Source organism: Periweissella cryptocerci (assembly GCF_004358325.1).
GTDB classification, from domain to species: Bacteria; Bacillota; Bacilli; order Lactobacillales; family Lactobacillaceae; genus Periweissella; species Periweissella cryptocerci.
This window is the reverse complement of the sequence record NZ_CP037940.1, coordinates 807403-865073: the sequence shown is the minus strand read 5'-3', so window position 1 is coordinate 865073 and position 57671 is coordinate 807403. Positions and strand designations below refer to the sequence as shown.

Sequence of the window (57671 nt, the reverse complement as noted above, 5' to 3'; positions counted from 1 at the left end):
CCTATGGTTACGCTAAACCCGCTAACTTCTTCCATCGAATTCGTCTCCAATTATTAAATAAACACGTTTTAACATCACAATTCACTAAATTGATGACAGAATAAAACCCCGAAATCCGTTAAGATTCCAGGGTTATTTCACAAGCTTAATTTCGCCCAACCCACGTCAGACGGAATAGAGCCCTTTTTTTGATTTGGTGAGATATTGGTACTTCCGATAAATAATATATAAAGTTATGACTTACGCTTCTTGCCAAATACATACAACCCAACGACGCCTGCAAGGATTGCGGTTCCAAGGGCGGGGATGAGGTAGTTAGTGCGCTTACCAGATTTAGGCAACGTTTGACTAGGCGTGATGTAAGCCGGAATATTGCGGTTAATGGGTGTATTCAGTAGTATGGTTTTGTTACCAGTAGTGGTAGTTTTACCAGTTGACGGGGTTGTATTGTTAGTATTAGTACCCCCACCGGAACCTGGAAGCCCACCGGAACTTGGAAGCTCACTTGGAGTCTTGGGCGAATCAGGTGTAGCGCTGCTACTAGTGCTAGGCGTTTTATCGGTGGTACCGGTATGTGGTTCGCCAGATCCTGATGGTTTGGGAGTTGAACTTGGACTATCGGTAACCGGCTTATTAACGTCAGTTGCGACTTTAGCATAAACGAATTTATAATTGCGTCCAGCGTTTTCACCATAGGTTAACTTGGGTAAAACTGGGGTTTCGTCAGCGTCGTCCCAATCAAAATCAGTAACGGCCCGAGAACTGGCAGCGGTAACCTTGGTACCATGCACGGCTTTGAATGTATAACCAACCAGTACCTTTGGCGTTAAATCAAGTTCATTACTAGGCACATCTGTGAGTGTTTCTGAGTCCAATTGGTTGCCATCAGTATCAACCCAGAAAATTGTCACGGGTTGCGCCATGGCACGAGCATAGTGGTAGGTAATCGTCTGATTCAGTGAGGTAATTGTTTGGACTGATCCGCCATCAGCTGTGCCGTTCGTGTAACCGACAATTTCAGGAGCGGTAGGTACCGGGTACTCATCGGAAACTCGAACATCAGCATCTGCTAGGCCAACAACCGGGGAACCATCCGTACCACTAGTGATTGGTTGGTCATTTTCATCGAGGTAGGTAAAGTTGACCTTGGTGTTGATGTACCAGTCGTTTTCGGCGGTATATGTGCCCGTATAATCTGCGGGATACCTATATCCAACATCATCAAGGTAATTATTTTGCGCCCAATAATTAATCGTATCACGAATTTTCATGGCAGAATTTAGCGCAGTTGTATCAGTTGGAATGATTTCACCACCGGTTCGCAAGTAGCCCATATCTATCAGAGTGTAGTCATCAGATATACCAGCATCAACACCCTCAAATGCATTTTCGCCAATTTCAAGATCGGGATTAAGGGCACCAACAGTAATCGTTGTTAAGTGATGACAACTTGCGAATGCAAAATAATCAATAGTTGTTAAATTGGGGAGATTACCAAAATTAATTGACTCTAGACCTAAATCCTCTGCAAATGCGTCCGCCCCAATTGTAGTTAATGCAGTTAAATTCTCAAAATTGATACTTTTAATACCAAAACGATCTGAAAGTGCACCCATGCCAATTGTTGTAACGTCACTTAAATCATCACCAAAGACTAAATTACCATCCCAATCCCATTCAGTTGTGGGTTGACGCGTAAATGAGCCCTTGTCACTGAAACCGGTTAGAGTTTTCCCATCATCAGAAAATGTAAAATAAGATCTGTCAAAAACATAGGGAGTTTTACCGGTTATTTCAGGATTATAAAAACTCTTGGCCTTACGTTCTTCAGCTTTTGTTGTAGTACTTGGTGCAAAGTTATCGTTAGTAACAGTTTTATTTGAGGTAGACTCAATCGTATCGTTACCATTAGTTGTATCAAAATTCGTTTCTTCGTCGAGGTTTGGAGTTTCGGCGGTTGGCACACCGGCTGTTTCAGGCAGTAACTCACTATTTGGTAATGGATCAATAATAGTACTGCTTGTGTCAGTGGATGAAGTATCTTTTTGTACTTCCTCAGTTCGATCATTTAATACCTCATCAGCAAGTGTCAGGGGTGTGGCACCCATACCACCAACTACAGTAATTGTAGCTAAACCAGCATGCATCAACTGCTTTTTTGTGAGATGGTGCTGTGTTGCTTCTTCAGGTTTCATAAGCATTCTCCATATTGTATTTAATAATGTACTAATATAAATGGTACTAGTGAAATAAGAATAATATATGTGTGAGGTAAGAGTATTTGACGGCGCAAAATTTTGCTAACTGAACGTATTGGAGCATTGTGTTTAGTAGTGGGTTTTATGTTGAAAAAATTATACTGATATCATTAAAAATGCTGATTATCTCGTTATTGATGAGAAGTGTACGTTCAAAACATCTCTTTTTACACGAATGAAATTCATACGGATACTGTAAAGTTGAAGTTGAAATTATTCTAAACACATAGAGGGTTAAGCTTATGACTAATAAAACAAAGCATTCCAAACTGTATCATCAAGGCAGACATACTGGTTATGTTGGTATGGCTGCTATTACATTGATTGGTGGGATGGGAGTAACACCAGTTGTTTTAGCTGAAGAATTAGTAACAGAACAAATCGAAACAGCCGTGAAACATGATTCAGTTGATGATAATTCAACAGAAGAAAGTGTACAGTCAAGCGTGCAAAGTAATGATAACTTGACGGAGAATAATCTGAACTTCAATTTAGAGGATGACGCACAGAGTAGAATTATAGCGCCAACAACAAATATAGCAAAGCAAAAAGCAAAGGATAAGGACAGTCGTTTCGGTACCGCATCTTATCAGTTTACGAACCTTGATTTTACGTATGAAGATGATGGAGCAACAGTCACTGGGTTTAGCGAACATTTTTTGAATAATCCTAACTTTGATCTTACAAATTGGGACGGCGTGTTAGTTTTTCCAAAAGATGTTATGACTAATGTTACAGCAATTGGTGAGTACGCATTTTATGATGCTTATTACACAATCGTACCAAAATTAATCAGTAAACTCGATTTATCAGGGTTAGCTAATTTAAAAACAATTAAAGAGGGCGCATTTATAAATAATGTAATAACTGAAGTTAACTTTTCGGGATTGTCGAAATTGGAAACTATAGGTTTTAGGGGGTTTTCTGGTAATACCCTTAGCGAAGTTGATCTTAGTCCTTTGACGAAATTAAGCGATATGGGGATTGAGGGCTTTTCGTACAATTTCAATTTACAGAAAGTTACATTTCCCAAGTCTAATATAATAACGATGATTCCAGAATGGACATTTAATTATGCTCAATTGCTGACAACAATTGATCTCAGTGTGTTACCTAATTTGGAATCAATTGGTGAGGGCGCATTTTCGGCAGCGCCAATAGCTGAACTTGATATTAGTTCATTATCGAAATTAAATTACATTGGTGATGGAGCATTTTCAAATTCATATTTTTCGCCAAGCCTCAAAAAAATAATTGTGGGTAATAATCCAGACTTAGAGATGGGTGAGGATTCCTTTTCTGCGGTGGTCAAAGGGAGTGAAGTACTACCAATTGATAGCACTGCGCTGGAAACAGCTGAAAAAGTTAGAGATTTCATCAATAAGGCACCGCATAATTTATTTACAGGGAAAAATCTGTGGTACATTGCTGCTACCGCGACACAAAAGTACGTCGATCAAAATGATAATGTAATCACCCAAGATATTAATGGAGTACCACTTACTCCGGCAAAAATTACCACAAAAGTTGGCACCACATACGATAATGGACCAACTATTGCAGGGTATGATGAACCAGAAATCGTGGGTGGTAGTACAACTGGCACATACGATGCACTCACACAAGAAGTTACGTATAAGTATATTCGCAGCAAAGCCCCTAAATTCACAGTCTACTACGTTGATGAAAATGACATCCAAATCGCACCATTACAGACATTGGAAGATGTTCCAGAATCTGTCCTCGACTTAACGCCACAAAGCATTGATGGCTACGATTACAAAAATCTTTTCGGCAGTAATGCAGTTAGTAAGTCGTTGCGGGCGGTACCAGACTTGAGCTGGCAGCCGGCCGACGAGTTAGCAAAAACGAAAATTAATTATGGTGATAACAACGGCCGCAGTTATAAATTTGTTTATTCACTAAAAACTATTCCAGCTGATAATAACAATCCGGATAAAGCTGGGGGGAATGGTTCAAATACACCCGCTAGCACCACGCCGACTCCGGGCAAATTACCAAGCTCGGGTGGCGGCACAATACCCGCTAAGAAACCAAGTACAAGTGGTGATACCACGCCCACTAAGAAACCAAGTGTAACAACGCCAGTCGCTTTACCTGGTTCTGGTGGGACGCCAACAACTACACGGACGAATGGTGCTAATCGGGTAGTGAACACAACTAACACTATCGGCACAAATAGAAATAGTGCTGCAACTGCAAACCAAGCTACTCGCTTACCGAAATCAGGTAACACGGCAAATCGCATGTTACCAATATTAGGTACGGCAGTGCTTGTCGGAATACTTGGCTTGTATGGCTTGCGGAAGAAACGTAAGTGATAATAATTTGAAAAATGGTGCTGAAACATAACCTCCAAAAAATCCTAAAGTACGGCTTACGGCCTAGCTTTGGGATTTTTTTGCGTGGATTTCCAACCATACAGTGACCAAGTTTATTCAATCACACGTCAGACGGAATACAGCACAAAAAACCGCCAAACCATGAGGAGGCTTGGCGGTTACATGTAGGAGATGTGTATGAAGAAAATACTTAATTGGGATGATGCTAATATACTGCTTGAACATTAAGTGAAAATTAAATTAATAGCCTTACTTGATTTTGGCAACCCCAGTTTTGTAGTTGATGACCACACCGTTCTGAACGTTTGGCACAAAAACATTGAAGTTCACAGAACCATCGCTTGATTTAGCTTGGATGTTTGCACCGGCAGGCACGAGGTTGTTGCCATCGTAAATGTCAATTACGCGGTAACGTACACGTTTGTTTTGATCCAAAGCTTTACGGACGATGCCTTCGTAGTAGTTTTGCCCGGTATTATCTACGCCAGCAGCTTCATTAGCCCATGCAGTTTGCGTGGCAATGTTTTTAGGGTTAGCTTCAGAAGCATCAAATGAGCGAATCCCACCAACGAGGGCGTAACCACCTAAGTGACCGCGGTCATACAAGTGTGAGTAGCCACCACCAGATAATTGAATTTGGTTCCAACCAACTGGACGCATAGTCTTGTCATTACCAGTCTCAGTCCGGTTTTGATAAATTCGCGTGCTCTTACTTAACAAACCATCAAATTGGTGTGGCCGCCCAAGTGAGTCTTGGGGTTTATTGGTAGCGTATGGCGCTGAGCTAACGTTGGCGTTCAAAGTTGATTTGTTATTATTAATGGCAAATGAACCCGTACCATTCCACGTAATTGTGTATTTGAGTTGGGTACGAACGGTTGGTGTGAGGACTGATTCAGCGAGTGCCTTAGTAGGGGCGTTAGCCGAAGCTGTAGTCCCGCGCCCAGTTCCAGCTGTTCGACGGCTATTGGCGCTCCGTGGTTGGGAACTGCCATTGGAATCAGAAGTATCGTGGTTTAAACTTTTAACCCCAGTTGTCCCACCAACCAACAATACAACCGCAGCGATGATGAAGCGAATTATTTTCTTTTGATTCATGTGATTCTCCTTTTAGTGCCTTGAAAAGGATCCCCGACCAATTTTACAGATAAAAAATTACGCGGATTCCTTCGTAAGTAGGTTTAAATAATGGCAGTATCGTAAAATTCCAACTGCACCTGAAAAAATGAAAAACTAGCTTACTAAATATAGCATTATTTACTCAGTTTGCACACTATTTTTCGCCACGATACGAATTTTTTTTCGCATGTCATTATCTGGAAATGAATTCTAACATCAAACCCTAATAGTTCTCGGGTGAGGCTAGTAAGCAAGCGAAGTGAGAGATTTCACGAAGATTACAAACGTTGATATGGCGGGATTTACGTGCATTTGCCGCGAGTTGCGTAAAACGTTTTACAAATGTATAGTAATACCTATTGTTTCTTGCGCAAGGACATAGAGCTGAATTTAACATTCTACCGGCTCGCTAATACAAATCATAGAATGAAGGGACGTGTGGCTCACAAAAATGGGCTGCACAATATGGACTAATAATTATGACTAACGAAACAACGATGCCGTGGTATCAACACTTAACTGCCGATTGGCGGGACTGGCCACGCGCATCATACTTCTTGATGGGCTTCACGATTGTTTTTGAGATTTTCTTATTTGCCACCGGGCACGCCACGATTTTCTCAATGATTGGGGCAATCCTGGGGGTCGCGACGGTTAACTTAATCACCGCCCGCAAATGGTTGAACGGCTTAACCGGTTTAGTTTCAGCAATTTTTATTATCGTACCAGGGATTATCCAATCAAATTATTCCGATGCGTTTATGCAATTTGTGTATATTGTTGTCTTAGATTTACCCGTAATTTTTTCAAATAGCTGGCTGAAAAATGCGGAAGTTAAGCATTTTGGTAAAAATGTCAAACTCTGGCTAAAATGGATTCTGCTGACAATTGTCGTCGCTGTAATTTTGGCTTCAATTGAAAGCATCACGAAAAATCCATTTGGTAGCGGCGCCTGGTTCTTGCACTCAATGCGTCCTTGGATTGATGGTCCCGCGGCTGCAATTGGCATTATCGGCGCCGTACTTTCCGTGAAACGGTATTCAGATCAATACTACTGGTGGACAATACAAGGCTTAGCGTCAATGACGCTGTGGATTAACACGGCAATGACTGGCCATGGCTCCGATTGGGCACTAGCCGTGTCATACACAATTTACTTCCTGAATGATATTATCGCCTTTGCTTCATCAGAATGGTTCCATGCGAAGAAGCACTAATTAGGTACCATTAAAATAAGTATGCAAAAAGCCGCTCATCCTGCAAATTAGTAGGGTGAGCGGCTTTTATTGATCTATTTATTTTAGCGTGGGTTTGAATCATCGAATTACTGAGGTTCACTTCAGTGTTGTTTTTCTCATGCTACTGTGACCCAAGGGTGGTAATTATTTTTTGCTAGTTTTAGAATTGTTCCTAACTAACGAAGTGTCGGTAAATTACTTGGCGGGCGCAGCCTTTACACCGCGACTGGGGTGATATGTGTGCAACACATGTCGCCGCTGAGGATAAGATGAGGAGTCTTAGGAATTTATTCCTTAGAGTCCCAGCTTGTTCGAACCGACCAAGACCGCACTTTGGCTTGGGAGGCTGCTTCCAGCGTGGTGCACCAAGTAATTTGCCGGCACGTAGTGGCCAAGTTTACGTCAGACAAAAAAGAGAACGGTTAACAATTCAATTCTATTACTTTTCCACGTATGACAATGGCTTATTAACATCAACTTTGGTACCTTGGAACTTGTCTTTGATGTATTTTTGCACGAAGGCTGAGTGGTACAGCTTGCCGAGTTTCTTAATATCAGCTTGCTTAGCTTTGGCCTTGGTGGTCACGAGTAAGTTGATTGAGCCTTTTGTGGTGGCATTGATTTGCTCGCGGTAAACGGAATCTTTCAATACGTTCAAGCCAGCTTCCAAGGCGGTCGTGTTGTTGATGAAAACTAAGTCCAAAGAATCAAGGACGCGGGGACCCATTGAGTAGTCGATTTCCTTGAATTTCAAATGCTTAGGATTTGCGGCGATGTCCTTGATTGAGCCGGTCCCAGCCTTAAATGAAGGGGCAAGTTTAATCAGACCAGATTGAGCTAACAATTGGAGGTCACGGGCTTCGTTGGCTGGATCATTGACTATACCAACTGTGGCACCGTCTTTGACATCAGCGAGGGATTTGTACTTGTGCGAGAAAATCCCAAGTGGTTCGAGGTAGGTGGTCGCAATTGGTACTAAGTTTTGCTTGGCTGCCTTGTTGTAGGCGTTCAAGTAATCCACCGTTTGGAAGGCGTTGACATCGATGTTACCGGAAACGGTTGCGGGATTGAGGCTGGTTACGTTGGTCAAATCTTTGACAGTAATTTTTAAGCCGGCGTCTTTGGCTTCTTTTGATTGGGCAATGTAGCGCCAAACATCAGTATCAGATCCCATCGAGCCAATCGTAATATTAGAACTGGTTGATTTAGCTTTACCACAGCCCGCCAAAATCAAGGCTAGGGCAAATGCAATCACGGCAAAACGAATATAAGCTTTCTTCATAATAAAAAATACTCCTCCAAAGTAGGCGACATTCGGAACTAGCGCCAATCGAATATGAAAGTTCGCAGGTCGCAAGTTCGGAAAAGAAATAATAGCAAATAAAAAAGTCCCCACCGAATCAAAAAGATTCAGCAAGGACGTCAGTAACGGGAACCACCTTGTTTCAGCAACCGCTCACACGGCTACCCACAATAACTACAAATTATAGTTGCGTGTAATAACGACACGAACCGTCAAGTCAGCTGAGAATCTGTGGGCACCGTAAGCACAGTGCGCCCAAATGCATAACCAACTTGAAATTCAGAGTTCATCTTCGATTAGTATTTGGTTTGTATCCTCGCAGCTAGTGGATACTTCTCTGTAAAACCGACTAATTAATCTACTCTTCTCATCAAAATCAAAAGTATTATTAATGTATACCAGTAGTTTACTCATTAAATTTTAACCTGTCAACCCAAAAAGTGAATTAGCCACTGGCTGCATCGGTGGTGTTAGCTAGTATTGGGACGAGACCGAGGAGTACATATTTACAGTATTTACACGTGAATGGTGCGAAAAGCTACCATAAAGTAATAGAGATTTTAAGATTGTGTGTCAGATGAGTAGATATCCTTTACATTTGCCTGATTTCAGCGTAATTTTGACAATTGAATATATCGAGAGAGGATTTTTAAAAATATGCAAAAACGTAAATCAGCATTTGGATTAAATTTACTGATTATCATTGCTGCGGTGTTCGTCGTTATTTACACTTTAATGATTGAACAGCCTAGCTTTGCGACTTTTACCCAGCGACTTGCCAAGCAAACGGTTTACGCGAAACGGTTCTTCGTTGGTTGGAATTTATTTGACCTTAGTTTAGTGATGGTCAACGTGATTCCATTGGCGATTGGTTATAAAATGGTGGCCGTTAAAAATAAAGTGACGGTGGCAATTCGCCAAGCACTAATTATTTTATTCTATGCCGTGATGTCGTTCATCGCGATGGCAGTGATTGCGCCCCACGAAACAAGGCATTTGGCTAATTTAGCAAGTGCCGTTGCGCCAATTGGGCACGGCACCTACTGGTTAGCCGGTGGGTTAGTATTAGCAATTGCAGTTGCACCATTTGTCGATCAAACGATGGCCAAGATGAGTAATGCGCGCTTAGATGCGTTTGCGTTAGGCTTGTTTGGTATCACAACGCTTGAAGCGACGTTCTTTAAGGCGCCCATTCTCAATCTTGGTGATGGGCAAAATGTCCTCTGGATTGGCACGTTGTTTGTCTTGGGGATGTACCTTAAGCATCGCCAATTGGCTACTAAAATGAAGCCAATCCAGTTAATCACAACGGTTATTGTGAGCTTAGTGAGTGTCTTTGGCTTACTAATTGCACAATTACAAATGCCACACACCCCAATTGAAGCAGCGATGCGTTTTAGCTCATTGACGAGTTTGCCAATTGTGTTGAGTGCGATGGCACTAGTATTGTTAGCTACAAAGGTGAGTGTGAAGAATCAATTAATTAACCGCCTTGGCGCGATTATTGCGCTAAGCACGTTTGATATGTACGTTTTATTTCAAACACCATTCATGCAACATGTCTTTGTCGACAAAATTATCCGCCGTGCCAATGTTGGTAAGTTTGGTAGTGCTATTACAGGGACTCTCCATTACACTAAGGCAGCTGTGGCGATTGTCGCGGTGCTTGCGGTCATCGGTTTGGTCCGTTTTGGCCTCACACACTTCACGCGTTTACAAACGTTCACCGCTAAATTTACGGCGGAACGAATTGCTCAAACAGTCAAACGTTTCTTTGCATGGATTGTGGCCCACAAGGTGCAACTCCAACAAATCGGTTTGGCATTTGCGGTGATGAGTGTGTTAGTAATCTTCTTGGATTACACGCAGTTGAAACTCGATTTGCCATATGCCCTGAAAATTACATTCCGGTTCCCTCATAACTACTGGATTAACATGACGATTATGAGCATCATGTTTGCACTGTTACTCGCAGTATTCAACCGTTTCTGGTATGCCCTGACGACGTTAACGGTAGTCATGTTAGCGTTTGGGATTGGGAGCTACGAAATGCTCATCATGCGGCAGGAACCAGTTTTACCTGCCGATTTGGCTGAACTTGGCAGTTTCTCTGAAATTGCCGGGATGGTCTCAGCTAAATTATTAGTTTATGCTGGGATTGGGATTGCGGTTTTAATCGCCTTAGCAGTCCTCGTCCAATGGCGTTCACGGATTACTAAATTCTTCCACTGGCGCGGTCGTTTAGTCTTGTTGATTATCAGCTTGGCGCTTGGCTTTTCATTATTCAATACGAATCACGAAATGTCACCATCGCACAAGTTCTTGGTCGCTGCGGGCTATGATCCAAAGAACTTTGACCAAACCGTGGCAGCAAAAGCCAACGGCCCATTGATTACCTTTGTCAATAATTTGGACGTGCAAATAATGGCGAAACCAAAGGGCTACAGCGCGGCAACGATGAACAAGTTAGCCCAAAAGTATACGAACGTCGCTAACAACATCAACAAAACCCGGACACAATCTGACATGAGTAAGCAAACGGTCATTTACATTCTGTCAGAAACGTTGTCAGATCCAGACCACTTACCTGGTGTGACGCTGAATGCCGAAGCCATGCCTTACTTGCAAAAGTTGAAGACGGAAACGACTTCAGGCATGATGCTATCATCTGGATACGGTGGTGGGACGGCCAACATGGAATACCAAGCGTACACCAGTATGGCGATGAATAACTTCTCACCAACTGTGACGACGCCATATGTGCAAGTTATTCCTAAAATGAAAAAAGTGCCAGCGTTCCAAAACTTATTTGATTACAATGTCAACGTCCACCCATATGTGGCGTCAATGTATAACCGGCAAAATGTCTACAAGGCATACGGTGTGAATAAGTTCTACCACATTAATAGTAAAAACAAGCTGACTTACACCGCCAAAGTAGGGCGTAATCCCCGCATTTCCGATGAATCAGCGTTTAAAGAAGTTGAATTACGAATTGCCCAACACAAGGGCGGCCAATTGATTGGTTTGGAAACGATGCAAAACCACCGGCCATATGGTCCTTATTACGCAACGGACTCTTACAAAGTCACGGCAAATAACTACAACATGCCCGAATCCGAAAAATCACAAATTGAAGATTACACGGAAGGCTTGCACTACACCGACCAAGCGTTGAAAGCATTCATTGCTAAGCTTGATGCAATTCAAAAACCAATTTCAGTGGTCTTCTATGGTGACCACTTGCCTGGTATCTACAATTCAATTCCCATGAGTAAGTATGGGATTCAATTGCACGAAACAGACTGGTTTATCTATTCAAACAAGTACAGCCGCGAACACGGTGTCAAGAATACGAAGTTACCTAACACAAAAATCGTTAGTCCAAACGTCTTCTCACCATTGTTAATGAAGCACCTGGATCAAAAGGTTTCACCATTCTACGCCTTGATGACGAATGTCGCTGAACAATTACCAGCAATGTCAACTGATTCAGGGAAAGCCGCCAACAAGAGTAGCGATAACGGTGCCGGCGAAATCCTCAACCAAAACAGTGAAATTGTGCCCGAAAACAAATTGACTGCGACTCAAAAGCAGACCCTTGCTGATTACCGCATGATTCAATACGATTTGACCACTGGGAAGCAATACATTTTGAAGGATAAAAGTTTTATTCGTCCGGTAACGGATAAATAGACGGATATATTCTGTCTGACGTGGGATTGAATAAAAATGGGCCACTACGTGCCGCTAAATTACTTGGCGCACCACACTGGAAGCAGCCTCCCAAGCCAAAGTACGGTCTTGGTCGGTTCGGACAAGCTGGGACTCTAAGGGATAAATCCCCAAGAGTCCTCATCTTATCTTCAGCGGGAATATGTGTTTCACACACATTCCCCCAGTCGCGGTGTAAAGGCTGCGCCCGCCAAGCAATTTACCGGCACTCCGTTAGTTAGTGGTAATTCTCAGACTAGTGCCTAAGGTATATTCCGTGGTACGTGAGTATTCTTAACAAAAGTACAGAAATGAGAATCCCATGCTGGAATAGATAGAGCCAAATAGACAGAATCTAGTATGCTTCGCGGAAATACAAATTAATAGATTACCAAAAAGGGGCTGGGACATAACTCCAGACCCAAAAAGAGCTTAACCAAGTGCTGAAAAGCGTGCGGTTAAGCTCTTTTTAGTATAATTATATGTAAAGATAACGCTGTAACAGCAACGTTATCAAGTCGGTCGTCCCTTATTCACAGTGAGGTATTCCCTATGAAAAATTATAACATGAACCAAATCATGTTGGATATTCCAACGGCTTATGAACCTGATAAAACTCATGTAGCACACTACATTAACGAACTAGTTGAGGACATGGACGTAACCATCGTCTATACTACTGGTCGACCACTTGAGTATGATCCACGATTAATGATGAAACTAGTTTTATTCGCATATACCCGTAGCGGTCGGCGGATTGCCGAGTTCGCCCAAGAAAACATTATTGCGATGTGGCTGACTCAAGAAGCACAGCCATCATATCGCACAATTAATCGTTTCCGAGTGTCAGACTTGTCAGAAGCCATGATTATGTTAATTCGCGAGTTGCTTTGGATTTGGTGTTGGAACAATGACCTAACCTTCGCCACACGAAAATCTGGATAGGCGGTATTCTGGGATTAGTTGTCATACTTATTTGGGAATTAATGAGTAGCCACAGTATTGATGCCGGTGGGTACATGTTCCAAGTAGTCACGATTTTGTGTTCTGCCCTGATGACATTTCTATTCCATACAGAACAAAATAAGTAGCACATAGCTTAAAAGTCATTGATAGTTCATATCAATGACTTTTTTTGTACGCAAAAGCACGGTATACTTATTTGGTTACGGATTTTGGCGTATGCAATGCATAAATGAGTATGGATAAATAATATACATAACGATTAAAAGGATGAAAATATGGATAATAAAAACGGAATCGGCTTATTGCCGTTAATCGCGATTTCAGTCAGTTCAGCAATTGGGGTGGGGATTTTTACGATTCCCTCGGATATTGCCAAATCAGCCGCACCAGGTGAAGCCTTGATTGCATGGGGCATCGTGGGTGTCGGAATTTTGGCATTAGCACTGGCAATGAATAATTTAACTTTAAAACGGCCACATTTAACCGGCTTGTTTCAACATGCGCAAGCTGATTTTGGTCCATTTGCCGGGTTCTTTAGTGGTTGGGGCTACTGGATGTGTGCGTGGTTAGGTAATGTGGCGTTTGCAACGGTCTTGATGAGTTCGCTCGGGTATTTTATCCCCATGTTCGATGGCCAAAACATTCCGTCAATTATTGGTGCATCAATCATTTCATGGGGCTTAACATGGTTGGTTATGCGCGGGGTTGAAAGCGCCGCACTGCTGAATACCGTGGTGGCGATTGCCAAATTGATTCCACTGTTCACATTTATCGTGGTCGGCATTCTATTTTTCAAGGCCGATGTTTTCACAGCGAATTTCTGGCACAACATGGTTACAAATACCGCTAGTGGTCATGGAACAATTCTGCAACAGCTCAAGGGTTGTATGATGATTATGGTCTGGGTCTTCGTAGGGATTGAAGGTTCTGTCATGATGGGCGCACGGGCCAAACGCAAAAGTGACGCTGGTCGGGCGACTGTGATTGGGATGCTTTGCCTACTAATCATCTACGTTTTGGCCTCAATGTTGCCATTCGGTTATTTTGATCAACAGCAATTGGCAGCGATTAAACAACCGGGCATGATGTACATTTTTAAAGCAATGCTTGGTGACTTTGGCGGAGCCTTCATTAGCCTCGGCTTGATTATTTCAATTCTGGGGGCATGGTTGTCATGGACGATGCTGCCAGCCGAAGCGCTTGAATTAATGAGTCGCGAACAAATTTTGCCAAAGGCCTTTGGTAAAGCTAATAAAAAGGGCGCCCCAAGTTTTGCCTTGATTGCAACCGCAGTATTGGTGCAATTGTTCCTATTAACGTTGCTATTCACGAATCAAGCTTATAACTTCGCATTTTCAATGGCGACAGTTGCGATTGTTATTACGTACGTGTTCGTCGGCATGAGCCAAATCAAAGTCGCATGGCAGCTCCGTCATGAAAAAGGCAATTACTGGCAATTAATCATTGGAATTATTGCCCTTGCATTCCAACTATTTGTGTTGGCGCTGTCAGGGTTACATTACTTAATCTTATGTATGATTGCTTACGTACCAGGCTTCTACGCCTACTACCGCGCCCGTCGTGATGCCGGTGCTGCAGGCTTAAGTAACAAAGAAAAACTTGTCGCCGTAATTGTGACACTCCTCGCGATATTGGCAATTGTCCTTGTCGTGATGGGAAAGATTTCGATTTAACATTATTATTTAAATAAGTAGCGTGGAGAATAGGCTTCGGCCGTTATCCTACACCAAAAGACCCGATTCTATCAGAGAACCGGGTCTTTTTTCACGAGATGGATATGTTTCTGCCCCAAAGCGTATCGTATTAGGATAGAAGCTGTTACACTGAGCCTAGACGGGATTAGTTAATTCTATCAGCTATGCGTTATCCACATGAAGGAGTCACAATGTTGTAGACAATACAAAACATGCGGGGCGCTCTCAAAGTTGGAAAGAAAGTAACAGGTAGAATATATGTTAACCGTTGAAATATTAGTATTAGTTTCTTTAGTTATGTTAGTCACACTGATTTTGATGGTTGGGCGCTTGCTGTCTAATAAGTAATGCATTGCCGTGAAACTGCGCGGTACATGGTTAATTGCTACTAAACACGTTTGAAATTTAAAATAACAATATCTAACTTACAACCGCTATTAATTTGGCGGTTTTTTCTATGAACTGAGATTTTGCGAGGTCCATAATAAAAGCGCCCCCCATAATACCGCTCCTTATTTATGTGTGGATTTAATCGCTAAAATATCAAGGACGACGAAAGCAACAAAAATAACGATGGTTAGAATAGTGACACCACCTAGTGAAGTCGCCCAAAATTGGAAAGTTTGATCAGTATCAATGACTTTTACTTCAAATACGAGAGGAGTAAGGATGTTTAACAAGGCAACTAGCATAATTTCAACCAACATTATAAAAAATGAAATTAAAGTACCACCCAATAATAAATTGTTTTTTAACATGTGAAATACCTCGCTAAGTTTTATTAGTTAGGATTTTATCATGTTTTTGCACAGGGATGTTGTAAAATAGATGAATGCAACAAATTTGTGCAAATACTCCCAAATAAATAGATATAATTCGAGAACAATATCTCAAACAGGTGAATTTAAGAAGCGATTGAAGCGTAAGTTTTGATCGCTTTTTTAGTATGAACATTGCAATTTCATTACTTCCAAGCCTAAATCCTTGTCAATCAAGTTTACAAGCGTACAATTGAATGCGGTAACTTTTTGATAGTGTTCCATAAAAGTGAATGCTTTACGAAAATAATTAAGGTGTTGTTAGTGTGTTAAAGTAGCTTTTAGGTAGGTACTAAATTACGCTATTAGCCTTACGTATTGTTAAACTCCACTTGGCTAGTCAGTAATAATGCTCAAACTTAAGAAACGGTTTTTCGGCGGAGCACATACTGTGGCATTGGCAAACAATACGCAAGCGGAATAGTATTGGCCTAAACAACTTGTTGCAGACTAACAATACCAACAAAAAAAGAAAGGTATATGAATTATATGTTTAAACTAGCAAAGAAAAATTTGCAGTGGTGGGCGGTCATCTTAGCGGTGGCCTTCCTAATCGTCCAAGTGTCGGCCGATTTATACTTACCAACTGTGACCAGTGACATCATCAATAAAGGTGTCGCGCAACAAGATATTCCCTACATTTGGCACACGGGGGCAAAAATGCTTTTGGTGGCCTTTATTGGGGTGACTGGGGCGGCGGTGAATGTGTATTTTGCTTCTACGCAATCCCAAAAACTAGGGAAGAAATTACGTTTTCAACTATTTGACAAGATTACGAATTTGTCGAACCGCGAGTTTGATTCAATGGGGAACGCCACGATGATTACCCGGACGACAAATGATGTCACCCAAATTCAAAATGTCATGCAAACGATGTTGCGGATGATGATTATGTCACCAATTATGTTAGTCGGCGCTGGGATTATGGCCTACACGAAGGATCACACTTTAACGATTGTGTTCGCCGTGGCACTCCCAATTTTGGCGATTGCGGTGATTGGCATTATGTATTTTGCCGTTCCATTGTTCAAGAGCTTGCAAAAGAAAACCGACCGCATTAACTTGGTCTTCCAAGAAGGTTTGACGGGGGTGCGCGTAATTCGGGCCTTCAATCAAGATGCGTATGAACAAAATCGGTTTGATGGCGCGAACGCTGATATGATGAAAACTGCCCGCCGGGTTTTCATTATTACATCATTTATGTTCCCAATTATGACGTTCGTGTTGTCAGCGGTGAACATTGCGATTGTCTGGTATGGTGCGCACTTGATTGGCGCCCAATCAATGGAAGTTGGTAACTTAGTGGCGTTTATGACATATGCCACTCAAATTCTGATGAGTTTCATGCAACTTTCAATGGTGTTTGTCTTCATTCCCCGGGCGCAAGCTTCAGCCGTGCGGATTAATGAAGTGTTAGCATTGGAAAATTCAGTAGTTGATCCGACTGAACCTAAGGACAAATTAATTGTCGACGCACCCACGAAGTTACAATTTGATCATGTTGATTTTCGCTATGCTGGCGCTGAACAGTTAGCGTTGCAAGATATTAACTTTACCGCTACTGCTGGTCAAACCGTGGCCATCATTGGTGGAACAGGTTCAGGTAAATCAACGTTGGTGAACTTAATTCCCCGCCTTTACGATATTGAAAAGGGTGAAATTAAGCTGAACGGGCAAGATATTCGTGAATTAACGCAAAAAGATTTGCACAACGATATTTCAATTACGCAACAGAAAGCCGTCCTCTTTACTGGGACGGTGCGTTCAAACTTACAATATGGGAAGCCTGACGCAACTGATGATGAAATGTGGCACGCTTTAGAGTTAGCGCAAGCAGGTGAATTTATTCGTGAACAAGGTGGTTTGGATTTACGAGTAGAACAAAACGGGGATAACTTCTCAGGTGGTCAACGTCAACGGTTAGCAATTGCCCGGACGTTGATTAAACCAGCTCCAGTGTATATTTTCGATGATTCATTTTCTGCCTTAGACTTCAAAACTGACGCCAATTTGCGGGCTAATTTGAAACAAGATGCCGCCATGCAACAAGCGATTACAGTACTTGTGGCGCAACGGATTTCAACGGTTGCGGATGCTGACATTATTATGGTGCTTGAAGAAGGCCGAGTAGTTGGTCAAGGCACACACAAAGAATTGGCCGCAAATAATGCGACCTACCAAGAAATTATTGATACCCAAATCAAGAAAGGAAGTGATTTAGATGCGTAATCCTGGTGCACGAATGCAAGGTAAGGGCGGTAATAAAATCGGCGGCCCCGTCGAAAAAGCCACACACTTTTGGCCAACCGTGATTCGGTTATTTAAATACTTGCGGACTGATATTGCAGGGGTGGTATTTTCTTTGATTATGGCAGCTGCATCGGTCATTCTTTCGGTAAATGCGCCTAAAATTTTAGGTAAAGCAACTACTGAAATATACACCGGTATCATGCGTGGTCTTGCTTTGAAAAAAGCCGGCACACCGGTTCACGATTTGCCAATTAACTTTAATAAAATCGAAACAATTTTGGTGACTGTGGCGATTTTCTATGTCTTGTCAGCATTGTTTAGCTCGATTCAACAAGTCGTGATGACCCGAATTTCACAAAAAACGGTGTATCAATTGCGGAAAGATTTCAAAGCTAAGATGATGCGCATGCCAATTAGTTATTATGATACTCATAGCAACGGGGACATCATGTCGCGGGTCATTAACGATATGGATAACATCTCGGGAACTTTGCAACAATCATTAATCCAATTGGTAACGTCGGCACTGACTTTCGTGGGGGTCTTGTACTTGATGCTCACAATTAGTTGGAAGTTATCACTGGTTGCGATTCTCACGGTACCCTTGAGTTTAGCGATTGTCCGAATTATTGCGCCCCGCTCACAACGGTTCTTCTCGCGCCAACAAGCCGCACTTGGTTTGTTGAACGATCAAATTGAAGAAACTTATTCTGGTCACACGGTAGTGCGGACTTTCAACCATGAAGAAGATGCGGTTGAACAGTTCAAGGAACAAAATGAAAAATACTACAAATCAGCCTGGAAGGCGCAATTTGTCTCAACGTTGATTTATCCAATGATGCGTTTTGTGAATAATTTGGATTACCTAGCAATGGCGGTTATTGGTGGAATTATGGTTGCTAAGGGTAATATTAGTTTGGGGAACGTGCAAGCGATGTTGCAATACACGAACCAATTCTCTCAACCAATTACCCAAATGGCCAACTTAACGAACACGATTCAAGCCACAGTCGCTTCTGCTGAACGGATTTTTGAAGTCCTCGATGAACCTGAAATGCGGACTGAATTTGACACGGTTCCAGCTAAGAACAGCGATAACAAAGTTGAATTGGAACACGTTAAATTCGGTTACACACCAGATGCACCATTAATTGAAGATTACTCATTAGCCGTTAAGCCCGGTCAAATGGTCGCAATTGTTGGTCATACAGGTGCGGGTAAAACGACGATTATCAACTTGCTTGAACGTTTCTACGATTTAAATGGCGGGGTGATTCGTCTTAATGGGCAAGATACCCGTGCCATGACGCGTGAAGACTTGCGTAGTCATTTTGCGATGGTCTTGCAAGATACGTGGTTATTTACGGGAACCATTTACGATAATATCAAGTATGGTAATGAACACGCGACCGACGCTGAAATTTTTGCCGCCGCTGAAGCAGCCCATGCTGATACGTTCATTCGCCAATTACCAGAAGGTTACCAAACCATTTTGAATGAAACAGCCTCGAATATTTCGCAAGGACAACGGCAATTGTTGACGATTGCACGGGCCTTCTTGGCAAATCCGGAAATATTAATCTTGGATGAAGCTACGTCATCAGTTGATACGCGGACAGAAACTTTGATTCAACATGCGATGGAAAGCTTATTATCAGGGCGGACTAGCTTTGTGGTTGCCCACCGTTTATCAACAATCCGTAACGCCGATAACATTGTCGTGATGGATCATGGTGATATTGTGGAAACTGGGAATCATGATGAATTAATGGCAAAAGGCGCGGTTTACGCCGGCCTGTATAATGCTCAATTTAGTACTAATTTAACTGCATAATGTGTGCCAAAAGCAGCGGACTTCGTAATTGAGGTGCGCTGTTTTTTGTTCGTGGGATTGAATGAGTTTGGCCACTGCGTGCCGGCAAATTACTTGGCGCACCACGCTGGAAGCAGCCTCCCAAGCCGGTTTGTGCTTATGCCTGTGACCCGGCAACGCAAAACATCCCAGCATTTTGTTTCACAAAATACTGAATCTAATCCTAACGCGATTAGATTAGCCTTGCAGGCTGGATGTCTGTCTTGGTCGGTTCAGATAAGCTGGGACTCTAGGTGATAAATCCCCAAGACTCCTCATCTTATCTTCAGCGGAAATATGTGCTTCACACATATTCCCCCAGTCGCGGTGTAAAGGCTGCGCCCGCCAAGTAATTTGCCGGCACTCCGTTAGTTAGTGATAATGTTCAAATTAGCAAAAACGCGTTGAAGGCCGAAGTGCATTGAAAACTAACCGAGCCGCTGCTTGTTTTTTACATAATAGCGGCGCCAAATTAAAATTATCAGTAACTTTTTTCGTATTTTATTAACTAGAGGGCATTGCTAGTTTTTTATATGAAAGGAGTGCGCTGAGATAAGGATAGGTTTCAGACTAATTCGGCGTAATTATTCTAAATTAGAATAATGTGATATAATGTATGGAAGAATACAAACAAATTATTGATGCAGATATGTTGTCAAAAGTCAGTAAAATAGGGTTTAAATTTGACTGGCAAGGTGAATTATTAAATCACAGGTTGGTTGTCGGATTGTATGAAGAGAGGAAGCTCAAATGACTCGTTTCTTTTAAACGACAGTCAGCTAGTTATTTCAACTATTTGGCGTTAGTTGAAGTGGCAGAATGTAATCAAGGCTATGGATACGGCGGTAAATTAATTGCACTTGTCGCGATGGACGCGTTTGAGCAACCAGGATTTGAGGGATATGTGCAGCTGAAATCAAAAATAAATGGTATTGAAAAATTTTATGATCATTTAGGCGGGGAGCGGAACTGGCAGCGGGTAATTTTTGACACCGACGTGAGTAAAGCTATCATTAATAAATATTTACCTGATGGAGGAACAATTCAATGGATTATAAATTAGTTGAAAAAAAGTTAGCAGAGTTAAATTACATTATCAGTATTAGCGAGCCTGATTCCGATGCGTTTCAAGATGCATCGCAAAAAATGGACGAGATACTTTTTGAAAACATCAATATCAGGGAATTTTCATTTATCGGCAAACACATTGATGGTGAAATAACTTTAGAAATGGAAGCTAAGATGATTGTCGCCGCTGCGGAAGGGAAACCCTTGACCGCGGTGGTTCCGCTATCCGCTAATGATGAAGCCGCCTATAAAATCCGCCGTGCTCGGATTGCGCAAAATATTTCGCAAGTTGAGTTGGCTCAAAAAGCGGGGATGACCCAGAGTCAAATTGCGAAGGTTGAAAATGCGCAGATGAATTTAACTTTAGATGTGGTGCAACGAATCATGAGCGTTTTAGGTGATACATTTCTCATTAAACCTATTGAAATAGCGTAATACTAAGCTTGTTTTTTCATTAGAAGTTCATAATTTAGGCTGAATTTATTGGTACGCTAGAAGTAACGATGTGGTTCAGCCACAGAATATAGAAATTATGAACGGGTGTGAACACATGAATACACAACAAATGATTGAACGATATGTACACGCGGCGACGCGCTACTTTTGGGGTCGGCGCAAGGTCGCAGCGATTAGAACCCTAAGAAACGAAATCTTAAGTGGTGTGCCTGATAGCAACGATAAAGCTAAAGTAATGACCCGTTTACATGATTTAGGGAGTCCGATTTTGTGGCAAACGACATACGAGCACGAAACAGGCTTTTTGGCTAAATCAGGCTTAAACAATATTTATTGGTATTGCTTGCGTTTGCTGCTGGTTTTAGGGGTAGTCGTTAGCTTGGGGTTAGCCGTGGTCGAAGCATTTTACCGGGTCAACAATTTACCATTTTTAATGGTGACGGGCGATATTCTGCAACATTTTGGGACTAATTTACTTCTGTGGATGGCTGTGCTGACGAGTATTTTGACGGTGGCGGGCATAATCTTTCAGTGGCGAGGACTGCGCCTAACTGATGTGGTTCATCGGGATAAACCGTGGACAGCGATGCAATTACGTACTGTTGATTTACCGGGGGATGGACGAATCCCGAAGTGGCACAGTATCGTTGGCTTAGTGGTTGATGGTACTTTGCTGGTGACATTTTTTATCATCGCTCAAAGTTTGCATTTTAACAACGGCGGGACAAGTATCCACATTTTTAGTTGGGAACACGTGGCACCATTACGCGGTTTGTTAATTGGTGCGATCGGTTTCAGTGTGATAGCGCATGCGCTCGCACTAGTATTGCGTCATTGGTCAAATGGCTTGATGTTGCTAGCGACCGGGAGTCAAATTTTAAGTGCAGTGTTCTTTGGCAGTATTCTGTTGGACACGGCCAATTGGCATCCAGAACTAATTGATTTCTTGCAACAACTGTTTAAACTAAATCCAACTGAAATAATGGAACGCATGGAAATGTTTGGAACTTGGAGTGTCGTCGGTATTATGCTCTTGGTAATTTACTTAATCACGCAACAGTTTTTGCAAGTACGTATCTGGAAGCGATTTACGAGTATTCTGGACAACTAAGCAGAAACGATGTTATGAAGTGTACGCGGAAAAAGGTTCTATATTTTTCCAGTGTGGTGCGCCAAGTCTATTCAATTCCACTGCAGACAAAATAGACCTGATTGCATACCCGAAGGTAGAAATCAGATCTATTTTTTTGCGCTCAAAGTTTATCTGATAGCATTTTTAAATTATTAGTGATTATTAGTATCAGCATCGAATTCTTCAAAGAAACTTTCTCTCGGCTCAATAACGTGGCGGCCGGCATGTGGTGCACCGACGTCATCGGAAGATTGGCAGAGATTGACGATAGAGAGAATTGTGAGAATAACGCCCAATGTAATCACTCCAGCGCAAGCGGCCGCGTAGTCAATGTGCGTTAAGAGGGCATTAGCAATCAAAATGGCTAACCAAAGTAATGGTAAATAGATAAAGGCTTGATGGATTCGATTCATGGCAGTTATTCCTTTCGTTGAAGTGAAACAGCTAGTTAAGTAATTGTAAGTTAGAAACTAATGAGAACAGCTTAGCAAAAACATTATTAAAATGGTAGCGTTAAGCCTTGGACTTAAATATCATAGAGCCAATACTAAACCTGAAATTTGAAGAAAATTCGATGAAAAAATTGCGAAAATCCATATTACTGCAGTGTTGCAAAAGTAAGACAAATGAAACATATGATTTTTGGGCGTATTTACATGTATGGTATAATAACGGCAGCAATAATTGATATTACAAAATGAAACGTCTGTTAGTATGGTTACCGGCGCAACGTTTCACGAGCGTGACCAATTAATTAATTTTTTCTTAAGAACCACATAAGCTAGAATTATGGCTAACCAAGTTGATGAAATACAAGGAGTAGAGAGAATGCAACAAACAAAAATTAGTAGTTACCGAAAAGATGCGCGGCGTCTGTTGAAAGGGCGCTGGGGTCAGGCCGTGCGTTTAAATTTATTTCCATCAATTTTGGCGTTGTTAGGAACATTGTTGACGATGCTCATCATTGTGGCGGCGGTTGCACTTACGGCGTACTTACTCCAAAAACATGGAGCTGATGTGACGAAGTGGGCTAGCGATAATAAAAGTCTATTTGATGGCGATGGTGCAGATAATGTGCCAGGGACATTTGGTATGAATTTTGGCAATCAAGTTTCTTCATACCTAATGCAAATCGTCATGGCGATGATTGCAACGGGGATTTCTTGGACGTTCCTCGATTGGTTCCGCAACCCGGACAAGCAAGTGCGGTTTGGGAATGCGTTTGATGGTTTCCAAAATGGCCGGATTTTAGCCAACTTTATGATTAACTTAATTTCAGTGTTATTCCAACTTTTATGGGCAATGTTGATTATTCCATTGTTCATCAAACCATTTTCATATGCGCAATCATTGTTGATTTATAAGGATGTCACGGATGGCCGTCCAGCTGATGCAGCACCCGAAAAATGGACGTGGTACATTACTGAAAGTCGGAAATTGATGGATGGGCACAAATGGCGCCTATTCTTGTTGAATTTAAGCTTTGTCGGTTGGTACATTTTAGCCGCCCTTTCCTTTGGGATTGGTTGGTTGTGGATTTTGCCATATCGGAATGCAACGATGGTGGCTTTCTATCAAGATATTGCCGGTGATAAGTACCGTCAAGTCCCTGTAAACGCTGACATTCACGATTAATTTGACAAATTTCAATGTATGGGTTTACATTGCTTGCAATCATTTCTCTACCATTGTATATTACCTTCAAAGTACTACTACGGAAGGGAAGTGATGACAATGTTAGTTGCGGTTACCGAACCAAAATTTGTCACTGTCGGGAACGTTGTGAGCGAGTTTGCTTGGCAACACGACGGCCAGATAATGGCGCAGTTACAATTAGCCCAAATGGATCACAATTCATTAGAAGCAACAGTCGTTTCATTATCAATGGAAAATGAACGTGCAGGCCACGAACTACTTAAAGCAGTAATGCGCTATCTGGAACTTACCGATTACGTAGTGGAATCATTTGGTCCCCAAGCGAAATTCTATCAGCGAATTGGTTTTGATTTGCGCCAGGTGATTAATTTCCACCACCAAACTTTGTATACGTTGACGTATGACCCCATCAATTGGGAAAAATAATACACAAAAACAAAAAAACTTTTACGCTAACCACTTGGGTTGGGTAAAAGTTTTTTTAGTCTGACGCAATATAGGTCGTACAGTCACTGATTTGCATAGTGCTTACTTCTTGTTAGACTTTGCACGGCGATCATCGTGTAACGCCTTCAACGCGCGCTTGCGAGTCTTGATGTTAGGGCTCTTAAGCTTGCGGTTTGCACTTGAAACATCCATTCGTTCTGCCATAGTTTGGTATCCTCTGTTTTCGTTTATTATGTCTGTTAAACAAATTTCAAAGATTGTCATGAATTTGTTTGTTAAACTTACAAAAAATAAGTATACTTACTTTTTGTAAGAGATGCAAGTGCTACGCTTGATATTCTGCCAATTTTTATTTCAAAAATGTTTGCACTTAGGGCAACGCTAAAGCGCGGAAGATATAGTATAATTAAGAGATACATATTGGTATATCAATTGGAGGTAATAACATGGATAAAAAAAGACAAATTGTGATTGTGACCGGGATGAGTGGTGCCGGAAAAACGGTTGCGATGCAAGCATTTGAAGACATGGGGTTTCTAACAACGGATAACTTACCAGCCGGATTATTAAGCCCATTTTTTGAAATGGTGCAAACCAGTCAATCAGTGCAAAACGTTGCGCTCGTAGTGGATGTGCGCTCACTTAGTTTAATTGGCAACATTGCCGATCTATTAAAAAGTGAACAATTGAACGCCGACACGCTTTTCCTTGATGCGACTGATCAAGAACTCGTCGCCCGTTATAAAGAATCACGGCGGCAACACCCACTGGCGCAAGATGGTCGGGTGGTTGAAGGTTTAGCAAAAGAACGCGAAATATTACAACCAATTAAAAAACGCGCCAAAGTGGTGGTTGATACCACGGACTTGTCATCACGACAATTGCGGAAGATGTTATTTGAAAAATTCAGTAATGGTGAACACAAAGCACCGTTTAATTTGCAGGTGATGTCATTTGGTTTCAAATACGGCCTGCCTTTGGACGCTGATATTGTGTGGGATGTCCGTTTCTTGAAGAATCCGTTCTATGATCAAAAGCTCCGTGATTTAACAGGGCTCGATCAAGCGGTTTATGATTACGTGATGGCAACTGATGGGGCAGAAGAATTTTTTGTCCAATATTTGAAGCTCTTGGAATTGACAATTCCACGTTATATTACGGAAGGTAAAACTTCGTTAGTAATTGCAGTCGGCTGTACTGGTGGTCAACACCGGTCAGTGGCTTTTGCTGAACGAATTGGGCGCGCCCTCGAAGGGCAATACAAAACCCGGGTAACCCACCGTGATATTGAATTGCGTAAGGAATCGAGTGTTCGCTCATGAAGAAAAAAATCGTAATTATCGGTGGCGGTTCCGGGCTACCAGTAATCTTGCGGGAGTTGCGGCATGAAAATGTCGATATCACAGCTGTTGTGACGGTCGCCGACGATGGAGGCTCATCCGGCGCACTACGAAATTATATTAACGTCGTACCACCTGGTGATATTCGTAACGTGATGGCGGTCATGTCAGAATTAGATGAAGATTTTTTACGTGTCTTCCAATATCGATTTAAGTCGGATGATGATTTCTTTTCTGGTCATAGTATCGGTAATTTAATTATTGCCGCCATGCAAGAAATGGATTTGAACATTTTTGAGGCGGTGCAAAAGCTCAGTAAAATGATGGCGGTTAAAGGCCATGTTTATCCTGTCGCTAATGAACCGTTGGAATTGCATGCTCGATTTACTGATGGCACGACCATGATTGGTGAAGCGGAAATCACGCATGCCCATAAAACCATCGAAAAAGTGTGGGTGATGCCCCAACCTGATTCTAAGAATAAAATTGCCAAAGCAGTTCCGTCAGTCGTGACCGCGATTGCGAATGCCGATCAGGTTATTTTAGGACCGGGGTCGTTGTACACCAGTATCTTGCCGAACTTGACGATTCAAGAAGTGGCGCTGGCGTTACGGACGACGCGGGCTGATGTTGTGTATATCTCAAACATCATGACCCAAAAAGGGGAAACTGATAATTTCTCTGACGCCGACCACGCCCGCGTGATTAATGAGCACGTTGGCGCCGATGTGATTACACACACAATCGTCAACGTCGCTGCAGTTCCTGAAGAATACATTGATTGGCAACGGTGGAGCGAAGTTTCTAAGCAAGTCCGGCATGATTCGAGTGAATTCGATGACCTGCATATCACGGAAGTGGAAGCTGATCTCTTAGAACTTCGTGATAATGGTGCTTTCCACGATGGCAAACGAGTCGTAGAAGAATTAATGAAAATTCTACACGCCAAGAATTAAAGCAAGAAAATTAACAACGAAAGGATGAATTGTCATGTCATACGCCAGCGACGTCAAAAAAGAATTAACGAGTCTTGACGTACATGAGGGCAACGGGAAAGCAGAACTTTCAGCGTTGATCCGAATGAACGGCGCCTTGGGTTTGAGCAATCGGCAGTTTATTCTAAATGTCCAAACCGAGAATGCATCAACTGCCCGGCGAATTTATTCGCTACTGCGGCAATTTTTTCATGCTGAATCTGAAGTGATTGTGCGCCGCCAAATGAAGTTAAAAAAGAATAATTTATATATTGTGCGTTTAACTCACAATGTGAATGAAGTTTTGGATGAATTAAAAATCATGCAAGGCTTTGAAATTAATGAAACTGTGCCATTAGAATTGTTACGAAAAGATTCGGAAAAACGTTCATATTTGCGGGGCGCATTCTTAGCAGCCGGTTCAGTCAATAATCCTGAAACAAGCCGGTACCACTTGGAAATTTATTCATTATACCAAGCACATAATGCGCAGTTAGCTGAGTTGATGAATGAATACGATTTGAATGCGAAGATTACTGAACGCCGCTCCGGTTATATTGTATATTTGAAGGAAGCCGAAAAGATTGCGGATTTTCTGCAGTTGATTGGGGCGACAAATAGCATGCTGCAATTTGAAGATGTCCGGATTATGCGGGACATCAAAAATTCAGTTAATCGCTTAACAAATGCCGAAGAAGCCAATGCCAATAAGGTTGCCGATGCGAGTGCCCGCCAAATTGAAAATATCAATTTAATTGCGTCCGAGATTGGTTTATCATCGTTACCAGTCAAGCTACGTGATATGGCCGAAACCCGCTTGGCACACCCTGACGTGAGCCTGGGTGAGCTTGGTAACTATGTGCCAGGTGGTGCGATTTCCAAATCAGGGGTTAATCACCGCCTCCGCAAAATTAACGAGTATGCTGAAAACTTGCGCTCTGGGTTGCCTTTGCCAGGAAGTAAAAGCAGAAAGTAATGAATCATTTGACCTAATCTGACCTTTGCGGTAAGATATAACAGTATATTAGCAGACGACTATTCGGACTGCTAATCCAACAACAAGGAGGATAAGAAATGTATCCAGTACCTACAGTTATTGAAACATCATCACGCGGTGAACGCGCATATGATATTTATTCACGTTTATTGAAGGACCGCATCATCATGGTGAGCGGCCAAATTGAAGACGGGATGGCCAACGCCATTGTCGCTCAATTGCTTTTCTTGGATGCCCAAGATTCTGAAAAGGACATCTACATGTACATCAACTCACCAGGTGGTGTCGTTACAGCCGGGATGGCAATTGTTGACACGATGAACTTTATCAAGTCAGACATCCAAACCGTTGTGATGGGACTTGCCGCTTCAATGGCAACTATCATTGCTTCTTCTGGTGCTAAGGGCAAGCGTTTCATGCTCCCTAATGCTGAATACTTGATCCACCAACCAATGGGCGGTGCACAAGGTCAACAAACCGAAATCGAAATTGCATACCAACAAATCACACGGACTCGTCACCAATTAGCTAAGGTCTTGGCTGACAATTCTGGCCAACCACTCGAAAAGGTTGAAGACGATATCGAACGTGATCACTGGTTAACTGCTGAAGAAACACTCGAATACGGTTTAATCGACAAAATCATGACTTCATCATCAGAACTTTAATAGCATCAAAATGGCCACGACAAATTTGTCGTGGCTTTTTTGTCGCCATTTCGTCTGACGTGGAATTTATAAAATGAGATGAGATGTATGATTAGCGCTAAACCGGCAGCGACAAGGATTACGGCATATGACTAGTCAGACTGCCTGCTCAAACTAACGAAGAGGCTGGAACCAGGCTGGACTTTAGCTCGCACCGTGATGGCATAATCAGTAACGGGTTTGGTTACTGATTATGGATTTGTGAAGATGGTTACCGCGTTAGCGAACCAAGCTTCGCAAACATTTGAAGACCGCACTGTGGCTTCAAATGCTTGTCTTCCATCACGGTGTCCAGACTGGTTCCAGCCTCGTAGTGGGAATCAATCTGAGACACATATTCAAATTTCACACTAGAAAAATTTTAGCCCTTTTTTGTCGCCATCGGATACCCGTAACCGTGATATAATAAATGGGAAACTATTTAAAATGGCTCTATTAGTTTTATGTGTTGCCGCCAAGACAAAAATATTGGCGACTGAACAACAGAGTTAAATTAATTACATAAAAATAGAAAAGTAGAGGTTAAGTTATTGGATTGGAATAATCTGCTTACATTAAGAAACTTAGTACACGTCGTTGATATTTTGGTGGTGTGGTTTGTTGTGTATCAACTAATCATGCTTGTCCGTGGTACCCGAGCCGTGCAACTCATGCGGGGGGTCTTGATTGTCTTAGTGATCAAGTTCCTCAGTGTCTGGATTGGTTTGGACACCGTTTCTTGGATTATGGATCAAGTCATTAACTGGGGGGTTGTTGCGCTAGTTGTGATTTTCCAACCAGAAATCCGGCGTGGACTGGAACACCTGGGTCGTGGGTCGGTCTTTGTGCGTAATCGCAAAGAAAATGAAGCTGAAGAGCATTTGATTGAAGCCCTTGATTTTGCAATTCAGTACATGGCAAAACGGCGGATTGGTGCATTGATTGCGATTGAACGCAATACCGGTTTAGAAGAATATATCGAGACTGGGATTAAGATGGATGCCTACACCACCGGCCAATTGCTAATTAACACGTTCATTCCGAATACACCGTTGCATGATGGAGCGGTGATTATCGAAGGTGACCGGATTGCGGTCGCTGCGGCCTACTTACCATTGTCTGAAAGTAGCGCCATTCCTAAAGAATTAGGAACACGTCACCGGGCAGCCGTTGGGATTAGTGAAGTCACTGACGCGCTGACGATTGTCATTTCCGAAGAAACTGGTGAAGTTTCATTCACGCTAAATAATGAATTAATTCGTGATCTTGAACGTGATGATTATTTGAATATGTTACACAAGCAATTGATTCAGCAAGAAGAAACGCAACGTAATAGTGTTGTCGCCTTCTTTGACCGAATCTTCCGGGGAGGTAAAAACTAATGAAATTTGCAAACTTCCTGAAAACGCGCGGATTATACATGATTCTGTCATTACTTTTTGCGATTGCGTTGTTTAGTTACGTGGCTGATAGTAACCTCGGTAACCAACAAAATAAAGAGCAACAGCGGATGGAACAAGGTGATACCTTGAGATCATTATCACCACAGAAAAAAGTCAAAGTAACGATGCCACTGCAATTGCGGGTTGATACCTTAAAATATTTTGTAACCGGGGCACCGGACAGTGTCACCATTGAGTTGCGGGGACCAAGTGCGTTAGTGACCGCAGCTGCGAATACGAAGAATTTTGAAGTGTTGGCGAATTTGCAAAACTTGTCATTAGGTGATCATGTTGTATCATTGAAGACTAGAGGTTTGAATAAAGAAATTACCGCAAGCGTATTACCAGCCAAAATTGAAATTAATCTTGCCCAACGTGATACGCAAAACTACAACGTCCATGTCCAATATAACGAGGACAACGTTGCGGATGGTTACGAGGCGTCACAACCAACAACTTCTGTCCAAAACGTGCAAGTAACCGGCGCACAAGATGAGGTCAATAAAGTTGACCGTGTCGTAGCACAGTTAGATTTGGATCCTAATACTAAAAAAGATGTGCATCAGCACGTCCGCATCCAAGCGCTTGATAAGCAAGGCAACTTAGTCAATGTGATGATAACGCCACAAACGACAGAAGTTAATTTGGTAGTTAAGTCAGGTGATGGGCAAAAGACGGTGCCAGTAGACTTAACGGCAACTGGCAAGGATGCGAAAAAATTTGAGTTAACTGCCAATGTTAATGAGGTGACCGTTTATGGTGACCAAGCAACGTTAGATCAGCTCAAGCACATTGCGGTCGCGATTGATGTGACCGGTGTGAAGAAAACTAAAACAAAATCAGTTAATATTGATAAAGTAGATGGTGTGTCGCACTTCTCACCCTCAAGTGTGAAGGTTACAATTAAGCCACGCGACGGAGCAGCACCGGCCGAAACCGAAAAACAAAAGTCAGATGCCAAGCAAGACCCAGCAGATGGCGCTAGTGCGGTTAGTTCGAGTGCAACAAGCTCATCATCTACGAAATAAAATATTAGTAGCTATAGAAAATATAGGGGAAATAAAAATGTCAGAAATTGAATTGAAATACTTTGGTACCGATGGTGTTCGTGGAGTTGCCAATGAAACTTTAACACCCGAATTAGCGTTCCAATTAGGTCGCACTGGTGGTTATGTGTTAACACAACATGCTGCGGGTCAAGACCGCCAACCGAAAGTTTTAGTGGCTCGCGATACGCGTATTTCCGGCCAAATGTTGGAACAAGCAATTATTGCTGGTTTGCTTTCAGTTGGGATTGAAGTCTTGCGTCTTGGCGTAATGACCACACCGGGGGTTGCATACTTGGTACGCGCCCAATCAGCGGATGCGGGGGTTATGATTACAGCCTCACACAACCCTGCTCAAGATAATGGGATTAAGTTCTTTGGTGCCGATGGTTTCAAATTATCAGACAGCTTGGAATTTGAAATTGAACAACTCCTCGATGCACCAACCGATACTTTGCCACGTCCATCAGCCGTTGGTTTAGGCACGGTTTCTGATTATCCTGAAGGTGCCTTAAAGTACACTAAATTCTTGCAAGACACGATTCCTGATGATTTGTCAGGTTTGAAGTTAGCAATTGACGCGGCAAACGGGGCAACTTCAAACTTGGTCCCACGTTTATTTGCTGATTTAGGTGCTGAATTTAACACTATGGCGACGACGCCAGATGGAATCAATATTAACGCTGGTGTCGGTTCAACCCACCCAGAAGCAGTGGCTGCATTTGTGAAGGAAACTGGTGCAGATGCTGGGATTGCATTTGATGGAGATGGTGACCGTTTGATTGCCGTTGACGAACTCGGTAACATTGTTAACGGGGACAAAGTGATGTTCATTACTGGTAAGTATATGAACGAACACGGCCGTTTGAAGAAGAACACGGTGGTAACCACTGTGATGTCAAATATCGGTATGTACAAAGCCTTAGAAGAAAACGATATGCAATCAGTTAAAACCGCCGTTGGTGACCGTTACGTCGTTGAAGAAATGCTTAAGAACGGCTACAACGTTGGTGGTGAACAATCTGGTCACGTTGTCTTCTTAGACTGGAACACGACTGGTGACGGGATGTTGACGGCTTTACAATTGTTGTACATCGTTAAGGTATCTGGCAAGAAGTTGTCTGAATTAGCCGCTGAAGTGACAGAATATCCACAAAAATTAGTGAATGTTCGCGTTGCTGATAAGGCTGCTGCCTTGAGCAACCAAGCTATCAAGGACGTTATCGCTCAAGTTGAAAATGAAATGAACGGTGACGGCCGAGTTCTTGTTCGCCCAAGTGGTACTGAAAGCTTGTTGCGTGTGATGGCTGAAGCCCCAACCCAAGAAACAGTTGATGCTTACGTAGATCGCATTGTTGATGTTGTCCGTGCTGAAGTTGGGATTGAATAAAAAAATACTTATAAAGCGACTAGGGAGTAAAATCCTTGGTCGTTTTTTCTATTTCGTCTGACGTGGAATGGGATAAAATTGACCACTGCGTGCCAGTAAATTACTTGGCGCACCACGCTGGAAGCAACCTCCCAAGCCAAAGTGCGGTCTTGGGAGGTTCGGATAAGCTGGGACTCTAAGGAATAAATTCCTAAGATTCCTCATCTTATCCTCAGCGGCGACATGTGTTGCACACATATCCCCCCAGTCGCGGTGTAAAGGCTGCGCCCGCCAAGTAATTTACCGGCACTCCGTTAGTTAGTAACAATGCTCAGACTAGAAAAAACAGTCGCTGTGAGCCGAAGTGCATGAAAACCAATTTAGCCGCTGAAATAATGTGCACGTTTAATCAAACAGTAAATTATCTGTGATTGAAAAATTGCTTTCAGACAATTCGTCGGGGGGCAGATTCAAGCGGATCAGTTATCGGCGATTTTGTGATGTGCTCAAACTATTAGCTAAGGTATATTCCGTGGTGAATTACCTTCACAAAAAATTCAAACCCAGGTCATTATTTTTGCAAACTTTCATGTGATACTTGTATTTGGGAATTTATAGGCACTAAAACAAAACGTCTATACCAATTCAACAAAATGTTGACAATGAGTACGGTACAACTGTATTATGTACCTATACCATTTAACGGATAGCTTAAATAAAATTATTTAACAAGAGGAGTTTCTATATGTGTGGAATTGTTGGGATTACAGGGAATAAAGTTGCTTTGCCAGTATTAATGAAGGGGCTTGAAAAGCTCGAATACCGTGGGTACGATTCTGCTGGTGTTTACGTGAACGATAACGATGGTCACGAATACTTGTACAAAGAAAAAGGCCGTGTTTCAATGCTTGAAGCAGCGGTTGAAAATGCCGGTATCGAAGGAACTACTGGGATTGCGCACACTCGTTGGGCAACTCACGGTGTTCCAAGTGCCCACAATTCACACCCACACGTTTCTGCATCTGGTCGTTTCTTCCTCGTGCACAACGGGGTTATCGAAAACTTCCGTGAATTGAAGCAAGAATACTTGGCTGATGTTGAATTTAAGTCAGAAACTGATACTGAAGTAGCCGTGCAATTGCTTGGCAAGATTGTTGAAGAAGAAGGCTTAGCCGTTGTTGATGCCTTCCGTAAGGTTTTGAGCTTGATTGGCGAAGGATCATACGGTTTCGTGATGATGGATAACGAAGAACCTGATACTTTGTACGTTGCTCGTAACAAGAGCCCATTGTTGTTGGGGCTTGGGGATGACTTTAACGTCGTGACTTCTGATGCAACAGCTATGCTTGATTACACGCACGATTTCATGTCATTGGACGATGGTGAAATGGCCATTGTTAAGGGTGATTCAATTGTGATTATTGATGCCAACGGTCAAATCGTTGAACATGAATCATTCCACTTGGATATCGATGCTTCTGAAACTGATAAGGGAATCTACCCATACTACATGTTGAAGGAAATCGAAGAACAACCAAACGTTATCCGTACCATCCTTGGTCACTACATGGATGAACAAGGTCACGTAAATATTGACAGCGAAATCATTGATACTTTGAAGAATGCTGACCGGATTTACATTGTGGCGGCTGGTACTTCATACCACGCGTCATTACTTGGTAAGCGGATGTTTGAACGCTTAGTTGGTAAAGCAACTCAAGTTGAAATCTCATCTGAATTTGCTTACGATAACTTCATTCCAGAAGCTAACCCAGTATTTGTGTTCTTATCACAATCTGGTGAAACTGCGGATTCACGTGAAGTGCTCCAAGTTGCTAACGACCGCGGCTTCAAGTCATTGACGTTAACAAATGTACCTAACTCAACTTTGGCGCGTGAAGCAACATTCTCATTGCCATTGTTGGCTGGTCCAGAAATTGCGGTGGCTTCAACTAAGGCATACACTGCTCAAGTTTCAGTTTTATCAATCATTGCCCAAGCGATGGCTGATAACAAATTCTCTGTTTCGCACCCATTAGCTAACATTGCGATTGCGATGGACGCAATTGTGCAAGACAAGGAAAAGTATGAAAAGTTAGCCAATGATTACTTGGTTGACGCCCACGATGCCTTCTACATTGGTCGGTTGAACGATGCCGAATTGGCGTTGGAAGCTGCTTTGAAGTTGAAGGAAATTTCATACGTGCACACTGAAGGTTTCGCGGCTGGTGAATTAAAGCACGGTACGTTGGCCTTGATTGAAGAAAACACGCCGGTAATGGCCTTGTTGACGCAAAGTGCAACTGCTAACTTGACGCGTTCTAACTTGGCTGAAACCCAAGCACGTGGTGCCCACACTATGGTTATCGCAACTAAGGAAAACGCCAAAGAAGGTGATGAAGTAATCTTGCCTTCAGTTGATTCTGCTGAAGATGATCCAGCAGTCGTACAACAATTGGCAATCTTGTTGGCAACTGTGCCAGTTCAATTGCTTTCATACTACACTTCATTAGGTCGTGGTTTGGACGTTGACCGTCCTCGTAACTTGGCCAAATCAGTGACAGTTCAATAATAGTAATCTAAAAACATCGAAGACTGCGAGCTTCGATGTTTTTTTGTATTTCGTGTGACGTGGAATTTATAAAATGTGATGAGGTGTATGATGCCACTACGTGACTGAAAATCACATTGTGCACCGAGATGGAAGCACATGCCCAAGCCACGTGCTTATGCCTGAGATACGGCAACGCAAAACATTCCAGCAGTTTGTTTTCAACAAACAACTGAATCTAATCAAAACCCGATTAGATTAGCCTTCCAGGCTGAATGTCTGTCTTGGGCAATTCGGGATAGCTGGCAGTCTAATGGCTAAAGCCAAAAGACTGCTCACATTTGTAGCTACGCTGGACAAATAAGGCCCGGTCGGCTCTACCCTCAGCGACAAACCTGACACATGGTGTCACGTCCCATTTCGGTGTAAAGCCTGCCGGCCACAAAGTGATTTTCAGTCACTCCGCTAAACTTGCAGTGACAAGGATTAGGGCATATTACTAGTCAGACTGCCTGCTCAAACTAACGAAGAGGCTGGAAACAGGCTGGACTTTAGCTCGCACCGTGATGGCATAATCAGTAACGGGTTTCGTTACTGATTATGGATTTGTGAAGATGGTTACCGCGTTAGCGAACCAAGCTTCGCAAACATTTGAAGACCGCACTGTGGCTTCAAATGCTTGTCTTCCATCACGGTGTCCAGACTGTTTCTAGCCTCGTAGTGGGAATCAATCTGAGACGCATATCCAAATTCCACGCTAGAAAAAATGGAACCTGTTTTGTAAGCAGTGAAGCCTTCAAAAATAATGGTATAGACCGCTTGCGCAATGAAACAAGTTACGCTATAATTGGTATATACCATTAAGAGTGAATAAAAAGGGGTGAACATTATGATGAAGATTATTAAAGTGCAAGACAATCTTGCTGGTGGACAAGCTGGTTACCAAGTATTTGCAGATGCTTTAGCGAGTGGGGCAGATACGTTTGGCTTAGCGACCGGTAGTACACCAATCTCAATCTATGATGCAATTGCTGCTAGTGACTTAGACTTTTCACAAGCAACATCAGTTAACTTGGATGAATATGTTGGCTTAGCCGCTGATCATGATCAAAGTTATCATTATTTCATGCAAAAGCATTTCTTCGATGCTAAGCCCTTTGCGCAATCATTTGTGCCTGCCGGGGATGCTCAAGACATTTCGGCTGAATTAACACACTATGATGAAGTGATTGCGACCCATCCAGTTGATTTACAAATTCTTGGTTTGGGACAAAATGCGCACATTGGTTTCAACGAACCAGGGACGTCATTCACCAGCCAAACCCATTTGGTGGACTTAACACCATCCACAATTGCCGCTAATGCACGTTTCTTCGCGGATGCAGCAGAAGTACCAACGCAAGCGATTACGATGGGTATCAGCCAAATTATGGCGGCAAAGCAAATTTTGATGGTAGCATATGGTGCCAACAAAGCCCACGCGGTTAAAGCAATGCTCGAAGGCCCAGTGTCCGAAGATGTGCCAGCATCAATCTTGCAACAACACGCCAACGTTGTTGTAATTCTGGATGAAGCAGCTGCAAGTTTATTAACGAAATAAATAATTTGAACCAACACTACTAGCCGTGAAAATACCGCGAGTGGCGTTGGTTCTTTTTTGTTTGGTGTAGTGCTGGATTGTCGTTTCTGTACTTTTCAATCAGCTAATTACTGAGGTGTTTTTGGTCCTCTGCTGTTTTTTCATGCTACTGCAGGCTATGGTCGGTAACTGTTTTCGCTAGTTTGAACATTATTCCGAACTAACGAAGTGCCGGTAAATTGCTTGGCGGGCGCAGCCTTTACACCGCGACTGGGGTGATATGTGTGAAACACATGTCGCCGCTGAGGATGAGATGAGGAGTCTAGGGAATTTATTCCCGTAGAGTCCCAGCTTGTCCGAACCGACCAAGACCGCACTTTGGCTTGGGAGGCTGCTTCCAGCGTGGTGCGCCAAGTAATTTACTGGCACGCAGTGGCCAATTTTATTCAATCCCTCGTCAGACGAAAGACAACCAAATAATAGTAATAGCTACATTGACAGCGCTTACATTAATTGATATTATTAACCTAGTAAGAAATTCTTACTTCTAATCAAATTCTCTTTCTCTCTTATTTATGCCAACTCCTCGCCTTCCCAGCGAGGAGTTTTTTGCAGTTCGCGGGTTAATTTAGGCTACGAGTAGTAATCGGAAGAAAATGACGTGATATAATATGAACAATAATAAAAAGAGGTGAGCTTTCAGATGAATGAAACATTTGATTTAATTGAAGAAATCACACGCTTGGATGGCACAAAGTATAGTGAAATTGGGAATTTGACCCATAATGGTCGTGCGGAAAAAGCCGCTGAATTGGGTCTTATCAAGGAAGTTCGGATTGTTAAGTTAAACATTCCCCACTCAATCCACGTTGAAAATTATGAAAAATTTGTCAATGAGCACTACACCATGTCAGGTTGGGAAATGGAATCATGGGATGAATGGCCAAAAAACGATGAAATGAAGGCGGAAATTGAAGCTGTCTTGATGGAAAATAAGGTCGGTTAATTATTTTTATTTACTTTTTGTAAGTGGATGTGTATAATTATTATTTGTTAAGTGCTGGATACGTGTTAGTATTTCAACGCATTCGCAGAGCACAAAAGATTCGCAACTAAACAGATAAAAATTAGGAGGCCAAATCATGGCAGTTCCATCACACAAAACATCTAAGAGTAACAAGCGTGCCCGTCGTGGCGGTAACACTAAGTTAAACATGCCTGCAATTCACCTCGATCCAACAACTGGTGAATATGTCTTGAGCCACCACGTTTCAAGCAAGGGTACTTACAACGGTCGCCAAGTTTTGGCTAAGGACGCTAAGTAAATATCGTAATATTGTAAAAGCCACATCGACTAAAAAGTTAGTTGATGTGGCTTTTATTTTGGGTTTCAATTATTTAACGGGGTATTTAATTGAGTGAATGGTAACTTTATTGCTAGCCGTGAAATTAACAGTCAGTGGCGTAGTGGTCTTTTGAGGGTAACGGAACATGCCAAGCGTTTTGCATTGCTTACCGGCTTTGACGGGCATGACACTGCGATTTAATAAATTATTATCGGCAGATTCAGCGGTGCTCCATGCTAAGTTACCAGTGACAAGTTTTTTACCAGCTTGGGTGGCACTCACATACTTGTCCCAAATATCAGCAGGATAAACGTCGTGGGCACTGGTATTTTTGAATGTGAAATAAATAATAAATTGATTTTTATCGGCTTTTTCACCGGTGTTTTCTTGAACACCACTAGGAGCAATTTTGTGACCAGTAATTGTTAGTGTACCTTGGGGCGTAGTCAGCGTTTGCTTGGTAAATTTAATGTCGGCGGGTTTTGTTGGTTTGTGGGCACTGGCGGCTGTTGACTTGCTTGTAGAACTAGCGGTGTTGCTTTTGGTGGCACCACAGGCGGTTAAAATAACCGCAAGGAGCAAGATTGGCACGAATTTAAGGACTTTGGACATGGATTTGCCTCGTTTCTAGATTTTTTATGGCAGTAAAACGTTATTCATGGTACATTTGAGTGTATTAAATCACAAAGTATATTATGCAAGCTACGGAGGCTTATTTCAATGAAAACAGAACTTTTAGAAAAATATATCGATGCCTACTTGTCGACGTTGAAATATTTGGATGATTTTGTCTCACAGACTGCGATTGAATATAACTTGTCATTTGAACAATATTTAATTATTCGCGAAATTGCGCAACGTGACGGGCTGACAATGACCGATATTGTTGATGAACGTAATGTAACACGGGCAGCGATTTCACGGCAAATAAAAATGCTTTTAAAACGTAATTATGTTTACCAAGAGGCTGACGCGAACGATCGGCGCCGGATGCTTTTGCACTTAACGCCAGATGGTAAAGAAGCCGAACGCATCATTTCTAAAAAAGTCCGCGAGCGTTTCAACGGCTGGATTGATATTTTTGGCCAAGCTAAGGCGGAAGAAATTTTAAGCTTTATTCAGGATTTTGGTGCAGTTGCTGGTAATGGGACGGCGAAAGAAATCAAAGAATAGTAGCACTTGTAATATAAATGTCACAATTTCAAAAAGCAGTAGTTGCGGTAATAAGACCGTACCTACTGCTTTTTTGCATGTTTTATGACAAAAATCAAGAAATCTGCTTGCAAATAAGTTACCCGAGCTCAACTAGATTGTAATAACCTGTAATCATTTTGCAATGAAGTATGGGATTGGTTGCAACAATTCGATGGTAAGCTACTAGACATTGATATAAAAACGAATGAGGACAGTATAAAATGATGAAGAAATTGTTTGTAACTTTTGCAACTTTGGCACTAACTTTGACTATCGGAACTGCACTCGCATTTGCTGATGATTTAGTTCAAGGCGATGGAATTGTAAATACGGTAACTGATACACCTGCAGTTGATGCAGCAACCGTTAAGTACGCTGGTAAGTACACAGGTAAGAAACAAGATGTGACTGGCTACACAGCAACTGTTAAGAAGAACGGTGACCTCTTTAAGGTTAGCGGTAACAAGAAGAAAAGTGCGACATTTACTCGTCAATTACGTATGAACAGCTTAAAAGGTCAAACTCTTACGGTAACAAAAAAAGTTGCCGCAGTAGTTAACGGCAAGAAGACAACAATTTACTGGGTACAAGCTGGAACGATTCAAGGTTGGACTAAGAAAGCTAACTTGAAGTTCAAGAGCACTTCTAAGCTTAATGGCGCTTCAATTGTGAAGTACGCTAAGCAATTCAAGGGTGTACCTTATGTCTGGGGTGGTACAACACCACGCGGATTTGATTGCTCTGGCTACGTTCAATACGTTTACAAGCACGTCTACCACGTTAATGTTGGCCGTACTTCACGCGATCAAGCAGCCCTTGTAAACTCAGCTAAGGGTACTAAGGTTTCAGCTAACAACGCTAAAGCCGGTGATATCTTAGTTTGGACGCGTGGTGGTGCTTCAACTGCTTACCACGCAGCCCTTGCATCAGGTAACAAGAAGTTCATGCAAGCGGTGCAACCTGGTACTGGTTTGAACATTAACTCATCATATGCCAATGGCCACTTCAAGCCATCATATGCTATCCGTGTTAACTTGAACAAATTACCAAAAACTAATTAATGTTAAAGACAAGTCATGCGTGGCTTGTCTTTTTTATTTTGTGATTAGTATTGTTGTATGAAATTATAAGCGTATAATTTGTATTAATAGCGAAGGACGAGACTAAATTAGAGGTATATATCGATGGGCTTGGATGAATTTTACGCAACTGACTTATACACAGAAGCCGATGGCATTTTGAAAAGCCAACTGGCATTGTGGCAGAATACATTACGTGGTACATTTGCGGATCAAGATGCTGTTTTGAAATTTTCTGTTAAAGTGAAGCACTTGAAGCGGAGCACGCATGCATACGTTCGTGAGGCCAATAGCGGTTGGCTGTTTGACTTTAATGTTAATCAAACGGTATAAATTAAAAAGGATTCAAAACCCGTATGTGTGTACGAGTTTTGAATCCTTTTTTCGATATCGTTAGCGTTCAAAGCGGTGATTAGTTATTGCTAGTCGTTTCATCACCGTGGATGACTTCGACAGTACCGCTTAAGTGGCCGGTACCAGTGTATGGTTGCACATCATCGAAGTGGACACCTTGCTTAGCGTAATAGGCTAAGAGGGCTTCACGATCGCCGGCAAAGCGTGGTGGCAATGCAAAAGTCGTTCCAAGGTCGAAGAGGCTTTCGTCTAGAATGAAACCAGGGTTAGTGGTTGCAACTTCAACGCGGTTACCGCCGGGTTCGCGGAAGTACACTGAACGGAAGTAGCCGCGGTCAACCATGAGTTCGCGGGTATAACCAAGTTCTTCAGCGCGTTTCCAGTAGGCATCGAGCTCAGCTTGGTTATCAGCGCTCAAAGCAAAGTGATCAATTGAGCCTGCGCCCCATTGTGGTACTGAATCATCGGCTGGCGTTGCAACCAAAAAGATTTGTTGATTGTCCTCGAGGTTAATCACGTTGTGCTTAGTGTCAACGTTGAACATTTCCTTGAAGAATTTAGCGGTTGCGGCAGGATCAGTGACATGCAATTCAGTACCAATAACACCGGTAATTTGCTTGTCATATGGCACGTCAGTCATGTAATTAATGTGCCAATCGAAAAGCACGGCATCTGATTCGTGAAATTCTAATGGAATCTTGTCGGGATCTAATGCGTGCAACACTCCGAAGGCATCTAAACTAGTTGGAAAACCAGCATCAGTCAAATGCTTAGCCCAAAAAATGGTTGAACCAGTTGGAATACTGAAGTGGATTCCTTGGAAAAAATGCCGAGCATCAATCCGTTTACGCCCATGGAAAGGGACGGGGAAGAAAGTCACAACGGTTCCAGGTGTACCCATGAAGTCGCCGTAGTAGACGTGCCGACGTCGTGGATTTGCTTGGTTAACCGAATTCTTAATGAATCGAAGACCAAGAACTCCCGTGTAAAAATTAATGTTTTGGTCGGCATCCTCAGTCAAGAGTGAAATGTGGTGAGTTTTCATGGTACATCTCCTTTGAATTTAAGCGTAATTTGCACGAATTGAAGTATGCTACGCTGTTATTTAGTTCCGTTATTGATAAAACTGTTATAGTTCTGTTTAACGTAGCGTAATACTTGCGCGCCGTTAGCATTTAGTAATGATGTTAATAACTCGCATATTCGAGTTACTTAGAATATAACTTCTTACTTACTAAAAGTCAACGAAATGCTTTTGAAGTGTGAAAAAAGTTTGAAGACTTGCTAGTAAAAATTAAAATTCCGCAGAAATGCTGTTCTCACATCACGAAAACGGTTACACTAATAGTAACTAAAATAATTTTGTGAGGTTTTTGAATATGAGTGAACCATTATTATTAACACCGGTGTTCCACGATAAAATTTGGGGTGGAACAAAACTCCATGATGAATTCAAATTTCGCGGTGCCACAGGCGATCACGTTGGTGAAGCTTGGATAATTTCAGCACACCCCAATGGCCCAACGACTGTCCGCAATGGCGACTACCGCGGTCAAACAGTTGCTGAACTTTGGGAAAGCCATCGTGAATTGTTTGGCATGAGCGAAGATGCTGTTTTCCCACTCTTAACGAAAATTTTGGATGCGAACCAAGATTTGTCAGTGCAAGTGCACCCTGATGATGAATACGCAAAAGCCCACGCTGGTGAATTAGGCAAAACCGAATGTTGGTATGTGCTCGAAGCCGCAGAGGGTGCTGAAATTTACTATGGTCACCATGCCCAAACCCGCGAAGAGTTGGCAGAATTGATCAAAGCAGAAAAATGGGATGAATTACTACGCAAAGTTCCAGTTAAGGCTGGCGACTTTTTCTACGTGCCAGCAGGGACAATTCATGCGTTGGGTGCCGGTGTGATGGTTCTTGAAACGCAACAAAGTTCAGATACCACATACCGTTTGTACGACTTCGACCGTGTGGATGCCACGACTGGTAAGTTGCGTGAATTACACATTGAAGATTCAATTAATGTTACAACGGTTCCACATGAAGATCCTAAATTATCAATCACAAGTGAAAAAATCGAAGCAGCCACAATTACGACCTTAGTTGAAGCACCACACTTCAGCGTTTACAAATGGTCGTTAGATGGCGGCTACGCACAATTCCACCGCAATGATGTGCCATATACTTTGGCTACTGTAATTGATGGTCAAGCCACGCTTTCAGTTGATGGCATGGTTTATCCATTGAAGAAGGGTGACTCATTCATCCTTCCAGCTGATGTCGAAGACTGGACAATTCAAGGACATATCGACTTGATTGCCAGCCACCCTGGTATTGCAGAAAAATAAATCTAGTGAAAAGTCGGCAAATATTGCCGGCTTTTTTCGGCCCTATTTAATCTGATGTGGGTTTGAATAAAATTGACCGCCGCGTTAGTTGGGAATAATGCTCAAACTAGTTACCAACCACAGGCCGCAGTAGCATGGAAAAACCGCTGACAATAGAACTTCAGTAACTCGATGATTGAAAAGTACAGAATGACAATTCCACGCACGAAAAAGGTGACTCAAATTTGAAGTCACCTTTTTCGTGTTTATCATGGTGGTGTCTATGAGACGTCTGCCAAACATTGAAGTAAAAATAGAATGGCTATTTGTGTCTATTAAGTTGTTATGGATAGCTAGAAGTACTGATTTTGCTGTGGATAAAAATACATAAATGCACGATGAAAATCGCGGTAAAACATGAAATATTTGAATGATGTGAGTATTGCTAACATGAAAGGTAGCATGTCGTGATGATTATGCGTAAAATTAACAACAATATAAGGATTGGTATACATCACTATGAATGAATATAGTACGACCGCGCTAGCTTGATTCAAAGATGGATAACGGCTAACATACACGAGAATTTAAAAGGGGAAATGGAAAATGGATACAAGTGCGATAGTTTGGGTATTGATTTCGGCAGCATTGGTATGGATTATGACACCAGGATTAGCCTTGTTCTACGGTGGCTTGGCTAGTACGAAATACGCAAGTAACACAGTGTTTCTTTCAGTCATTATTTTAGGTTTAGCACCATTTGTCTGGATGGTGCTCGGCTATTCCTTAGCGTTTTCCGGACATGGGACATTTATCGGTAACTTTGATCATATCCTGTTAAACGGTGTGTCATTTAGCAAAACAACGATGGGACTAAAAATTCCCGATGGAGCATTCATGTTATTTCAAGGGATGTTTCCAATTATTACCGCCGCGATTATCACTGGTTCAGTCGTTGGCCGTGTGAATTTAAAAGCGATGTTACTGTTTATTCCAATCTGGCTGGTCGCTGTATATGCTCCGTTAGCACATATGGTCTGGGGTGGCGGTTGGCTCGCTCAAATCGGCGCGTTGGACTTTGCCGGTGGGGATGTTGTCCACATTTCATCTGGGGTTTCGGGCTTGATGTTAGCGATTTTAGTTGGTAAACGCCACAAGCCAGCCGATGAAAAAGATACACCTGATAGCATTGTCAACGTCGTTATCGGTGCGGCATTACTGTGGATTGGCTGGTTTGGCTTCAATGGTGGCTCGGCGTTAGAAGCGAATGCCACGGCCATTTTAGCTTTTGCCAATACGAATATTGCAGCGGCAGCGGCGATGGTAACGTGGTTCATAATTGATTTTTCCCGGACTGGTAAGGCAAAAATAACTGGGGCGCTTTCCGGCGGCTTGGTAGGTTTGGTGGTTATCACGCCAGCAGCAGGTTTAGTAGCACCCGCATCGGCACTGCTGATGGGGATGATTGCAGCACCGGCAGTCTATTTCTTAGTTGATTTTTTGAAACGTAAATTTCGCTATGACGACACTTTAGATGCGTTTGGATTCCACGGGATCGGTGGAATTATCGGTGGTATTTTAACTGGTATATTTGCTGATAAAGCTGACGGTGGTTTGTTAGCTACTGGTTCATTGCATCAAACGTTGATTCAATTGGTCGCAATTGGGGTCACGATTGTATTCGCTGCCGGGATGACGTTTATCATTGCTAAGTTAGTGAGTCTAATCACACCATTGCGGGTTGAAAAAGCCGTGGAAGAACGTGGAATTGATACCGCCCTGCACGGTGAATATATCAGTATCATGAACTCACCACAATTCAACAATCGCTTCCGGGCGCCAGGTAGTGGAAGCGGGCATTTTGGTAAACAATAGCGCACCCGTTTAATATAAAATTTATTAATTTTAACAAGAAAAAATAGATTTTATTGTTGCACTGTAACCGCTTACATGATAATATATAGACATAAGGAAGAACCAGTTAGAATTCGACACCGGATAAGCGATTAGGCTTGCGGACGAGTTCGCTGAAGATACGCTCAAGTCTAGAACCAGGTAGGTTGTCCACGGTTAGTGCAAGAAACCATACAAGACGTTATGTCAGGCACACGTAATCAAAGTGACGACCGGTGTTAGATAAGTTTCTAGCTAGGCGTGCAGTTCGGTAAGTCTTTCAAAGAAATCTCGATTAGATATGGTTACGAAGGAAAGCGCAGAACGTCAACAGTTTATGTTAAGACCATTTTGGCGGGATTTGAAACAGTGCAAGATGGCACGATTCTTCCGGTAATAAAAGGTAGCCCCTGAGTGAAGAACTTAGGGGTCTTTTATTTGCCTAAATTTCATCCAATACGGTGTCCAGACTGGTTCCAGACACGTAGTGGGAATCAATCTGAGATACATATCCAAATTCAACGCTAGAAAAAATTTAGCCGAAAAATGCTACGGGTTTTTGTCGGGTTTATTTGGCGTGGAAACATTGATTGTTCAATCTCCCATAATTATAATAGTTTCTATAAGGTATAACTAAATGTTAACTAGCAGCGAAAGATAGTCGCGTATTAAACTAATGATTATTAAATTAAAAAAGCGATGATTTGCTACTAGCGAATACCAAATACTAAATAATTTATCTTTTATGGGGGAAAGAATATGCATGTTAATGGACACACAATCAAGGATCGCCGGCGGGCTTTGGGGATTTCACAAACGGATTTAGCTCAGGGAATCTGTACCCAGGCGACGATTAGCTTAGTTGAAAATAAAAATCGAATTCCCAAAGTTGCCACGTTAAAACAAATCGCCGGGCGATTAGACCTAGAAATGAATGAGTTGGTTGCTGAATATCATCCAGAACAAGATCAGCTGTTAGGACAAATATTTGAACATGTCCTAAATCAGCGGTGGCGTAAAGCTGAGGTATTATTAGAACAAATTAAATTCAGTAGCCTAAAAACAAGAGCTGCGCGAATCCGGTACCATACGTTGCAGGCTGTAATGTGTAATATTCGTAAGCACAGTGCACAAGCAATTGGGAATGCACTCGAAGCGTTGACGTTAATTGGGCAAGCTAAAAAATCGCCATACCGGATGCTCGTCCGTGTACAGTTGGCGCTTGCGTACTTACACCAGCAAAAAGGTGAACTCATGCAAGAGAGTTTGAGTGAGGCGATACGGTTAGCACGGTCGTGGGTAGTAAAAACGCCGCGGGATGCACAGTTAATTGAAATGGTGGTTTATCGCGCCGCTGAAATATACATGAAGCAAGCAAAATACGCCCGTGTAATCACGGTGTTGAATTTTGGTATCAAGCAGGTTGAACAACAAGGGGTTACATGGCACTTAGACAAGTTGTATAGCTTACGTGGGCAAGCGCAGTACATTTTACGCCGGTTTAAATTAGCGTACCATGATTATCATATGGCCTATGCAGCGGCCACTTTTAATCGCGATAAGGGGGTGCGGGTGATGAGTGCTCGGTATCTTCGTGAATTGGCACCTTATTGTGCAACCGTGGTCGGTGAGTAGTTTTTTGAATAGGGGTGCTATGGGCAATTATAAGTATCGCTAGCCTATGAGTGGTAAAACTCGGTGACCGTTGAAATTACCGTAAGCCAAGGTTATTCGATGAAATTTGTTAATTATGTACAAGCAAAAAAAAGAAACGTCGCGATGACGTTTCTTTTTTTATATTAGGATGGAAATGCAATGTTAGAGAGATGCAGCGTCGTTAGTCCGGACAACTAAGACGTCCACATCAGCGGTACGAGTTACGTATTCAGTAACTGAACCGATTAAGATTCGTTCAACGGCGTTCAAACCAGTTGCACCAATCATGATTAAGTCAGCGTTAACTTCCTTAGGGGCTTCCTTAGCGATAATCGCCTTTGGAGAACCGTATTCGATTGTGTAGCTGACATTTTCAACTCCAACTGCCTTGGCACGTTCAACGTATTCGTCGAGCGTTTCCTTTGCAGTTTCTGAAACTTGTTCAACCATTGTAGTGTCAAAAGATGACACGTTTTGGAAAGCACGCGTGTCGATAACATGCAAGATGTGCAAGTGTGCTTCTGAACCGTTCCGTTTAGTAACAGCAATTGCCTTGTCTAAAGCAATTTCAGCTTCCTTTGAACCATCAACTGGGACAAGGATATTTAAGTAACGTTGTTCTGCCATAAAGTTTCACCTCATATTTTCTCTATCTGTCTTATATTATAACGAATTTTGAAAGATATATCTAATTGTTTTGCATGTTTATATTATGACGAAAGTGTGAAGATAGCGCAATTGGAATCGATTACATGTGTTATGAGATTGGCGAAATTGCTATTAGTTTTAGGTTATTTCAAGTATTTGAGGATTTTAGAGAAGCGAAATGAAATGCCCATGGTTAAAATCATTCCCGCAATTAGAAAAATAGCGGCAAAAATTGCATCGTTTAAGAACGCCACGACGAGTGAACCAATCCCAAAAATCAAAAATGAGGGGCTGTATGAACGAATTAAGCGAGCTAATTGAGGGTTGTCAGCAACCTTGAAACTGAAAAGGCTAGTTTTGGCGCGACTCATTAAGAAGCCACCGATAAAAAGTTCAATTAAAGCAAAAACAACCATTAAAATCATAATCATTATAAGTAAATTCCTTCTGTCTTTTATTTGTCCGCCTAAATAGGGCGATTAATTTTGCGTGTTTGGGTAAGAAAAAATGGTAAATAAAAGGAGTAGGCCTAAGCCTACTCCAGAACACTAAATTGGTGCCGTTAGAATATTCTTCAGTTTGACCCCGACTAAACGAGGTGGTCAATTCGTGCAATGATTTATGTTACCAAATGAAAAGGCGGACATGCCACAAAACAGTTAATCGACCAATGTGTAATTACTTGTAAGGCAAAGCTGAAATAGTTGAATTATCGCGTACACCTTAGGAATCCTTATCTGTATTATAGCACGAGGTTTTTACGAATGACAACCGATAACGGTTATTGGCTTAAAACCGCTAATAGTTTAGACAAAGTTTAGATTCAGTTTAGAAACCGCGCAATCGTGTTAGTGATTACTTGCCTGTCTTCGGCGTAATTCCTGCACGTAAATGATACCGGTTATTGTAAATCATGGAGCCGTTTAGCCGTTGCTTTTAAGCCTTCCTCGTACTTGCTATTGCCTTTTGGGGCGAAGTATTCGCGTGTTTTAAGCTTATCAGGTAAATACTGTTGCTTGATCCAGTCGTTAGGATATTCATGCGGATACTTATAGCCAACGCCGTGTCCGAGTTTTTCGGCACCTTTGTAGTGGGCGTCCTTTAAATGCGCGGGCATGTCGCCAAAGTTACTGCCTTGCACGTCACTTAAGGCAGCATCAATGGCGACATAGGCTGAGTTGGATTTAGGTGAAAGGGCGAGTTCGATTACGGCATTGGCCAAAGGAATGCGCGCTTCTGGTAAACCTAATTTTTCGGATGCTTGGACGGCTTGAACTGTCCGGGCAGCTGCTTGCGGATTTGCTAAACCAACATCTTCATAAGCAATCACCATTAGGCGGCGCATGATGATTGGTAAATCACCAGATTCAACTAAGCGGGCCAAGTAGTGGAGGGCGGCATTTACGTCGCTACCCCGAATTGATTTTTGAAAAGCCGAGATGACATCGTAGTGCGCGTCCCCGTCTTTATCAGCGGACATGGCTTTGCGTTGAATCGTTTCTTCAATAATCGGTAGCGTGATAACAATATGCCCGTCATCATCCGCATCGGTCGAAAGGACGGCTAACTCGAGCCCGTTTAATGCGCTCCGGAGGTCTCCGTTGGTTGAGCGGATAAGTTGTTGCAGCGCATTATCTTCTAACACGACATTATATTCGCCTAAACCACGTTCCTTATCGGTTAAAGCGCGTTCGACGGCAATCTGAATGTCTGCTTCATCGAGCGGCGTGACTTCAAAAATTTGGGTTCGCGAGCGAATGGCGGGATTGATATTAATGTAGGGATTTTCGGTAGTTGCCCCGATTAATATAATCGCACCACTTTCAAGGTGTGGTAACAAGAAGTCTTGCTTAGTTTTGTCGAGGCGATGGATTTCATCTAATAATAAAATGACGGTACCAGACATTTTAGCTTCTTCTGCGACAACTTGGAGATCTTTTTTTGAATCAGTTGCGGCGTTGAGCATGCGAAATGCGTATTTAGTTGAGCCCGCAATTGCGCTGGCGATACTGGTTTTACCTGTCCCAGGGGGGCCATATAAAATCATTGATGATAGCCGGCTTGCTTTAACCATGCGATTAATTATTTTTCCTTCACCAACTAGTTGTTGTTGGCCGACCACCTCATCAAGGTTACGTGGTCGCATTCGATAAGCCAGTGGCTGTTGCATAGTTTTGTAACCTCCTTTACACGTCTTTGTGCTATTGCTTGTGAGAATTAAACAAACGTTGCCACAATGACTTTTTTGCGGGTGCTGCCACTGCGACGGGCTTTGCGGCTTCGCGGTGGGTTGCGATATCAAGTTCAGTAATATTAACGGCACTCGCGTTAACTAATTCAATCGCGACGGCATCAGACTCAGTACCAAAGCGTTCTTCAGTTTTTAAGCTAAATGGAATGTTAAACTGCTTGGCTAATTTGATATAAGGTGTAAATGCGTCGACGTCCAAATTACCATTTAACAACAAGGTTGCCACGGGATGGTCGTGCATTTCTTGCTGCCATTCTGCCAGATAGCCGTCTTGACGCAATTCTGCCACGGTCATGGTCGCATAAACACGTTCGCGGAAAGTTCCCAGGAATTTACGTTGTTCGTCGGGATTGATTTGAGGGGTACCATAAAGCCCCTTGTCCATGTGTGTATCAAGGCTAGATTTATTATCACTCATAAGTAAAATACTCCTTTGTAGTTCTACAACATATGGGGTTGCCCAATTGGCTCCTGCATATATTACTATCATGTAAGTATATCAGTTTCGACCATGTTAGAATAATGATAAATGCACATTCGTACGCCGAGAAAAGCTAGCGTGCGGTTTCAGACTGCGTCACTTGCTAGGTAAATGAGTATTTCCTGTGAGCGCTAGAGCTTGTTAGTATCTTGTATGAATGTCAAAGATAAATAAACGTAAGAATGAAGAGGAAAAAATAATGGCAACTAAAGCAACTGAATTGAGTTCTAAAAATTATTATCACGGACGGATCTTTGATGTGGTCCAACGTAAATTGGTGACACCAGATGGAATGACGGTTACGCGGGACGTGGTTGAGCACGGGGATGCGGTAGCCTTCATCGCATTGCTACCAGATGAGAACCGTGCGCCCCTAATCCAACTCGGCTATGAATACCGTGCTGGGGTTGACGATATGCGGTGGTCGCTTCCGGCTGGTTTAGTTAATGCTGGTGAAGATCGTCCCACGGCCGCGATTCGTGAAGCGCAAGAAGAGGGCGGTTTACAATTTGGGACAGCGAAAGAATTGTTTGCGATGAGTTCCTCAGAAGGTTTCACGAGCGAAGAAGTCAGTATCGTCTTATTAACTGACTATCAAGGTGAAGTCGAAAAACACTTCGATCAAGACGAATTTGTCACGACCAAGTTAGTACCTTTAAAAGAAGCAATTCAAATGCAGCATGAGGGGATTATCAAATCAGCTCCCGGTGTTGCGGCCTTAATTTGGGCGGAGCTACACTATGCTGAATTAGCCGAACTTGTGAAATAGGTCATGGTTCAGTGGAAACGTGCAAATGCGTAATTAGGCGCGCAACGTCCTATCTTGTCTAAAGCGGGTGTTAGTTTGATGAATGATAATCGTTAAAGATACGTGAGGCAGTAATATTTCACGTTGGAATAACATTTGCTGAGATAAAATCTTGACTTTTGCTGTGGCTATGTTAAGATATCTCTTGTATTTAATAAGGCAGCAGCGAGTGGTAAGCTCGTCAATAGATGATTCACCCTTTTACGAGGAAGCCTAGTAACCGCGGCTGTGAAGGTGAAAAGCGAAGAATCGTCTACACGAATATCGAGCTCGCATGAATTATTAAATAACAAAAAATAATTCATACAAATAGGAGGACATTTAATATGTCTCGTTATACTGGTCCTAAGTACCGTATCTCACGTCGTCTCGGCGTATCTCTTTCAGGTTCAGGTAAGGAACTTGCTAACAAGCCTTACGCACCTGGTGACCACGGTCAAGGCCGTCGTTCAAAGATGTCAGAATATGGTACACAATTGCGTGCCAAGCAAACTATTCGTTTCACTTACGGTTTGACTGAACGTCAATTCTCTAACTTGTTCAACAAGGCTGGTAAGGTTCGTAAGGGTACTCACGGTACTAACTTCCTTATCTTGCTTGAAACTCGTTTGGATAACATCGTTTACCGTCTTGGTTTGGCTACTACTCGTGCCCAATCACGTCAATTGGTAAACCACGGTCACATCCTTGTTGATGGTAAGCGTGTTGATATTCCTTCATACGAAGTTAAGCCTGGTCAAGAAATCTCAGTTCGTGACAAGTCAAAGAAATTGGCTATCATCGCATCTGCTGTTGAATCAACTGTGGCTCGTCCACAATTCGTTGAATTCGACGCCGAAGCTTTGAAGGGTTCATTGGTTCGTCTTCCAGAACGTGAAGAACTTGATGCTAACTTCGAAGAAAACCTTGTCGTTGAATACTACAACAAGTTGGGATAATTTTTATAATTTGTCTATTAAAAGAGCCATTGGAATTTAGATTCCGATGGCTTTTTTTGACTTCTAAGAAAGTATAGATTTTGACACAGTTCAATCCCATGGTGTCATTGGGATTGAACTGTTTTAATTTTCTTCAAATTTTCTTGTTAAAATGGACGCATGAAGAAAAATATTCAACAAGATATCTTTTTTGATGAACATCATAATTGGGACAAGTTTGTTGCTGAGAATGGTCACCGTCTTAGGCAGGTGGTATTTGATGAAATTGAAAAATTCAAACGCTGTTGTGACCGTCAAAGAGGATTTAGATTGTACGTTTGTGAGGCTTGCCATTTAACAGCCTTATAGCCGATTCGTGTACCTTGGTCCAAGACTTTGCTCTAGACGTCCTTCAAATTCTGGGGCACCCCAAACATCCTTGTTCTTCACTCGCAGTTCCTACTACTAAACTTGCAGCGGACTTTCACCACCTAGTTGTCAGGCGTATTTGCATAAGTGTCAAATTTAAGAAAATTCATAATTTATTGATAAAATTACAGCATGGGCTCTAGCAAGAAGGAAGGAAAATATGAATAAGGACGAGTTAAGAAGATTAAAAGGTCTAAGTGGTGAAATTAATGATGAGCTTGATGAAGCTACTCAGCACGCTCAAGCATTTGAAAATATGACTAATAAATTGATTGAAGAAGTGACGCGGGTAGCTAGTACTTCGAAAACTGCGGACAAATTGATTGATGACATTGATGCACAGTTTGAAAAAGTAACTGGCTTATCTAAGTGTGACATCGCACTTCTATTCACAGCGGTTGCATTACAGTGTGTTAGACAGCATGTGCTTACACCGTTGCAAAATGATAAAAGTTTGCGACTTGGAGACCAAGAGGCTGCAGGAGCACATAATTATGATCGTTCGTTGCGAGCAAAAAAAATGTATTATTCCAGTACTGAAGAAATCATGGCGAACTCTGTGCCATTTGATACAACCATTGGTTCAGAAAAGTTTGGCGTGAATCTTGGTGGTGGTAAGTATCATCGTTATCGAACATTAGGCCATGACCCATTGCTTGGTTGGATTTTTGGAACGGCCAACATCATGACACGAACGATTACAACTTCGAGCTCTGGTATTGTCCAGTCATTCCACGTGGAATATGGGCAGTTTCACAATGTTAAGAGAGATTACCTTAATTCACATGCACAGACCTCATTGATGATTGAACGAGGTCTAATCAATCCACTTACTTCGTTGAAAAGAGATGAATATAAGCGTATGGCATGTGCACTTTATCAAGAAGGGCATCATCTAAATTCGGATATTAATTCTCATCAAAGTTTACCAATGCCAAGTACAGTGATGAATCCCGAATTCGCTGAGAAATTATCCAACTACGGTGTTGATATGGCGAATGTCGTTGCTGTTGGTAAGCAAGCGGGAATGGCATTTGCAATCAATATATTAATTGCGATGATCCACAGATTGATAGGTGGTGATTTTTCAGAAACTGATACAAAATTGTACGAAGTTCGAACTAGAAAGGTTATCACCTTATCCAATCTTATTGCTTCTAGCAGTAATGCAGTTTATGTCGCTATTACTAAAGATGCCTCAAAGTTGGACATGGGGGGGATGTTGGTAACTATCGCTGAGACTTTCCGAAATGCGAGCTTTATCGCGAAAGTGAAAGAAGAATATTTATCAGAGCAGTGGGCGAGTACAGTATTAGACAATCATAATTGATTTGAGGAGAGTGATAGAAATGAAAAGTAAAGCGTTCAAACGTGGTATGAAAGCTGGCGCAGAACCTTTTAATCAGATGTTCAAGGAAGTGGCTAGCAAACTTGATGAGATTCGCAATGAAGGGAAAAGTGCTGATGAAAGCCTAATTACGGCTAATCGAAAACTTAATGAAAAAACGGATGGAATTATTGATGCAATGCTTGATGAAAATTCAAAAGATAAAAGATTAATGAAGTTAAAAGAAATCGACTGCGCACCTAATCCAATGGAAGAATTAACGAATGACATCCTCAATTACCGCTATCATGATTGAGGTTGAAGTTGAAATAAACGGAGGCGATATGTTATGACGAACGATAGAGTAGCACTACTGACTGATGCAAAGGCGCAGTTAGAAGAGCTTAACAATATAGTGAAAAGCCGAAAAAAATATTTACATTATGAAATTGAAGATATTATTAATGTATCACTTGAAAAAGAGAAAAGTAAAACTAAATCACTGTTAGAGCAGGGAGTCTTTCGGGTCGAAAGCTGGCAAAAATTAATTTCAGAAGATGTGATTCGAATTGAAGACGAAACAACTATGGAATTAAATGAAAGAATTAAAGCGCTAATTGATGTTGCGATTATTATTAAAATTGTTGTAAATGACAAATGTTCGATTTCTTTTCCAGCAGATTCTCCAGTAGCGTTATTAAAGAAGAACGGGCGTCTCAAGGGGCCAAAACCTGAAATTCCGACAGATGTTCATATTATAGAAAACTTTGAGAGATATATCGTACCAAGTACGAAGGTGGCGCCAAGAGTTGCCGAAGATATTGGAACTGTCACTTCTGGTATTTATGAAAGTGTTGAAGAGTCTAAAAAAACGACTGCAAAAATCTCACATTTGTTAGGGAGATTTACTGGGGACGTTATAGGTAGCGCTATCTCTCCTTCAGTAATAGCCCTGAAAGGCGTATCTGACGCTGTAAAGGCCGTAGCAGATGCTACACCTGTTGTTGTTGGCGCGAATATGTACAATAAAGCGAAGAAACAAGAAAAGCATAATTCGAAGTTTGACGAAAATACATTAATTGGTGAATTGTATGGACCAATCGAAGTATATAAGTCAGCGTATATAAATGTTTGTTTCAATTATGGGCGTGACATTCTTGATAAGCTTATAGAAGTTATTGAAGTAGGGTTGAAAAAAATTGGATACGAAATTTCAGCCCATGAGTATCATAATCAATGTGTTTTAAATCAAATAGAGGAGTGTGATACGCAACTCAATCTGGTTGTAAATAACAGCATAAAAGATTTAATTGAGCGTAGTATAATTAAAATAAGTGATGAAAAACACGGTGGGTGGCTCGGATATGCTGGTTTTGCTAGCTTAGGACTTGCTGCATTTTTCCTTTCAGGAGTAGGTACTGTAATCGGTGTTACGGCGATACTAGGTTCAGTAGGTTCCCGAATTAGCGGACGTAGAAAACATAGTAAAAAAGTGGAAGAAATAAATGGTAACAGGCTTAATAGTTCAAAATCAGACAAGTGCAAAAAAATATTAGAAGAAGTGAAGGAAAACCAAACTAACTACATTGTTAAATACGGTAAAAACGATGCGCCATACGATGCAAACTCAAGAAAAGCGGTTTTGGAGATGATCGACGTATTTAACGAGCAAGCAGCAGTATTCACCAATAAATCGAACCTTTCGCTTGAGGATGCGCTCCGGCTTGCTTGGATTACAGGTTCTGTCGTAGGCTTTGAAAAGCTGATGAAGGTGACAAGTTATGGAAACTGATAAAATAAGGGTTCTCAATACTGTAAAAGCGCAGTTACAAGAGCTTAGTAATGTCGTCAAAACACGCAAAAGATACTTACATGTTGAGATTGACGAAAATACGGCATATCAATGGCGAGAACAACATCAATATGCTTCCTATTGATTGGTCTGTTGTCCTTAATTGGATAATTAACCAAATGCTAATCAGTCGTTCTTATTGTGGTTAGTAATCATGACTATGACTACGCCAACAATAATTTGCCAGAGAGAATTTGTTAAGGATGTAGCAATTTCGTGCATAGAAAATCAACGCAGTAATTAAATTTACCTTGTATGACTACAGTGGATATAAATCTATTGTAGTCTTTTTGCATAAGAAAGCATCATGATTGCTCCGTACAAACCCTTTATTCCCATGGAATTGACCTATTTTGATGACTTGAAAATAAGTTAATGATGCAGCTTAATTAAGGAAAGTATCAAATAAGTTATTTTTGCTGTACCTTAAATGAAGGTCGGGGAACAAATTTTGCAAATATTACTTGGCAATGTTGGCATAATTTTATGCTTATTTGTTGTATATCAGGAATACATTATTTTTGATATGTAACGGATCACCTAAAATTGAGATAATGTCGCGGTTATTTTAGTATAAAAAAAGCTGCCGGCGACACTTCTTACAAATTAATCGTGCAAATTATTGCTAATGTGTACGATTAGTCAAAACATAAAAATTAAAACATTTTAATGCTATTTTAACCATAAAACCGTAAAAGTCTTAAAAAAGCTGATTTTATTGCTAAAAAATATGAAGAAATTATGAATTTAAAAACCCTATCAGACCGGCGTTTATGAAGATTCTGTTACCTTGCTGAAATATTTGTCGCGAAAATAGCACAGTTCACTAATATATTCGTTATGTTTTCAGGGTACTATTACGTCCATGGAAAATAAACGTATGAAAAACTTAATAAAGATTGTAATGATGTTCGTGTTAGCTTTCGTTGTGACTACTACCGTAATGACTCAAACTGAAGTGCATGCAGATGCGTCAGTAAGTTCAAACAAAGCGGCCGTTTATAAAGTCGCCAAGCAACAATATGGTTGGGGTAGCACGCAAGCTAAGTACTTGAACAAAATCATCTCACGCGAATCAGGTTGGAACGTGAATGCACGCAACGGTCGTTATGTTGGTTTGTTCCAAACGACTAATGTGCGTTCACGCACGGCAACTGGTCAAGCGAAGCAAGGTTTGCGTTACATTCAAGCCCGTTATGGTACACCACACCAAGCTTGGAACCATGCTTTGCGGACAGGTTGGTACTAAACTACATTAAGTAGTAGTAAGCTAAACAACACGTAGTTTTTCATTTATATATGTATTCGATTGGAAGCACATCTTTAAGTAGGTTGCTTCCTTTTTTAGTACCCGTAATATATTCATAATATCACCATTAATCCTAGGCACATCATGTGATATACTTAGTATTGAGATATTGCCAGTTTCGACTGGAATTGTAGAACAATAATAAAAATTTTAGTTAAATGAAGGAATTGTTTATGACCACATCGGTACATGTTTTGATTGGGCTTGTTATTTTGGCGATTGTTGTTTATGTTGCTATTTTTATCACCCAGCGATTAACAATAAGAAGAGTCGAAGCACTGCAAACTAAAAAGCAGCAGCTGTTAGACTTAGATACGGATACTAGTTTGCTTGAAGGCCAGAAGATGAGTCTGACTGGTAAATCTTTGAAGCAGTTTGAACAATTACAAACGGCCTACAATGAAGTGGAAACCCAAGATTTTCTCGCGTTTGACGAAAAAGCCGATGAAGTATTTTTCGATGCCAAAGGTTGGAATGTCGTTAAAACCCGCCAAGCTTTGAAGGAGTTATCGACGCAACTCGATGTTACCGCCCAACGAATTGTTGACGTGCAAAAAGGCTTAGAAGATTTACACAAAATTGATGAAGCTCACCGGGCAGCGGTGACGCAATTGGAAAGTGAATATCAAGCTTTACGTAAAACGTTATTGACGCGGAATTTTGAGTACGGGGATTCAATTGATAAGTTAGAAGAAATTCTAGGTTCATTAGAAGATGATTTTGATGAATTTAGTCGATTGACGGCGCAAGGAGACCATACTGCGGCATCAGATATTTATGCTCAACTACATTCAGAAACTGAAAAGCTGGAAAACATGATTGATGCTATTCCAGCAATTGAAAAAGAATTATCAGGTGATTTCGTTGATCAGATTACCGAACTGCAAGACGCATACCAAAAGCTGTTGGCAGAGGGCTATGTTTTCCCCGATGGTGATGCGATGGCAGCTCAGATTGCTGAACTTGAAAACACTCGTCAATCCACAGCACTGCTCTTGAATGATTTGCATGTTGATGAGGCAGCTGATTTAACTACTAAATTATCAGCACGAATTGACGACGTGTACGATGCAATGCAATTGGAACTTGATGCTAAGAAAACAGCTAAACAAAGTGAAGCCCAACTTGATCGCTTTATTGAACACGCTAAGCACCAAAATCACTCACTATTGATGGAACTTGATCGCTTAGGCCAACGTTACATTATGACCAAGGGTGAAATTGATGCAACCCGAGAGTTAAGCGAACAAATCAAGAAAGTCGGCGATACTTTCCGTAAAGAACGTTTGGACATGCAAATGAATGCAGCGGTCTATTCAGAAGTTGCTGAAAAATTTGCGGCTGCGCAAGCCCAATTAACCGCAATCGAAAACGATCACGCTGCCATTTGGGATAGTGTGCAAGGTTTGACGGAAGCTGAAAAGTCAGCACAAAGCACCCTTGAAGAAGCTGCCTTTG

52 protein-coding genes (2 of these 52 only partly in view) are annotated in these 57671 nt (G+C 41.9%); 40 read left to right on the top strand and 12 right to left on the bottom strand.

What is annotated here, in order from left to right:
* Positions 1–104: the end of a transposase gene (locus EQG49_RS03975; protein WP_133362754.1), read on the top strand. The gene continues 124 nt to the left of window position 1, outside the view; only the last 104 of its 228 coding nucleotides appear in the window; its start codon lies off the left edge, out of view; it ends in the stop codon at positions 102–104.
* Positions 105–233: 129 nt separating this feature from the next.
* On the opposite strand, the gene EQG49_RS03970 is transcribed toward EQG49_RS03975, so the two are convergent.
* Complete coding sequence (locus tag EQG49_RS03970; RefSeq protein WP_165964766.1) at positions 234–2195, bottom strand: leucine-rich repeat protein; 1962 nt, start codon at positions 2193–2195, stop codon at positions 234–236.
* Between the two features lie 305 nt (positions 2196–2500).
* Between EQG49_RS03970 and EQG49_RS03965 the strand changes: the two genes are divergently transcribed.
* Positions 2501–4600: a leucine-rich repeat protein gene (locus EQG49_RS03965; protein ID WP_133362752.1), complete on the top strand. Its 2100-nt coding sequence runs from the start codon at positions 2501–2503 to the stop codon at positions 4598–4600.
* A gap of 270 nt (positions 4601–4870) precedes the next feature.
* Here the strand turns inward: EQG49_RS03965 and EQG49_RS03960 are convergent, their stop codons facing one another.
* Positions 4871–5719 carry a DNA/RNA non-specific endonuclease gene (locus EQG49_RS03960; protein ID WP_133362751.1) on the bottom strand — a complete coding sequence of 283 codons (849 nt, stop codon included), beginning with the start codon at positions 5717–5719 and terminating at the stop codon, positions 4871–4873.
* Positions 5720–6219: 500 nt separating this feature from the next.
* Here EQG49_RS03960 and pnuC point away from each other — a divergent pair, with 500 nt between their 5' ends.
* Positions 6220–6957, top strand: coding sequence for a nicotinamide riboside transporter PnuC (gene pnuC, locus EQG49_RS03955; protein ID WP_133362750.1), 738 nt, complete (start codon positions 6220–6222; stop codon positions 6955–6957).
* 460 nt (positions 6958–7417) lie between these two features.
* Here the strand turns inward: pnuC and EQG49_RS03950 are convergent, their stop codons facing one another.
* Positions 7418–8260, bottom strand: coding sequence for a MetQ/NlpA family ABC transporter substrate-binding protein (locus tag EQG49_RS03950; protein ID WP_133362749.1), 843 nt, complete (start codon positions 8258–8260; stop codon positions 7418–7420).
* 678 nt (positions 8261–8938) lie between these two features.
* On the opposite strand from EQG49_RS03950, the gene EQG49_RS03945 reads away from it, so the two are divergent.
* From EQG49_RS03945 to arcD, 3 genes are all read left to right on the top strand, one after another.
* Positions 8939–11977: a sulfatase-like hydrolase/transferase gene (locus tag EQG49_RS03945; RefSeq protein ID WP_133362748.1), complete on the top strand. Its 3039-nt coding sequence runs from the start codon at positions 8939–8941 to the stop codon at positions 11975–11977.
* Between the two features lie 570 nt (positions 11978–12547).
* Complete coding sequence (locus EQG49_RS03940) at positions 12548–12940, top strand: transposase (protein WP_133362747.1); 393 nt, start codon at positions 12548–12550, stop codon at positions 12938–12940.
* Positions 12941–13236: 296 nt separating this feature from the next.
* The gene (gene arcD / locus EQG49_RS03935; protein ID WP_133362746.1) at positions 13237–14655 is read left to right on the top strand and encodes an arginine-ornithine antiporter; all 1419 of its coding nucleotides are present in this window, start codon (positions 13237–13239) and stop codon (positions 14653–14655) included.
* A 533-nt stretch (positions 14656–15188) separates the two neighbouring features.
* On the opposite strand, the gene EQG49_RS03930 is transcribed toward arcD, so the two are convergent.
* Positions 15189–15434, bottom strand: a complete 246-nt coding sequence (locus EQG49_RS03930) for a hypothetical protein (protein ID WP_133362745.1) — start codon at positions 15432–15434, stop codon at positions 15189–15191.
* Between the two features lie 549 nt (positions 15435–15983).
* Between EQG49_RS03930 and EQG49_RS03925 the strand changes: the two genes are divergently transcribed.
* The 6 genes from EQG49_RS03925 (at position 15984) to EQG49_RS03905 (ending at position 22231) form a co-directional block, all read left to right on the top strand.
* Positions 15984–17723, top strand: a complete 1740-nt coding sequence (locus EQG49_RS03925; protein ID WP_133364523.1) for an ABC transporter ATP-binding protein — start codon at positions 15984–15986, stop codon at positions 17721–17723.
* Complete coding sequence (locus EQG49_RS03920; RefSeq protein WP_133362744.1) at positions 17716–19578, top strand: ABC transporter ATP-binding protein; 1863 nt, start codon at positions 17716–17718, stop codon at positions 19576–19578. Before EQG49_RS03925 ends, EQG49_RS03920 begins: the two co-directional genes overlap by 8 nt.
* A gap of 634 nt (positions 19579–20212) precedes the next feature.
* Positions 20213–20350, top strand: a complete 138-nt coding sequence (locus tag EQG49_RS13645) for a hypothetical protein (RefSeq protein WP_165964765.1) — start codon at positions 20213–20215, stop codon at positions 20348–20350.
* 42 nt (positions 20351–20392) lie between these two features.
* A complete protein-coding gene (locus EQG49_RS03915) occupies positions 20393–20659 on the top strand; it encodes a hypothetical protein (RefSeq protein ID WP_165964764.1) in 267 nt (88 codons plus the stop codon).
* Positions 20644–21099 carry a helix-turn-helix domain-containing protein gene (locus tag EQG49_RS03910; protein WP_133362742.1) on the top strand — a complete coding sequence of 152 codons (456 nt, stop codon included), beginning with the start codon at positions 20644–20646 and terminating at the stop codon, positions 21097–21099. The genes EQG49_RS03915 and EQG49_RS03910 overlap by 16 nt, the downstream gene beginning before the upstream one ends.
* 115 nt (positions 21100–21214) lie before the next feature.
* Entirely contained in the window at positions 21215–22231 is a 1017-nt protein-coding gene (locus tag EQG49_RS03905) for a hypothetical protein (protein WP_133362741.1), read from the top strand.
* Between the two features lie 173 nt (positions 22232–22404).
* Here EQG49_RS03905 and EQG49_RS03900 read toward each other — a convergent pair whose 3' ends face one another.
* The gene (locus EQG49_RS03900; protein ID WP_133362740.1) at positions 22405–22665 is read right to left on the bottom strand and encodes a hypothetical protein; all 261 of its coding nucleotides are present in this window, start codon (positions 22663–22665) and stop codon (positions 22405–22407) included.
* A gap of 415 nt (positions 22666–23080) precedes the next feature.
* On the opposite strand from EQG49_RS03900, the gene EQG49_RS03895 reads away from it, so the two are divergent.
* Both EQG49_RS03895 and EQG49_RS03890 read left to right on the top strand, forming a co-directional pair.
* Positions 23081–23887, top strand: coding sequence for a DUF975 family protein (locus tag EQG49_RS03895; protein ID WP_165964763.1), 807 nt, complete (start codon positions 23081–23083; stop codon positions 23885–23887).
* 93 nt (positions 23888–23980) lie between these two features.
* Entirely contained in the window at positions 23981–24334 is a 354-nt protein-coding gene (locus tag EQG49_RS03890) for a hypothetical protein (RefSeq protein WP_133362738.1), read from the top strand.
* 102 nt (positions 24335–24436) lie between these two features.
* Here EQG49_RS03890 and EQG49_RS13640 read toward each other — a convergent pair whose 3' ends face one another.
* Positions 24437–24559, bottom strand: a complete 123-nt coding sequence (locus tag EQG49_RS13640) for a putative metal homeostasis protein (RefSeq protein WP_165964762.1) — start codon at positions 24557–24559, stop codon at positions 24437–24439.
* Positions 24560–24801: 242 nt separating this feature from the next.
* Between EQG49_RS13640 and rapZ the strand changes: the two genes are divergently transcribed.
* The 11 genes from rapZ to rpmF all read left to right on the top strand — a co-directional run bounded on the left by rapZ (position 24802) and on the right by rpmF (position 37664).
* Entirely contained in the window at positions 24802–25677 is an 876-nt protein-coding gene (gene rapZ, locus EQG49_RS03885; RefSeq protein ID WP_133362737.1) for an RNase adapter RapZ, read from the top strand.
* Complete coding sequence (locus EQG49_RS03880; RefSeq protein WP_133362736.1) at positions 25674–26651, top strand: gluconeogenesis factor YvcK family protein; 978 nt, start codon at positions 25674–25676, stop codon at positions 26649–26651. The genes rapZ and EQG49_RS03880 overlap by 4 nt, the downstream gene beginning before the upstream one ends.
* A 34-nt stretch (positions 26652–26685) precedes the next feature.
* Positions 26686–27645: a DNA-binding protein WhiA gene (gene whiA, locus EQG49_RS03875; protein WP_133362735.1), complete on the top strand. Its 960-nt coding sequence runs from the start codon at positions 26686–26688 to the stop codon at positions 27643–27645.
* Between the two features lie 98 nt (positions 27646–27743).
* The gene (locus tag EQG49_RS03870; RefSeq protein WP_133362734.1) at positions 27744–28334 is read left to right on the top strand and encodes an ATP-dependent Clp protease proteolytic subunit; all 591 of its coding nucleotides are present in this window, start codon (positions 27744–27746) and stop codon (positions 28332–28334) included.
* A 569-nt stretch (positions 28335–28903) separates the two neighbouring features.
* Positions 28904–29734, top strand: a complete 831-nt coding sequence (gene cdaA / locus EQG49_RS03865) for a diadenylate cyclase CdaA (protein ID WP_133362733.1) — start codon at positions 28904–28906, stop codon at positions 29732–29734.
* On the top strand, positions 29734–30822 hold the full coding sequence (locus EQG49_RS03860) for a CdaR family protein (protein ID WP_133362732.1): 1089 nt from the start codon (positions 29734–29736) through the stop codon (positions 30820–30822). The genes cdaA and EQG49_RS03860 overlap by 1 nt, the downstream gene beginning before the upstream one ends.
* A gap of 46 nt (positions 30823–30868) precedes the next feature.
* The gene (gene glmM / locus EQG49_RS03855; RefSeq protein ID WP_279232834.1) at positions 30869–32230 is read left to right on the top strand and encodes a phosphoglucosamine mutase; all 1362 of its coding nucleotides are present in this window, start codon (positions 30869–30871) and stop codon (positions 32228–32230) included.
* Positions 32231–32954: 724 nt separating this feature from the next.
* Positions 32955–34781 carry a glutamine--fructose-6-phosphate transaminase (isomerizing) gene (gene glmS, locus EQG49_RS03850; protein WP_133362731.1) on the top strand — a complete coding sequence of 609 codons (1827 nt, stop codon included), beginning with the start codon at positions 32955–32957 and terminating at the stop codon, positions 34779–34781.
* An 871-nt stretch (positions 34782–35652) separates the two neighbouring features.
* On the top strand, positions 35653–36360 hold the full coding sequence (locus EQG49_RS03845) for a glucosamine-6-phosphate deaminase (protein ID WP_133364521.1): 708 nt from the start codon (positions 35653–35655) through the stop codon (positions 36358–36360).
* 682 nt (positions 36361–37042) lie between these two features.
* Complete coding sequence (locus tag EQG49_RS03840; RefSeq protein WP_133362730.1) at positions 37043–37345, top strand: hypothetical protein; 303 nt, start codon at positions 37043–37045, stop codon at positions 37343–37345.
* Positions 37346–37481: 136 nt separating this feature from the next.
* A complete protein-coding gene (rpmF, locus tag EQG49_RS03835) occupies positions 37482–37664 on the top strand; it encodes a 50S ribosomal protein L32 (protein WP_133362729.1) in 183 nt (60 codons plus the stop codon).
* Between the two features lie 69 nt (positions 37665–37733).
* On the opposite strand, the gene EQG49_RS03830 is transcribed toward rpmF, so the two are convergent.
* Complete coding sequence (locus EQG49_RS03830) at positions 37734–38297, bottom strand: DUF5067 domain-containing protein (protein WP_133362728.1); 564 nt, start codon at positions 38295–38297, stop codon at positions 37734–37736.
* Between the two features lie 108 nt (positions 38298–38405).
* On the opposite strand from EQG49_RS03830, the gene EQG49_RS03825 reads away from it, so the two are divergent.
* From EQG49_RS03825 to EQG49_RS03815, 3 genes are all read left to right on the top strand, one after another.
* The gene (locus EQG49_RS03825) at positions 38406–38858 is read left to right on the top strand and encodes a MarR family winged helix-turn-helix transcriptional regulator (RefSeq protein WP_133362727.1); all 453 of its coding nucleotides are present in this window, start codon (positions 38406–38408) and stop codon (positions 38856–38858) included.
* A gap of 242 nt (positions 38859–39100) precedes the next feature.
* Complete coding sequence (locus EQG49_RS03820) at positions 39101–39940, top strand: C40 family peptidase (protein WP_133362726.1); 840 nt, start codon at positions 39101–39103, stop codon at positions 39938–39940.
* A gap of 123 nt (positions 39941–40063) precedes the next feature.
* Positions 40064–40291 carry a hypothetical protein gene (locus EQG49_RS03815; protein WP_133362725.1) on the top strand — a complete coding sequence of 76 codons (228 nt, stop codon included), beginning with the start codon at positions 40064–40066 and terminating at the stop codon, positions 40289–40291.
* Positions 40292–40370: 79 nt separating this feature from the next.
* Here the strand turns inward: EQG49_RS03815 and EQG49_RS03810 are convergent, their stop codons facing one another.
* Entirely contained in the window at positions 40371–41357 is a 987-nt protein-coding gene (locus EQG49_RS03810) for a VOC family protein (RefSeq protein ID WP_133362724.1), read from the bottom strand.
* 334 nt (positions 41358–41691) lie between these two features.
* Between EQG49_RS03810 and manA the strand changes: the two genes are divergently transcribed.
* The 3 genes from manA (at position 41692) to EQG49_RS03795 (ending at position 46170) form a co-directional block, all read left to right on the top strand.
* The gene (manA, locus tag EQG49_RS03805) at positions 41692–42663 is read left to right on the top strand and encodes a mannose-6-phosphate isomerase, class I (RefSeq protein WP_133362723.1); all 972 of its coding nucleotides are present in this window, start codon (positions 41692–41694) and stop codon (positions 42661–42663) included.
* A gap of 585 nt (positions 42664–43248) precedes the next feature.
* On the top strand, positions 43249–44517 hold the full coding sequence (locus tag EQG49_RS03800) for an ammonium transporter (protein WP_133362722.1): 1269 nt from the start codon (positions 43249–43251) through the stop codon (positions 44515–44517).
* Between the two features lie 777 nt (positions 44518–45294).
* Positions 45295–46170 (top strand): helix-turn-helix domain-containing protein, encoded by an 876-nt coding sequence (locus tag EQG49_RS03795; RefSeq protein ID WP_133362721.1) that lies wholly within the window; start codon positions 45295–45297, stop codon positions 46168–46170.
* Positions 46171–46353: 183 nt separating this feature from the next.
* Here the strand turns inward: EQG49_RS03795 and EQG49_RS03790 are convergent, their stop codons facing one another.
* From EQG49_RS03790 to EQG49_RS03775, 4 genes are all read right to left on the bottom strand, one after another.
* Positions 46354–46818, bottom strand: a complete 465-nt coding sequence (locus EQG49_RS03790) for a universal stress protein (RefSeq protein ID WP_133362720.1) — start codon at positions 46816–46818, stop codon at positions 46354–46356.
* A 164-nt stretch (positions 46819–46982) separates the two neighbouring features.
* Positions 46983–47270: a hypothetical protein gene (locus EQG49_RS03785; RefSeq protein WP_133362719.1), complete on the bottom strand. Its 288-nt coding sequence runs from the start codon at positions 47268–47270 to the stop codon at positions 46983–46985.
* A gap of 470 nt (positions 47271–47740) precedes the next feature.
* A complete protein-coding gene (locus EQG49_RS03780; protein ID WP_133362718.1) occupies positions 47741–49009 on the bottom strand; it encodes a replication-associated recombination protein A in 1269 nt (422 codons plus the stop codon).
* 31 nt (positions 49010–49040) lie between these two features.
* Entirely contained in the window at positions 49041–49508 is a 468-nt protein-coding gene (locus EQG49_RS03775) for a YueI family protein (RefSeq protein ID WP_165964760.1), read from the bottom strand.
* 262 nt (positions 49509–49770) lie between these two features.
* Between EQG49_RS03775 and EQG49_RS03770 the strand changes: the two genes are divergently transcribed.
* The 9 genes from EQG49_RS03770 to ezrA all read left to right on the top strand — a co-directional run.
* Positions 49771–50340, top strand: a complete 570-nt coding sequence (locus tag EQG49_RS03770; protein ID WP_133362716.1) for an NUDIX hydrolase — start codon at positions 49771–49773, stop codon at positions 50338–50340.
* A gap of 365 nt (positions 50341–50705) precedes the next feature.
* Positions 50706–51317, top strand: a complete 612-nt coding sequence (gene rpsD / locus EQG49_RS03765; protein ID WP_133362715.1) for a 30S ribosomal protein S4 — start codon at positions 50706–50708, stop codon at positions 51315–51317.
* Positions 51318–51476: 159 nt separating this feature from the next.
* Positions 51477–51665 (top strand): transposase zinc-binding domain-containing protein, encoded by a 189-nt coding sequence (locus EQG49_RS03760; RefSeq protein WP_133362714.1) that lies wholly within the window; start codon positions 51477–51479, stop codon positions 51663–51665.
* A gap of 220 nt (positions 51666–51885) precedes the next feature.
* Entirely contained in the window at positions 51886–53055 is a 1170-nt protein-coding gene (locus tag EQG49_RS03755) for a hypothetical protein (protein ID WP_133362713.1), read from the top strand.
* 19 nt (positions 53056–53074) lie between these two features.
* Positions 53075–53368: a hypothetical protein gene (locus EQG49_RS03750; RefSeq protein ID WP_133362712.1), complete on the top strand. Its 294-nt coding sequence runs from the start codon at positions 53075–53077 to the stop codon at positions 53366–53368.
* A gap of 33 nt (positions 53369–53401) precedes the next feature.
* Positions 53402–54844, top strand: a complete 1443-nt coding sequence (locus EQG49_RS03745) for an NADH dehydrogenase [ubiquinone] 1 beta subcomplex subunit 10 (protein WP_133362711.1) — start codon at positions 53402–53404, stop codon at positions 54842–54844.
* Positions 54834–54989, top strand: coding sequence for a hypothetical protein (locus tag EQG49_RS13635; protein ID WP_165964759.1), 156 nt, complete (start codon positions 54834–54836; stop codon positions 54987–54989). The genes EQG49_RS03745 and EQG49_RS13635 overlap by 11 nt, the downstream gene beginning before the upstream one ends.
* A gap of 795 nt (positions 54990–55784) precedes the next feature.
* Positions 55785–56153: an aggregation-promoting factor C-terminal-like domain-containing protein gene (locus EQG49_RS03740; RefSeq protein WP_133362710.1), complete on the top strand. Its 369-nt coding sequence runs from the start codon at positions 55785–55787 to the stop codon at positions 56151–56153.
* 218 nt (positions 56154–56371) lie between these two features.
* Positions 56372–57671 carry the 5' portion of a septation ring formation regulator EzrA gene (gene ezrA, locus EQG49_RS03735; protein WP_133362709.1) on the top strand. The gene runs 413 nt beyond the window's last position, so 1300 of the gene's 1713 nt are visible here — the first part of the coding sequence; it begins with the start codon at positions 56372–56374; its stop codon lies beyond the right edge, outside the window.

Excerpts from the sequence above, each read along its gene's own strand:
- EQG49_RS03970 (WP_165964766.1), bottom strand. The coding sequence starts at position 2,195 with ATGAAACCTGAAGAAGCAACACAGCACCATCTCACAAAAAAGCAGTTG.
- EQG49_RS03965 (WP_133362752.1), top strand. The coding sequence starts at position 2,501 with ATGACTAATAAAACAAAGCATTCCAAACTGTATCATCAAGGCAGACAT.
- EQG49_RS03960 (WP_133362751.1), bottom strand. The coding sequence starts at position 5,719 with ATGAATCAAAAGAAAATAATTCGCTTCATCATCGCTGCGGTTGTATTG.
- pnuC (WP_133362750.1), top strand. The coding sequence starts at position 6,220 with ATGACTAACGAAACAACGATGCCGTGGTATCAACACTTAACTGCCGAT.
- EQG49_RS03950 (WP_133362749.1), bottom strand. The coding sequence starts at position 8,260 with ATGAAGAAAGCTTATATTCGTTTTGCCGTGATTGCATTTGCCCTAGCC.
- EQG49_RS03945 (WP_133362748.1), top strand. The coding sequence starts at position 8,939 with ATGCAAAAACGTAAATCAGCATTTGGATTAAATTTACTGATTATCATT.
- EQG49_RS03940 (WP_133362747.1), top strand. The coding sequence starts at position 12,548 with ATGAAAAATTATAACATGAACCAAATCATGTTGGATATTCCAACGGCT.
- arcD (WP_133362746.1), top strand. The coding sequence starts at position 13,237 with ATGGATAATAAAAACGGAATCGGCTTATTGCCGTTAATCGCGATTTCA.
- EQG49_RS03930 (WP_133362745.1), bottom strand. The coding sequence starts at position 15,434 with ATGTTAAAAAACAATTTATTATTGGGTGGTACTTTAATTTCATTTTTT.
- EQG49_RS03925 (WP_133364523.1), top strand. The coding sequence starts at position 15,984 with ATGTTTAAACTAGCAAAGAAAAATTTGCAGTGGTGGGCGGTCATCTTA.
- EQG49_RS03920 (WP_133362744.1), top strand. The coding sequence starts at position 17,716 with ATGCGTAATCCTGGTGCACGAATGCAAGGTAAGGGCGGTAATAAAATC.
- EQG49_RS13645 (WP_165964765.1), top strand. The coding sequence starts at position 20,213 with ATGGAAGAATACAAACAAATTATTGATGCAGATATGTTGTCAAAAGTC.
- EQG49_RS03910 (WP_133362742.1), top strand. The coding sequence starts at position 20,644 with ATGGATTATAAATTAGTTGAAAAAAAGTTAGCAGAGTTAAATTACATT.
- EQG49_RS03905 (WP_133362741.1), top strand. The coding sequence starts at position 21,215 with ATGAATACACAACAAATGATTGAACGATATGTACACGCGGCGACGCGC.
- EQG49_RS03900 (WP_133362740.1), bottom strand. The coding sequence starts at position 22,665 with ATGAATCGAATCCATCAAGCCTTTATCTATTTACCATTACTTTGGTTA.
- EQG49_RS03895 (WP_165964763.1), top strand. The coding sequence starts at position 23,081 with ATGCAACAAACAAAAATTAGTAGTTACCGAAAAGATGCGCGGCGTCTG.
- EQG49_RS03890 (WP_133362738.1), top strand. The coding sequence starts at position 23,981 with ATGACAATGTTAGTTGCGGTTACCGAACCAAAATTTGTCACTGTCGGG.
- EQG49_RS13640 (WP_165964762.1), bottom strand. The coding sequence starts at position 24,559 with ATGGCAGAACGAATGGATGTTTCAAGTGCAAACCGCAAGCTTAAGAGC.
- rapZ (WP_133362737.1), top strand. The coding sequence starts at position 24,802 with ATGGATAAAAAAAGACAAATTGTGATTGTGACCGGGATGAGTGGTGCC.
- EQG49_RS03880 (WP_133362736.1), top strand. The coding sequence starts at position 25,674 with ATGAAGAAAAAAATCGTAATTATCGGTGGCGGTTCCGGGCTACCAGTA.
- whiA (WP_133362735.1), top strand. The coding sequence starts at position 26,686 with ATGTCATACGCCAGCGACGTCAAAAAAGAATTAACGAGTCTTGACGTA.
- EQG49_RS03870 (WP_133362734.1), top strand. The coding sequence starts at position 27,744 with ATGTATCCAGTACCTACAGTTATTGAAACATCATCACGCGGTGAACGC.
- EQG49_RS03860 (WP_133362732.1), top strand. The coding sequence starts at position 29,734 with ATGAAATTTGCAAACTTCCTGAAAACGCGCGGATTATACATGATTCTG.
- glmS (WP_133362731.1), top strand. The coding sequence starts at position 32,955 with ATGTGTGGAATTGTTGGGATTACAGGGAATAAAGTTGCTTTGCCAGTA.
- EQG49_RS03845 (WP_133364521.1), top strand. The coding sequence starts at position 35,653 with ATGAAGATTATTAAAGTGCAAGACAATCTTGCTGGTGGACAAGCTGGT.
- EQG49_RS03840 (WP_133362730.1), top strand. The coding sequence starts at position 37,043 with ATGAATGAAACATTTGATTTAATTGAAGAAATCACACGCTTGGATGGC.
- rpmF (WP_133362729.1), top strand. The coding sequence starts at position 37,482 with ATGGCAGTTCCATCACACAAAACATCTAAGAGTAACAAGCGTGCCCGT.
- EQG49_RS03830 (WP_133362728.1), bottom strand. The coding sequence starts at position 38,297 with ATGTCCAAAGTCCTTAAATTCGTGCCAATCTTGCTCCTTGCGGTTATT.
- EQG49_RS03825 (WP_133362727.1), top strand. The coding sequence starts at position 38,406 with ATGAAAACAGAACTTTTAGAAAAATATATCGATGCCTACTTGTCGACG.
- EQG49_RS03820 (WP_133362726.1), top strand. The coding sequence starts at position 39,101 with ATGATGAAGAAATTGTTTGTAACTTTTGCAACTTTGGCACTAACTTTG.
- EQG49_RS03815 (WP_133362725.1), top strand. The coding sequence starts at position 40,064 with ATGGGCTTGGATGAATTTTACGCAACTGACTTATACACAGAAGCCGAT.
- EQG49_RS03810 (WP_133362724.1), bottom strand. The coding sequence starts at position 41,357 with ATGAAAACTCACCACATTTCACTCTTGACTGAGGATGCCGACCAAAAC.
- manA (WP_133362723.1), top strand. The coding sequence starts at position 41,692 with ATGAGTGAACCATTATTATTAACACCGGTGTTCCACGATAAAATTTGG.
- EQG49_RS03800 (WP_133362722.1), top strand. The coding sequence starts at position 43,249 with ATGGATACAAGTGCGATAGTTTGGGTATTGATTTCGGCAGCATTGGTA.
- EQG49_RS03795 (WP_133362721.1), top strand. The coding sequence starts at position 45,295 with ATGCATGTTAATGGACACACAATCAAGGATCGCCGGCGGGCTTTGGGG.
- EQG49_RS03790 (WP_133362720.1), bottom strand. The coding sequence starts at position 46,818 with ATGGCAGAACAACGTTACTTAAATATCCTTGTCCCAGTTGATGGTTCA.
- EQG49_RS03785 (WP_133362719.1), bottom strand. The coding sequence starts at position 47,270 with ATGATTATGATTTTAATGGTTGTTTTTGCTTTAATTGAACTTTTTATC.
- EQG49_RS03780 (WP_133362718.1), bottom strand. The coding sequence starts at position 49,009 with ATGCAACAGCCACTGGCTTATCGAATGCGACCACGTAACCTTGATGAG.
- EQG49_RS03775 (WP_165964760.1), bottom strand. The coding sequence starts at position 49,508 with ATGAGTGATAATAAATCTAGCCTTGATACACACATGGACAAGGGGCTT.
- EQG49_RS03770 (WP_133362716.1), top strand. The coding sequence starts at position 49,771 with ATGGCAACTAAAGCAACTGAATTGAGTTCTAAAAATTATTATCACGGA.
- rpsD (WP_133362715.1), top strand. The coding sequence starts at position 50,706 with ATGTCTCGTTATACTGGTCCTAAGTACCGTATCTCACGTCGTCTCGGC.
- EQG49_RS03760 (WP_133362714.1), top strand. The coding sequence starts at position 51,477 with ATGAAGAAAAATATTCAACAAGATATCTTTTTTGATGAACATCATAAT.
- EQG49_RS03755 (WP_133362713.1), top strand. The coding sequence starts at position 51,886 with ATGAATAAGGACGAGTTAAGAAGATTAAAAGGTCTAAGTGGTGAAATT.
- EQG49_RS03750 (WP_133362712.1), top strand. The coding sequence starts at position 53,075 with ATGAAAAGTAAAGCGTTCAAACGTGGTATGAAAGCTGGCGCAGAACCT.
- EQG49_RS03745 (WP_133362711.1), top strand. The coding sequence starts at position 53,402 with ATGACGAACGATAGAGTAGCACTACTGACTGATGCAAAGGCGCAGTTA.
- EQG49_RS13635 (WP_165964759.1), top strand. The coding sequence starts at position 54,834 with ATGGAAACTGATAAAATAAGGGTTCTCAATACTGTAAAAGCGCAGTTA.
- EQG49_RS03740 (WP_133362710.1), top strand. The coding sequence starts at position 55,785 with ATGAAAAACTTAATAAAGATTGTAATGATGTTCGTGTTAGCTTTCGTT.